Source organism: Blastopirellula marina (assembly GCF_002967715.1).
GTDB classification, from domain to species: domain Bacteria; phylum Planctomycetota; class Planctomycetia; order Pirellulales; family Pirellulaceae; genus Bremerella; species Bremerella marina_B.
On sequence record NZ_PUIA01000037.1, the window covers coordinates 1 to 56,941 of the forward strand.

53 protein-coding genes and 1 pseudogene (1 of these 54 cut by a window edge) are annotated in these 56,941 nt (G+C 56.6%); 23 read left to right on the plus strand and 31 right to left on the minus strand.

Annotated elements, in window-relative coordinates; all coding sequences use genetic code 11:
- Positions 1-175: 175 nt before the first annotated feature.
- Positions 176-607 (minus strand): hypothetical protein, encoded by a 432-nt coding sequence (locus C5Y96_RS11765; RefSeq protein ID WP_105353394.1) that lies wholly within the window; start codon positions 605-607, stop codon positions 176-178.
- Between the two features lie 254 nt (positions 608-861).
- Between C5Y96_RS11765 and C5Y96_RS11770 the strand changes: the two genes are divergently transcribed.
- Positions 862-1,473 carry a hypothetical protein gene (locus C5Y96_RS11770; protein WP_105353396.1) on the plus strand — a complete coding sequence of 204 codons (612 nt, stop codon included), beginning with the start codon at positions 862-864 and terminating at the stop codon, positions 1,471-1,473.
- Between the two features lie 337 nt (positions 1,474-1,810).
- Complete coding sequence (locus tag C5Y96_RS11775) at positions 1,811-2,524, plus strand: carbonic anhydrase (RefSeq protein ID WP_105353398.1); 714 nt, start codon at positions 1,811-1,813, stop codon at positions 2,522-2,524.
- Positions 2,525-2,609: 85 nt separating this feature from the next.
- Here the strand turns inward: C5Y96_RS11775 and C5Y96_RS11780 are convergent, their stop codons facing one another.
- Complete coding sequence (locus C5Y96_RS11780; RefSeq protein WP_146115632.1) at positions 2,610-3,554, minus strand: hypothetical protein; 945 nt, start codon at positions 3,552-3,554, stop codon at positions 2,610-2,612.
- Between the two features lie 181 nt (positions 3,555-3,735).
- Here C5Y96_RS11780 and C5Y96_RS11785 point away from each other — a divergent pair, with 181 nt between their 5' ends.
- Together C5Y96_RS11785 and C5Y96_RS11795 are read left to right on the plus strand one after the other, a co-directional pair.
- Entirely contained in the window at positions 3,736-4,542 is an 807-nt protein-coding gene (locus C5Y96_RS11785; RefSeq protein WP_158261195.1) for a TIGR04255 family protein, read from the plus strand.
- 457 nt (positions 4,543-4,999) lie between these two features.
- Positions 5,000-5,404: a hypothetical protein gene (locus C5Y96_RS11795; protein WP_105353407.1), complete on the plus strand. Its 405-nt coding sequence runs from the start codon at positions 5,000-5,002 to the stop codon at positions 5,402-5,404.
- Positions 5,405-5,618: 214 nt separating this feature from the next.
- Here the strand turns inward: C5Y96_RS11795 and C5Y96_RS11800 are convergent, their stop codons facing one another.
- The 4 genes from C5Y96_RS11800 to C5Y96_RS11815 form a co-directional block, all read right to left on the minus strand.
- The gene (locus tag C5Y96_RS11800; RefSeq protein WP_158261196.1) at positions 5,619-6,602 is read right to left on the minus strand and encodes an SHD1 domain-containing protein; all 984 of its coding nucleotides are present in this window, start codon (positions 6,600-6,602) and stop codon (positions 5,619-5,621) included.
- Positions 6,603-6,869: 267 nt separating this feature from the next.
- Positions 6,870-7,874, minus strand: a complete 1,005-nt coding sequence (ilvC, locus tag C5Y96_RS11805) for a ketol-acid reductoisomerase (protein WP_105353419.1) — start codon at positions 7,872-7,874, stop codon at positions 6,870-6,872.
- Between the two features lie 93 nt (positions 7,875-7,967).
- A complete protein-coding gene (gene ilvN / locus C5Y96_RS11810) occupies positions 7,968-8,492 on the minus strand; it encodes an acetolactate synthase small subunit (protein WP_105353421.1) in 525 nt (174 codons plus the stop codon).
- A 413-nt stretch (positions 8,493-8,905) separates the two neighbouring features.
- A complete protein-coding gene (locus C5Y96_RS11815; protein WP_105353423.1) occupies positions 8,906-9,226 on the minus strand; it encodes a hypothetical protein in 321 nt (106 codons plus the stop codon).
- Positions 9,227-9,527: 301 nt separating this feature from the next.
- Here C5Y96_RS11815 and C5Y96_RS11820 point away from each other — a divergent pair, with 301 nt between their 5' ends.
- The gene (locus C5Y96_RS11820) at positions 9,528-11,192 is read left to right on the plus strand and encodes a right-handed parallel beta-helix repeat-containing protein (protein ID WP_105353425.1); all 1,665 of its coding nucleotides are present in this window, start codon (positions 9,528-9,530) and stop codon (positions 11,190-11,192) included.
- Positions 11,193-11,214: 22 nt separating this feature from the next.
- Here the strand turns inward: C5Y96_RS11820 and C5Y96_RS11825 are convergent, their stop codons facing one another.
- From C5Y96_RS11825 to C5Y96_RS11840, 4 genes are all read right to left on the minus strand, one after another.
- Positions 11,215-12,819, minus strand: coding sequence for a carboxypeptidase-like regulatory domain-containing protein (locus C5Y96_RS11825; protein WP_105353427.1), 1,605 nt, complete (start codon positions 12,817-12,819; stop codon positions 11,215-11,217).
- Between the two features lie 55 nt (positions 12,820-12,874).
- Positions 12,875-14,272, minus strand: coding sequence for an arylsulfatase (locus tag C5Y96_RS11830; protein ID WP_105353429.1), 1,398 nt, complete (start codon positions 14,270-14,272; stop codon positions 12,875-12,877).
- 80 nt (positions 14,273-14,352) lie between these two features.
- On the minus strand, positions 14,353-16,200 hold the full coding sequence (locus C5Y96_RS11835) for a glycerophosphodiester phosphodiesterase (RefSeq protein ID WP_105353431.1): 1,848 nt from the start codon (positions 16,198-16,200) through the stop codon (positions 14,353-14,355).
- 40 nt (positions 16,201-16,240) lie between these two features.
- Positions 16,241-17,206 carry a hypothetical protein gene (locus C5Y96_RS11840; RefSeq protein ID WP_105353433.1) on the minus strand — a complete coding sequence of 322 codons (966 nt, stop codon included), beginning with the start codon at positions 17,204-17,206 and terminating at the stop codon, positions 16,241-16,243.
- Positions 17,207-17,625: 419 nt separating this feature from the next.
- Here C5Y96_RS11840 and C5Y96_RS11845 point away from each other — a divergent pair, with 419 nt between their 5' ends.
- Together C5Y96_RS11845 and C5Y96_RS11850 are read left to right on the plus strand one after the other, a co-directional pair.
- The gene (locus C5Y96_RS11845; RefSeq protein ID WP_105353435.1) at positions 17,626-18,651 is read left to right on the plus strand and encodes a DUF1559 domain-containing protein; all 1,026 of its coding nucleotides are present in this window, start codon (positions 17,626-17,628) and stop codon (positions 18,649-18,651) included.
- Between the two features lie 46 nt (positions 18,652-18,697).
- A complete protein-coding gene (locus tag C5Y96_RS11850) occupies positions 18,698-19,147 on the plus strand; it encodes a carboxypeptidase-like regulatory domain-containing protein (RefSeq protein WP_105353437.1) in 450 nt (149 codons plus the stop codon).
- Positions 19,148-19,230: 83 nt separating this feature from the next.
- Here the strand turns inward: C5Y96_RS11850 and C5Y96_RS11855 are convergent, their stop codons facing one another.
- The 4 genes from C5Y96_RS11855 to C5Y96_RS11870 all read right to left on the minus strand — a co-directional run bounded on the left by C5Y96_RS11855 (position 19,231) and on the right by C5Y96_RS11870 (position 23,916).
- Positions 19,231-20,616 (minus strand): hypothetical protein, encoded by a 1,386-nt coding sequence (locus C5Y96_RS11855; protein WP_105353439.1) that lies wholly within the window; start codon positions 20,614-20,616, stop codon positions 19,231-19,233.
- A 33-nt stretch (positions 20,617-20,649) separates the two neighbouring features.
- Positions 20,650-21,048, minus strand: coding sequence for a carboxypeptidase-like regulatory domain-containing protein (locus C5Y96_RS11860; RefSeq protein WP_105353441.1), 399 nt, complete (start codon positions 21,046-21,048; stop codon positions 20,650-20,652).
- Positions 21,049-21,061: 13 nt separating this feature from the next.
- On the minus strand, positions 21,062-22,027 hold the full coding sequence (locus C5Y96_RS11865; protein ID WP_105353443.1) for a DUF1559 domain-containing protein: 966 nt from the start codon (positions 22,025-22,027) through the stop codon (positions 21,062-21,064).
- Between the two features lie 260 nt (positions 22,028-22,287).
- Complete coding sequence (locus C5Y96_RS11870; RefSeq protein WP_233198931.1) at positions 22,288-23,916, minus strand: alkaline phosphatase; 1,629 nt, start codon at positions 23,914-23,916, stop codon at positions 22,288-22,290.
- A gap of 602 nt (positions 23,917-24,518) precedes the next feature.
- On the opposite strand from C5Y96_RS11870, the pseudogene C5Y96_RS11875 reads away from it, so the two are divergent.
- Positions 24,519-25,451, plus strand: a pseudogene (locus C5Y96_RS11875) (DUF1559 domain-containing protein); the annotation flags it as partial.
- Between the two features lie 42 nt (positions 25,452-25,493).
- The gene (locus C5Y96_RS11880; RefSeq protein ID WP_146115633.1) at positions 25,494-25,904 is read left to right on the plus strand and encodes a carboxypeptidase regulatory-like domain-containing protein; all 411 of its coding nucleotides are present in this window, start codon (positions 25,494-25,496) and stop codon (positions 25,902-25,904) included.
- A gap of 126 nt (positions 25,905-26,030) precedes the next feature.
- Here the strand turns inward: C5Y96_RS11880 and C5Y96_RS11885 are convergent, their stop codons facing one another.
- The 4 genes from C5Y96_RS11885 to C5Y96_RS11900 all read right to left on the minus strand — a co-directional run bounded on the left by C5Y96_RS11885 (position 26,031) and on the right by C5Y96_RS11900 (position 31,291).
- Complete coding sequence (locus C5Y96_RS11885; RefSeq protein WP_105353451.1) at positions 26,031-27,530, minus strand: sulfatase; 1,500 nt, start codon at positions 27,528-27,530, stop codon at positions 26,031-26,033.
- A gap of 106 nt (positions 27,531-27,636) precedes the next feature.
- Positions 27,637-28,557, minus strand: a complete 921-nt coding sequence (locus tag C5Y96_RS11890; protein ID WP_158261197.1) for an SUMF1/EgtB/PvdO family nonheme iron enzyme — start codon at positions 28,555-28,557, stop codon at positions 27,637-27,639.
- A 7-nt stretch (positions 28,558-28,564) separates the two neighbouring features.
- On the minus strand, positions 28,565-29,902 hold the full coding sequence (locus C5Y96_RS11895) for a sulfatase-like hydrolase/transferase (protein ID WP_105353455.1): 1,338 nt from the start codon (positions 29,900-29,902) through the stop codon (positions 28,565-28,567).
- 45 nt (positions 29,903-29,947) lie between these two features.
- Complete coding sequence (locus C5Y96_RS11900) at positions 29,948-31,291, minus strand: sulfatase-like hydrolase/transferase (protein ID WP_105353457.1); 1,344 nt, start codon at positions 31,289-31,291, stop codon at positions 29,948-29,950.
- 99 nt (positions 31,292-31,390) lie between these two features.
- Between C5Y96_RS11900 and C5Y96_RS11905 the strand changes: the two genes are divergently transcribed.
- Positions 31,391-31,693 carry a hypothetical protein gene (locus C5Y96_RS11905; RefSeq protein ID WP_105353459.1) on the plus strand — a complete coding sequence of 101 codons (303 nt, stop codon included), beginning with the start codon at positions 31,391-31,393 and terminating at the stop codon, positions 31,691-31,693.
- Positions 31,694-31,735: 42 nt separating this feature from the next.
- Entirely contained in the window at positions 31,736-32,071 is a 336-nt protein-coding gene (locus C5Y96_RS11910; protein ID WP_105353461.1) for a ribonuclease E inhibitor RraB, read from the plus strand.
- Between the two features lie 31 nt (positions 32,072-32,102).
- Here C5Y96_RS11910 and C5Y96_RS11915 read toward each other — a convergent pair whose 3' ends face one another.
- The 4 genes from C5Y96_RS11915 to C5Y96_RS11930 all read right to left on the minus strand — a co-directional run bounded on the left by C5Y96_RS11915 (position 32,103) and on the right by C5Y96_RS11930 (position 35,923).
- Positions 32,103-33,098: a hypothetical protein gene (locus C5Y96_RS11915; RefSeq protein ID WP_105353463.1), complete on the minus strand. Its 996-nt coding sequence runs from the start codon at positions 33,096-33,098 to the stop codon at positions 32,103-32,105.
- A gap of 102 nt (positions 33,099-33,200) precedes the next feature.
- The gene (locus tag C5Y96_RS11920; protein WP_105353465.1) at positions 33,201-33,707 is read right to left on the minus strand and encodes a hypothetical protein; all 507 of its coding nucleotides are present in this window, start codon (positions 33,705-33,707) and stop codon (positions 33,201-33,203) included.
- Positions 33,708-33,835: 128 nt separating this feature from the next.
- Entirely contained in the window at positions 33,836-34,864 is a 1,029-nt protein-coding gene (locus tag C5Y96_RS11925) for an aldo/keto reductase (RefSeq protein ID WP_105353467.1), read from the minus strand.
- A gap of 63 nt (positions 34,865-34,927) precedes the next feature.
- Positions 34,928-35,923 carry a zinc-binding dehydrogenase gene (locus C5Y96_RS11930; protein ID WP_105353468.1) on the minus strand — a complete coding sequence of 332 codons (996 nt, stop codon included), beginning with the start codon at positions 35,921-35,923 and terminating at the stop codon, positions 34,928-34,930.
- Between the two features lie 271 nt (positions 35,924-36,194).
- Between C5Y96_RS11930 and C5Y96_RS11935 the strand changes: the two genes are divergently transcribed.
- Both C5Y96_RS11935 and C5Y96_RS11940 read left to right on the plus strand, forming a co-directional pair.
- Positions 36,195-38,483, plus strand: a complete 2,289-nt coding sequence (locus C5Y96_RS11935) for a DUF1592 domain-containing protein (protein WP_158261198.1) — start codon at positions 36,195-36,197, stop codon at positions 38,481-38,483.
- A gap of 29 nt (positions 38,484-38,512) precedes the next feature.
- A complete protein-coding gene (locus C5Y96_RS11940) occupies positions 38,513-39,958 on the plus strand; it encodes a DUF1552 domain-containing protein (RefSeq protein WP_105353472.1) in 1,446 nt (481 codons plus the stop codon).
- A 140-nt stretch (positions 39,959-40,098) separates the two neighbouring features.
- Here the strand turns inward: C5Y96_RS11940 and C5Y96_RS11945 are convergent, their stop codons facing one another.
- Positions 40,099-41,784: an alpha-keto acid decarboxylase family protein gene (locus C5Y96_RS11945; protein ID WP_105353474.1), complete on the minus strand. Its 1,686-nt coding sequence runs from the start codon at positions 41,782-41,784 to the stop codon at positions 40,099-40,101.
- A 514-nt stretch (positions 41,785-42,298) separates the two neighbouring features.
- Here C5Y96_RS11945 and C5Y96_RS27355 point away from each other — a divergent pair.
- Complete coding sequence (locus C5Y96_RS27355) at positions 42,299-42,463, plus strand: hypothetical protein (protein WP_158261199.1); 165 nt, start codon at positions 42,299-42,301, stop codon at positions 42,461-42,463.
- 53 nt (positions 42,464-42,516) lie between these two features.
- Positions 42,517-43,503: a DUF1559 domain-containing protein gene (locus tag C5Y96_RS11950; RefSeq protein ID WP_105353476.1), complete on the plus strand. Its 987-nt coding sequence runs from the start codon at positions 42,517-42,519 to the stop codon at positions 43,501-43,503.
- Here the strand turns inward: C5Y96_RS11950 and C5Y96_RS11955 are convergent.
- Positions 43,500-44,480 (minus strand): alpha/beta hydrolase family protein, encoded by a 981-nt coding sequence (locus C5Y96_RS11955; RefSeq protein ID WP_105353478.1) that lies wholly within the window; start codon positions 44,478-44,480, stop codon positions 43,500-43,502. The genes C5Y96_RS11950 and C5Y96_RS11955 overlap by 4 nt on opposite strands.
- A 202-nt stretch (positions 44,481-44,682) precedes the next feature.
- Between C5Y96_RS11955 and mutY the strand changes: the two genes are divergently transcribed.
- On the plus strand, positions 44,683-45,756 hold the full coding sequence (gene mutY / locus C5Y96_RS11960; RefSeq protein WP_233198932.1) for an A/G-specific adenine glycosylase: 1,074 nt from the start codon (positions 44,683-44,685) through the stop codon (positions 45,754-45,756).
- Position 45,757: 1 nt separating this feature from the next.
- Here the strand turns inward: mutY and C5Y96_RS11965 are convergent, their stop codons facing one another.
- From C5Y96_RS11965 to C5Y96_RS11980, 4 genes are all read right to left on the minus strand, one after another.
- Positions 45,758-46,435, minus strand: coding sequence for a basic secretory protein-like protein (locus C5Y96_RS11965; protein ID WP_158261200.1), 678 nt, complete (start codon positions 46,433-46,435; stop codon positions 45,758-45,760).
- Positions 46,436-46,511: 76 nt separating this feature from the next.
- Positions 46,512-47,231 (minus strand): biotin/lipoate A/B protein ligase family protein, encoded by a 720-nt coding sequence (locus C5Y96_RS11970; RefSeq protein WP_105353485.1) that lies wholly within the window; start codon positions 47,229-47,231, stop codon positions 46,512-46,514.
- A gap of 18 nt (positions 47,232-47,249) precedes the next feature.
- Complete coding sequence (locus C5Y96_RS11975) at positions 47,250-47,789, minus strand: hypothetical protein (RefSeq protein ID WP_105353488.1); 540 nt, start codon at positions 47,787-47,789, stop codon at positions 47,250-47,252.
- 151 nt (positions 47,790-47,940) lie between these two features.
- Positions 47,941-48,735 (minus strand): SDR family NAD(P)-dependent oxidoreductase, encoded by a 795-nt coding sequence (locus tag C5Y96_RS11980; RefSeq protein ID WP_105353490.1) that lies wholly within the window; start codon positions 48,733-48,735, stop codon positions 47,941-47,943.
- Between the two features lie 1,334 nt (positions 48,736-50,069).
- Here C5Y96_RS11980 and C5Y96_RS11985 point away from each other — a divergent pair.
- The 7 genes from C5Y96_RS11985 to C5Y96_RS12015 all read left to right on the plus strand — a co-directional run bounded on the left by C5Y96_RS11985 (position 50,070) and on the right by C5Y96_RS12015 (position 54,852).
- Positions 50,070-51,620, plus strand: coding sequence for a sigma-70 family RNA polymerase sigma factor (locus C5Y96_RS11985; RefSeq protein ID WP_409994417.1), 1,551 nt, complete (start codon positions 50,070-50,072; stop codon positions 51,618-51,620).
- A 173-nt stretch (positions 51,621-51,793) separates the two neighbouring features.
- On the plus strand, positions 51,794-52,315 hold the full coding sequence (locus C5Y96_RS11990) for a hypothetical protein (RefSeq protein ID WP_105353495.1): 522 nt from the start codon (positions 51,794-51,796) through the stop codon (positions 52,313-52,315).
- Complete coding sequence (locus C5Y96_RS11995) at positions 52,273-52,743, plus strand: hypothetical protein (RefSeq protein ID WP_146115634.1); 471 nt, start codon at positions 52,273-52,275, stop codon at positions 52,741-52,743. The genes C5Y96_RS11990 and C5Y96_RS11995 overlap by 43 nt, the downstream gene beginning before the upstream one ends.
- The gene (locus C5Y96_RS12000) at positions 52,740-53,165 is read left to right on the plus strand and encodes a hypothetical protein (protein WP_105353499.1); all 426 of its coding nucleotides are present in this window, start codon (positions 52,740-52,742) and stop codon (positions 53,163-53,165) included. Before C5Y96_RS11995 ends, C5Y96_RS12000 begins: the two co-directional genes overlap by 4 nt.
- Positions 53,158-53,589 (plus strand): hypothetical protein, encoded by a 432-nt coding sequence (locus tag C5Y96_RS12005; RefSeq protein WP_105353501.1) that lies wholly within the window; start codon positions 53,158-53,160, stop codon positions 53,587-53,589. The genes C5Y96_RS12000 and C5Y96_RS12005 overlap by 8 nt, the downstream gene beginning before the upstream one ends.
- Before the next feature lie 91 nt (positions 53,590-53,680).
- A complete protein-coding gene (locus tag C5Y96_RS12010) occupies positions 53,681-54,019 on the plus strand; it encodes a hypothetical protein (protein ID WP_105353503.1) in 339 nt (112 codons plus the stop codon).
- 5 nt (positions 54,020-54,024) lie between these two features.
- A complete protein-coding gene (locus tag C5Y96_RS12015) occupies positions 54,025-54,852 on the plus strand; it encodes a class I SAM-dependent methyltransferase (protein ID WP_315850646.1) in 828 nt (275 codons plus the stop codon).
- Here C5Y96_RS12015 and C5Y96_RS12020 read toward each other — a convergent pair.
- The 3 genes in view from C5Y96_RS12020 to C5Y96_RS12030 are tightly spaced (at most 26 nt apart) and all read right to left on the minus strand, a layout consistent with a single transcriptional unit that may run on beyond the window.
- Positions 54,785-55,564, minus strand: a complete 780-nt coding sequence (locus tag C5Y96_RS12020; RefSeq protein WP_105353506.1) for a hypothetical protein — start codon at positions 55,562-55,564, stop codon at positions 54,785-54,787. The genes C5Y96_RS12015 and C5Y96_RS12020 overlap by 68 nt on opposite strands.
- 3 nt (positions 55,565-55,567) lie before the next feature.
- Complete coding sequence (locus C5Y96_RS12025; protein ID WP_146115635.1) at positions 55,568-56,308, minus strand: hypothetical protein; 741 nt, start codon at positions 56,306-56,308, stop codon at positions 55,568-55,570.
- A gap of 26 nt (positions 56,309-56,334) precedes the next feature.
- Positions 56,335-56,941, minus strand: the 3' portion of a protein-coding gene (locus C5Y96_RS12030) for a hypothetical protein (protein ID WP_105353511.1). The gene runs 137 nt beyond the window's last position; only the last 607 of its 744 coding nucleotides appear in the window; the start codon falls outside the window, past its right edge; the stop codon is at positions 56,335-56,337.

A 56,941-nucleotide genomic window follows, 5' to 3' on the forward strand; every position in this document is an offset into this window, starting at 1 on the left:
ATCAAAAGCCCCAGCCCCATTGCCCCGAGCCCTAAGATCAGCGGGTTGTTTTCCAGGTACTGATTGATGTCGTCTTTAACATCGGCCAACAGCAGGACGAGGTACATCGTGTTCACGTAGAGGAGATGAAGAGTGTGAAAGAGAGGCTGGATCGCGCCTCAGCTTCGTTTCTGTCTTAGTAATATAAATCGGCCGCATGTGTCTCCCAGTCAACGCCGCGGATCTGCCCGACCACCGCTGGGTCGATCGGCATCGCGTAATCTTGTTGATACCAGAGAATTACCAGCCCGGAATAGTCGTAACTTTTGTCCTTGGCCGGATCGAGCGAGGTGAACCGCCCGATACACGTGACTGACGGTAGTGCCGACGGCGTGCCAAACGGATAAGGACGGCCATGATCGATGGGCGTCTCCACCGGAGGAATCAGGTACGGTGTGCCATCATACGGCTTGTCTTGATGCTCGGCGACCAACGACTGCAGTCTCTGCTGGTTGCGTTCCGCCGTCGGCAGTCCTTCCAGCAACCCTTCGTACGTCAGGTACTGCTCCAACTGCTTCAGGTAGATTCTTCGGCCTGAAGAGAGATCCAGTTCGCCCGACTTCGTCATTTCGCTTCCTTTGAAAGTGCATCATGTGGGCACCATCTTAGGCCAATTCTCCTTCCCTCGCGAACGCAGGCATAAATCTGGAAAAAACCATCACCGGATACTGTACATGAGTACACTTTCCATGCTATAAATAGATTCTGCCTGGGGACGCTTCCCCAACACGTATCCGCACTCTCGCGATGTTTCTTCGTTTTCACCTTTTGGCCTGTTTCCGCCAACGCGCGCCTGGCAACTGTTTTCTTCGAGTACGAACCATGTCCACCAACCCCGCACAGCACGAATCCCCAGGAATACAAGTTCCGACGGTGATCGTGCGCGCTGAGAAGACCTTTCTCTGCACGGCCTGCGGAACGTTGGTGGAAATCCCAGCCGACGTGGTCGGGCAGCTCTCCTATGCGACCAAACACTCCCCGCCGCCCACTGACCCCCCGCAAGACGCGCCTGCTGGTCCTACCTTCAACGTCTTTCCTGTTTTTGTTGTCGATCATGCACCACGACCCCAGCCAAAGGCCTCGCGACCGCCGAGTCCCAAGCGGCCACAAACGCCCCCGCGTAAAACGTTCCAAGGTCGGCTCATCGATGGTCTGACCGTCCCCTCCGGCCGGCAGCTCGATCAAGCGTTCAAGTGGATTTCGTTTCATCTGAAAGTGCTCGACCGACAAGGGACCGAGATCAAGCGGCTTAAGAAGCGGATCCAAACGAACACCCCAGCCAAGGTGCCATGTCCACATCCGCGTGGACATAGCAAGCAAGAGACCGCGCAACAACCACCGCGCCCGCCGCAGTGTGAAGAGGAAACACATGCCCACGAAGAGATGAGCAGGGCCCCCAGTGCGCCTCGCCTGAAAGAACGCGGGCCTCCCTGACCATTGGCAAAAATCTTAAGCCAACCGCAGGTGCCACGCCCAACTCATTTTGGGCGTGAGGGCACCGCCATTGCATGCGCGCATCGCAATGGCAAGTAGCCACGAACCCCGCACAACGTATCTTCCTTACCAGGCCAGAATCCTAACTCCGGGTGCCATGCCCAAATCTGCTTGGGCACGCGAACTACGCAAATGCAAACGCCCTCTCACCCCTACCAGCTCAGCCATGCAGACCAAATCGATTGGGTTCTGAAAAAACACAATCCTGGGGGGAAACACGAGCTATATTGAACCATATCGGATTCCCCCTCCCTTTCCCCCAAAGGCCACACAGACCATGGACCGCTCGTACCCCACTTCGCGACGCACGTTTGTCCAGAACATTGCCATGGCAGCTGGTGCCGTCAGCTTCACTCCTGCTTCGTCTCTGTGGGCCGCCGACGACGAGCCCTCGCGCAATCCCGACGACATCCTGGCCAACCTGGTCGCTGGCAATCGTCGTTTTGCCAGCGGTAAGACCCAAGTTACCCCGCGCACGCCGGCTGATTTTGCCCGCGATGCCAAAGGGCAAGCCCCACCAGCGGTGATCCTTGGTTGCGCCGACTCGCGCGTTCCGCCAGAGATGGTGTTCGATCAACCGATCGGCGGGCTGTTTGTCGTTCGCGTCGCCGGCAACATGGTCGGCTCCGGTCCCATGCTCTTGGGTAGCATCGAATTCGCCGTGGCCGAACTGGGCGCTCGCCTGGTGGTGGTCATGGGTCACAGCTCGTGCGGTGCCTGTCGCGCGGCAATCACGCACATCGACAACAACGACGCGCTACCAGGTGCCATCGAAGGGATGGTCGATAAGATTCGCCCGGTCGTTCGCCAGGTGCAAGGCCAGCCAGGCGACAAGCTGGTGAACGTCACCAAAGCAAACGCCACGCACAACGCCAAGCTGCTCAGCAAAACCGGCTCGATCCTGCCCGGCTTCGTCGAAAGCGGCAAGGTGAAGATGGTCGGTGCCTACTACAACCTCTCGACCGGCGTCGTCGATTTCCTCGACAGCTAAACCACAATACGCAAGCCACCCGCTACCACGCCCAAGTCCGCTTGGGCGTGTTGGCACACGCGAACGCTCTAATTTCCTGCCAAGCTCACTGTGGTGTTTCGCGAATACCAATCAACTGCCGCAGCTGCGGGCCGTACTGTTTTTTGGTTCGCTCCATCCCCTTCCACTGCTCTTCCGAGTACGACAGAGGGGGCACACGCCGCTGCTTGTCATCAATCGCCAGATGCGTTAGTGTCAGCCGATCGATCATCTCGTTCCAGCCGATCGCCAGTTGAAGTCCGATGTTCAAGCGATCGCGGCGGACGGGAACGATCGACAATCCTGCGGGAAATTCATCGACCGCCGGAAATCGCAGCCACGGCTTATCGTTGCACTGCTCGTTCAGGCGAATGTCGTGGATTCGCAGGCCAATGTCCCCTGTTTCGATTTCGCTGATAACGATCTCGCGAACCGTATGAGGTACCGCGCGATCGAAGGTGACAATCTGAATCGAATTGCCCGAAGGGGAGGTCGACTGGTAACGCCAGTTGCCGTTGGCATCTTGCCCCAACACTTGGTTGTCGGTTTTCGCTTGGACAAACGACGTCAGGTCGATCAGCACGTCCGATCGACTCAAACGCTCGGCGGCAGGCTCGATGCTGAATTCATACGAGACCGAATGACCTTTGTTTCGCATCTGAAGATGTGGGGCAGATTGATCAAGCGTCACGATGCGCTGCCCAGCCAAATCGAAATACATCGACTGCCTATCGGCGATCAACAAGACTGGAATCTTTTGCGAATCGGTTGCCACGTATAACTGCGGAGGTGCCCCTCGCTTCCAACGAACCTCTCCCCACAACCGCCCCTGCTCCGGATTGATAACTTCATAGGAAACCGAAAACTGCTCGATCCCCTGCTCCTCCGGAGAAAGCACCGGCACCCCAGCCAACAGCTGAGCCAGCGAAGGCCTGGCCTCGGGCGGTTGTGCTGCGGCATGCGATGCGAAAGCGAAGAGAAGCAGCGCGGTAAGGAGAAGCATCCTTGGCATGACGTTCGATCCTTCCTTCAAAAAACCGGGTGCCACGCCCAAGTCCGCTTACGGACTTACCAGCAACCCAAACTTTAGAAACATGTGCATGGATTGACTCCATTACCCTAATCTACTAGAAGCTCCAATCTCAACTTCCTAGCAGAGCCAGGCTAGCAATCCCATCAAATCGATTTGCTGTTTGAACAATTATCTGGGAAGATACGTAAAAATAGGCATTCCAATGAAACAAGCCGATTTCAAAATAAATCTCACTGAATCATTTGAGCACCTTCCCGATGCTCCAATTGCGGAAGCCATAATTCATTGGAGAGCAAGAGCTGAGAGGAAACTAGTGCCTAATGAGTTTCAAAAGGAACTAAAATCGCGATTGCCGGACTACCCACATCATCAACAGCAGTTTGAAATGGCTGCTGAGATCAATGCTGAGAGTCAGTCGTTCAGCCACCAACAGAATTGGCATGGCTTCCGATTCGAGACGGAAGATAAACGTTACGTAGCTCAGTTTACGCGAAATGGATTTGTATTCAGCCGGCTACAACCATATGAGAATTGGAACACGTTTCGGACGGAAGCAATTCGGCTTTGGGAAATCTATCGTGAATTGACTGAGCCATCAGAAATTCAGCGGCTTGGGGTTCGATTTATCAATGTAATAAAAGATGTCACGCCTACCGAACTGAACGATTTGCTAGCAGCTCCCCCAAGATGTGCGCCAAATTTAAATATTCCTCTTGCAGGATTCATGCACCAAAGTGTTTTCGAAATTCCTGGACATCCGTATAATTTAAACGTAATTCAGACGATTCAACCGGCTCCGCCAACGCAAAAGGGGCCAACAAATTTGATTCTCGATTTAGACGTATCCACTTCACGTTTCATTGCTACAGAGGAAATCAATAAGCGTCTTCAGGACATGCAGTGGATTAAGAATAAAGCCTTCTTCTCTTTTTTAACCAAATCTGCAATCTCAAAATTTAGAGAGTGAGAACTATGCCGCCAGTTCGATATAGCGGTGAAAGCACAGCCGCCCAATATGTTGGGCAAGAGCTTATTGTCCATCATCGATATCTTCAGAAGTCTTCTGCACTGGGGATTGAACGACTTCTTCGTGTGGACTTGCCTGAACTATGGGATGATTGTGGGGAATCAGACTGGGATGGCTTTGGAGCCCATGCTGTCAACGTTGAGACTTACCGCAACGCTGAGCAATTCCTTCGAGCACTTCCTTACGGTGCTCCAGTACCATCAGTTGGCGCGGAACCTGACGGACAGATCACATTTGAATGGTACCAATCTCGTCGCAGAGTTCTTTCGGTAAGCATTAGTGCGGACGGAGAATTGCATTATGCAGCATTACTAGGCCCCAATAGTTCTCGAGGAAAAGAGGCATTTTTTGAGGAAGTTCCAATACCAATCCTCAGATTAATCCACGACGTTTTCGCATGTTAGATCCCTCGAACATTCCTGAGATAGACGATCAGGAGTTGCTCAGGCGCTACGTAGTGTCCCGTAGTCATATTCGACAACAGGATCTGACTGTAAAGCCTGATGCTTTCATGCCTCCTTCCAATCTTGAGATGTCTGTAACTCGCGATGTTAGCCTTAGCGAAGCAGAGGTTTGGGAGATTGGGCGGAGTGTTGCCAATGCGAGAGGCAAGCAACTTAGAGGATCAGCCAATGTCATTGCCAAGACCTACAGAGCCAATGAATTGAACGTCGAAGTTGACGTCATACCAGATAACCCCAATCACGCGATCATTACCGGTTGGCCGTCAGACAAAGCAGATCAAAAAGCGATCGCACTTCAGATCGCGGCCGTCGCAAAGTTCGCTCCTGTTCCTGATTAGTTTTTGCGTTGAATATAGTGCTTCAGCGGGTACGCTAAGCAAGGTAGGCTGGGTCATGACCCCGCTTTATCGAGCGACGGAGAACGATCAAACCACGGACGAGAAGTTAGCCTCCACGTGAGTTCGCTGGGTCTCGACCCAGCATTGACCATCAGCGCGGTTAGGCCCCTTGGGCCGAATGTTTTTGAATGGAAGCAAACGGTAGGGCGGTGAGTTATTTCAGTTCGTTAATCCACTGCTTATCTTCGTCACTCAGCTTCGAAAGCGGAACCTTGATTTCCTCGCCGTTTTCTTTCAGCAGCTTTACTTGGTCACCGATGAGGCCCGAGAAGGTTGCGGTAATCGAAAACTGTCCCGTTTTGTCTTTCCAGACTCGGTTGTACTCGGAGTTTTGACGAGACTTCATTACCACATCGCGATGTTGATTCCGACAGTTGGCTTCCATCGCTCGCAGATGTTTTCCAAACATGAAGAGATCGATCTCTTCTAAAACTATCTTCATGTTCAGAGGGAACGGCTTTACTTTTCGAACCGTCTTTGTGGCACCTATCAGCGTGACGTAACGATATGTTCCATCCAATTCCCAGAGACGTTCGACAAAATACGACAGTGGCAACGCGTCGCCATCAGCGATTTGGGACGTATCCACCTGAGAAATTAGAATAAGCTGAGTATTGTCATCGCCTAAGTTGGCAACCTCAGCAAGATAGCTCTGATTGTCGATCACTTGGAAAACCTTCCCAACCGTGATCATCTGACCAAACTTCGCCTCGGAGAAAGATGCAAAGTAGCGTTCATTAATCAAAGTCTGCAGACGCTCTGCGGCTGCGCCTTTTACAATATCATCAGCAGAACGGCTTTCGTAAGGATTGTAGCCACGTTCTCCCCGTCCACGTCGTGATCGCGTGCCACCCGAATCCTCGTCTAAGCCCAATCCATTTTTCCACAGTTCCGTATTCGACTTACATTCCTTTTCCCAGCAGTAGAAAGACATTTCGAGATAGGTACGCACCTCGGGTTCTATCTTGCGTTTGTCGGCTTCGCGCAGGATTTCGCGAATGAGAACCTTACAAATGACATCGACATCCTTATCAGCAACTTGCTTGATCTCTTCGTTGGTGAGATTGCCGAAATCAAGTTCCGATTTGAAGTCGTCCCCAGGGGCCGCAAGCAGAATAACGCCCAAAAGAAGAATCATTCGTGTCTCTCCGTATCTGGCGTACCGTCGCCCATTTCGGCTGCCGTGCAGACTGACGTCTCGAGTTGTACCAAGCCACATCGATCTAAGAAAATTGATGTATGTTGGTATATCCCAATCCATGCCGAAATTCAACACTTTTCGGGGAACTCATTACCTCCGCCCGAAGGGTATTTAAGAACTTGGCGCTTGCCCCAAAAACAAAAAAACGGCACCCAGTTTCCCAGGTGACGTTTGAATATCAACTTCAGCTAGTCGCGAAGCAAATCAAACTTCCTTCGCGTCGATCCAGCTCATCAGGCGGCGGAGGCGTTTGCCGACTTCTTCTACCTGGTGGGTGCGTTCGCGGCGGCGGATGGCCTTGAAGCGGGCGGCACCGGCTTTGTTTTCCAGGATCCAGTTACGGGCAAACGTGCCGTCTTGGATTTCGTTCAGGACCTTCTTCATCTCGGCCTTGGTTTCAGGCGTGATGATACGTGGGCCGGTCGAGTAGTCACCGAATTCGGCCGTGTTGCTCACGCTGTAACGCATGTAGTTCAGGCCACCTTCGTAGAACAGGTCGACGATCAGCTTCACTTCGTGCATGCACTCGAAGTAAGCCATTTCTTCCTGGTAGCCTGCTTCGACCAGCGTTTCGAAGCCAGCTTTGATCAGTTCGCTGAGGCCACCGCACAGCACGACTTGTTCGCCGAACAGGTCGGTTTCGGTTTCTTCGGCAAAGGTCGTTTCGATCACACCACCACGCGTGGCACCGATACCCTTGGCATAGGCCAGACCGATTTGACGGGTTTCGTCCGAAGCGGTGTCGCCCAAAGCGATCAGACCAGGAACGCCGCCACCCTTTTCGTATTCGCTACGAACGAGGTGACCAGGGCCCTTCGGGGCAACCAGCAGCGTGTCGACACCTTCCGGTGGCACGATCTGCGAGAAGTGAATGTTGAAACCGTGCGAGCACATCAGGACGTTGCCTGGCGACAGGTTCGGCTGAACGCAGCTCTTGTAGACATCGCCTTGAACTTCGTCCGGCAGCAGCATGTTGATGATGTCGGCCTTCTTGGTCGCTTCGGCGGCGCTCATCGGCTCGAAGCCGTGCTTCTTGGCCAGGTCGTAGTTCGGGCTGCCAGGACGCTGGCCGATGATGACGGTGCAGCCGCTGTCGCGCAGGTTCTGAGCTTGGGCGTGACCCTGGGAACCATAACCCAGGATAGCAATGGTCTTGCCCTTCAAAACGGACAGGTCGGCATCGTTGTCGTAATAGATTTTGGCGGTCATAGAATTTTGTTACTGGTTTCTAAAACTGATGGGTTAATGGACGGTGGATGTGTTGTCCCCTCGCCCCTGAGGGGACCTAATTATTCGGCGAAGCTACGCTTCGACCGCGTGCGGATCGTTGACTTGTTCTTCCAACGACATTCCGCTGCGAACCATGGCGATTCGTCCCGTCCTCACCAGCTCGCGGATTCCGTAGGGTCGCATCAGGTCGATGAATGCGACGATTTTGTTTTCGGTGCCAGAGATCTCGATGATGATTTCCGTGCGACCAACGTCGACGATACGGCCGCGGAAAATGTCGACCAGTTCGTTGATTTCGGTTCGAGATCCGCCTGGTTCGGCGGCAACTTTAATCAGCATCAGATCGCGTTCGACGAAGTCCGACGAGCTGACGTCCAGCACGCGTACAACGGTGACGATCTTTTCCAGCTGCTTGCGTACTTGCTCTAGGACATGATCATCTCCGACTACGACAAAGGTCATTCGCGAAAGATGTGGATCCTCGGTTTCCCCCACTGCGAGCGAATCGATGTTGTATCCGCGTGAGGCGAGCATCCCGGAAATGTGGGCGAGTACCCCGGGCACATTCTGTACCACCGCCGAGAGCACGTGACGCATTGTTTTCTCCCAGAACCGTAAATTGAAACCCGCATGATAGTTTGCCCCCCTTGCACCGACAAGAGGCGGTGCTATGCCGCCAATTAGCGAAGCCAGGAGAGCCATTAGCCCCACCCTAACGCGGGCAGAAGTGTTAATAACAGATGGAGCCGACCGATCTTGTTAAGACACGGGGAGTTATGACAAGTTCAGGCCCCTCGCTTGAGGTTTTCAAAACAGGGCCAAGCGGGTGCCACGGGCCCGTCCTCGTGGGCATGCAAATGGGTGGATATTGTGGAAAGAGGAGTCGCCCATGTGCCACTGGGCCACAATAAGAACGAACCACCGATCGGAATGACGCCTCGGATTGATCTCGCTGGGTCGCGACCCAGCTTACGATGCTGTGCTAACCAACCGGCAAAGATAATGCCGCTCTAGATGGATGAATATGTGAATGACAACATTCCTTGGTTATCTTCGTTGATGCTGACGACAGCATAAGGTACAAGGCGAAAATACTTCCAAACTTTCATATCCGGAACCTCAAGCGTATCATGCCAGTTGATGAACTCGTCAGGCGGACCAAGTTCACGTTCGATATCTGAAGAGCTGTTTATGGGGGCCAGCAGATGACTCAGTTCTGCCCTTTGCTCGTCGGATAGTTCCAGCGGCGTCCAAAAGTATCTTACCTCGGAACCGCACATGGGGCAGAAGCGGATCATGAACGTCCGATCTCCCCCGTCGATCTTGTACATTCGATGTGCGTAATCGTAGACAAGAGGTGATCGTCGAGCTCGGACAAGTCGCTCAATCCCTCCGCAATAGCACCGGCAAGTTGGCCGTTCCTTGGAACGCTTCAAACCAAACATGATACTCTCCAGCCAGGCAATCTACGGGCGAAGAAGAATGGAATAGGGTTCCCAAAGGGGGCGACACATTCATTGGCTCGATTGTACCGCCGGGGAACGCATTCCGCGATTTTTTCGTTCCGATGCGAGCAACGCGGCGGTAATATAGACGTATCCCTCCTCCTCCTCCCCACCCAAGGATTCTCGCATGTTCCAACCCAACCGTATCGCGCTTGCTACGGCGCTGCTTGTGATTTGTGTTTCCTTTCCGGCTGTGCCTGCTTGGGCGAAGACGATTGGTGTGCCTGATGATCATGCGACGATCCAGGCAGCCATCGATGCCGCCGAGCCTGGCGATGTTGTTTTGGTAAAAGCCGGAACGTACTCCGAACGACTCAAGCTGAAAGCCGACGTGACGCTGCGAAGCGCTGGAGATCAAGCCGCCGGCGAGCATGGCCTGCTGCGAGCCACGGAAACGATCCTGGATGGAAAGGATGTGCCTGGGCACGGCAGCGCGGTGACGATGGCCGAAGGATCGGTGCTCGACGGTTTCACCGTTCACAACTTCGGTCACTACGACGAGGCCGAGTGGACGAAGCACCACAAGACGCAAGGCAACCTACAGTCGCACGAGCACATCGGCGAGAGCCCTGCCCCCGGCATTCAAATCCCGGATGTGACCTGCGTGGTGCAAAACAACATCGTGCATCACATCGGCGACACAGGCATCGGCCTGCTGGGCAGCTCCGGCAGTACGGCTACGCCGCACGTTTATAAGAACGTCGTCTACCGCAACATGGGTGGCGGTATCGGGGCGATGCGGCAGTCGCGCGGGATCATCGAAGCGAATACCTGCTTCGAGAATTTTTACGCAGGCATCGGGCACAATCATGCCAGCCCGATCGTGATCAACAACATCTGTTACGAAAACATTCGCGCCGGCATCGGCATTAGCGAAGGCTCGTGTCCCACGGTGCGCGGGAACAAGTGCTACAAGAACCGCCGGGCAGGGATCGGCGTGCGAACCGGTTCCGCGACTCGTCCGATCGTCGAAGCGAACGAGTGTTACGAAAACGACATGGCGGGCATCGGCACCGAAGAGGAAGCCGCGTCGATCATCCGCCAGAACGACTGTTACCGCAATAAGATGGCAGGCATCGGTATTCGTCACGCGGAAGCGACCATCGTCGGCAATAACTGCTACGAGAACGGGGCCGCAGGCATCGGGCTCGATAACGCCAAGGGGGTCGTGATGGAAAACCACTGCCACCACAACCAGACCGCCGGTATCGGCCTGGCCGAGAGCGAAGAAGGTCAGGCAATCCTGGCGAAGAACAAGGTTGTCGACAACAAGCAGGTTGCCATCGGCATTCACGGCGGCTGGCAGGTCGAGGTGATCGAGAACGAAATCGCACGCACGGGCGGCATGCCACCCCTGATGATGATCTTCGCCGGTTCGACCGCCGACCTAAGTGGCAACACATTCACCGGTGGCGGAGTCGCTGCGATCCGCATCGCTGGCGAGGCCCGCGTCGAAAATAATAAGCTCGTCGCGACCGAACTTCGCAAAGGTGGCCCGCCCAGCTTCGGCATCTGGGCGCTGCCAGACGCCAGCGTTCAGGCCTACGGCAACACCTTCGAGAACTGGCGTCACGCGATTTCTGCCAGCGGAGCGAATGTTGCGGCGGTGAACAACCAAGTGAAAACGTTCCACCAAACGGCCTTCGTGATCGAAGACCCCAAAAGCACGCCCACAGTGATGGGCAACCAGGTAACGACAGGCGATGCCAACGCCAAGGTCGTGCTGGTGAAAGGGAAAGAAGCGAGTCGGATTGTTGAACGCGGCAATGAGGTGGTGAAGCAGGCGGAGTAGCCGGTTTCATTCGTATCGGCAGTTACTTCGGCGGCATAGGCCGCGGGGCCGTTTCCGCTATTTTGGCAATCAGATCATCGGCCACAACTGGCTGACCGTCGCGAACCTCTACGGTAATGGGCTGCACGGCGTGAAGCGTTGCCGTGACGACGTACTTGCCTGGGGGTACCTCGGCGATGTACTTCCCATGGACGATAAACGCATCCCACCGAGCGTCGGGAAATTGCAGCAGCGGCAGCTGTTTCTGCTCGCCCTTTAGTGGCCCAGTCAGCACACTGGTTGGCGGTACGCCTTGCGGGAAGTCGTCCGGAATTCGCACGAACCTGGCCATCCCACCATTCACTTCCTTTCCATCAGTATCGATCACTTTGCCCTTAACGTCGGTCGCAGGCCGGAGAGTCAGCACCAGATCTTCAATCGGGCTGTGGCGAACAATTTGATAGACGACATTCGACGAACCGTCGCGGAATGCCTGGATACTCAAACATCGCTCGGGACGCACCAAGGCTTCGAAGCGGCCTTCGGCATCGGTTTGAACGGCCAGACCTATGCCGTTGTGTTCCCAGCTCTCTTCTGGGGCGGCATACCCGCGGCCCTGAATACGAAGCGCAACCCCTTTCGCAGGCGTGCCATCGGCGAAGATGACCTTGCCCGAAACGGGAACGCGCTTTTCAAAGACGTAGGTAATGGGCTGCGTGCGAGTCGCCAGATCTGACATATCTTGAGCGTGGCTGAAATAACCCAGCTTGCTGCAGTACAAAGTCGTGCCTTCTTCGATTTTCAGAGGAACGAAAATGGTTGCTTCGCCATCGTCGTTGGTCAACAGACGTCCATAGAACGACAAGCAGGAGCTTCCTTTCCCCGGAAGTCGTGGGGCGAAACGAACCATCGCATCCGGAACCACATTGCTGCGCCGATCGACTGCGCGGATTGTCAACGGATGAACCTTGGCCAACCTCATCACGATCCGGCCTTGCTCGTCTTGCTCGATGGGGAAAGTTGGTCGGCGAAACTTACCGCCGTAGTGGATATAGTCGACGCCTCGCTCTCTACCATCGGCGAACAGATGATTGATGCGTATTTCCGGTGGTGCCAATAGTTGGGCCAGGCCCTCTGGATTGGTTCTCGTGAGTTCCAGCACGTTACCCCCAACGCTGAGAAACACGACCGCATCCCCAACCGCCTGGCCAGCATGGTCGATCACGCGAACATCGAATTTGCGCGCCTCTTTGAGTTCAACACGAAGGTCTTTCAGAAGGGTGAAGTCGGTCACGCTTTTCCCTAGCTGTAGAAATCCGCGGCGTCCGTCGGCGGTTCTTGCGATGACTTGGGGATACAAGATTCGCGGCTGATCATTGAAAATAGTGCTGATTGCCACGTTTAGTTTGAATCGTCCATTGGCATCGGTCTTCGCTTCATCCTGCCAGACGTCCATCATGTGCCAGACCTGGACCCCTGCAACCGGCTTACCGCTTTCGTCGACGACCGTTCCGGTTACCGTTTCCCGGATCCAGTCTTCCGGGATCGGAATATCGGGACGAAAGATTTCGTCGGCCCAGGCAGGCAATAGCCCCTGGACGAAGAGATAAACCAACAAGACGTTTCGCACGAGGGTGAGTCGTGTCATCGGTATCCCTTTACTCCATCACGCGTTGATCGCGATCTTTCAGAGAATGGTACCGCTACTGAAGCGGCTGTTTCGCTTCCTTCATGAAGTTGCCCATCATCTGTACGATCGTCGGATGGTCCTTGGCGATGTCGGTCGTTTCGCCGATGTCGTTCTTCAGGTTGTATAGTTCGATCGGCTTGCCAGGTGCCTGGCGAACGGCCTTGAACTCTCCCTGGCGGGCCGCTTCCATCTTGGCGAACGACGAGTACGAGATGCGCTGCTTTGGGTCTGGCTTGCGGTTGTCGACCACTACCTTCTGCTGCTTGCCCAATAGGGTCGGCAGGAAGCTGAGGCCGTCGTTCAGGGGTATCTGCTTGGCATGGGTTAAGTCGGCGTAGGTGGCCATCACGTCGTAGGCGTTGAAGGTCACGCCAGACTCGGTGCCGGCAGGTATCTGGCCAGGCCAGACGGCGATGAACGGCACGCGGATGCCTCCTTCGTAGACCGTTCGCTTGTATCCACGCAGCGGGCCATTGCTATCGAAGAAATCAACCTTGTGTCCCCCTTCCTGATGCGGGCCATTATCCGAGGTGAAGATCAGCAGCGTGTTGTCTTCAATCTTCAGCTCCTTCAACAAATCGCGCAGCTTGCCGACGTCGCTATCCATGTGCGTAACCATCGCGGCGAAACCCTTTTCGGGTGCCGGCCAATCTTTGTCGGCATACTGGCCGTAGCTGGGAACTTCGCTACCGTTGCCAGTGACACGGCCCCCTTCGTTGTTGGCGTGGGGAATGGTCCAGTGGATGTGCAGCAGGAACGGCTTGTCGGCGTTGCGGCGGACGAAGTCGAATGCCTGGTTGGTCATTACATCGTGCGAGTAGGTTTTTCGGGCATCGAGTTTCGCGACGCGTCCGCGGGCATCCTTCTCTTCCATCAGCACGTTGCCTGGCAAGGGAAGCTCTTCGACCTTGTCCCCTTCGCAGCGCCAGATGTGGGGCGGGTAATAGTTGTGGGCTTCGCTCTGGTCGAGGTAGCCGCACCAGAAATCGAAGCCGTGATAAACGGGTTCGCCGCCGCTACCAGGGGTACCCATCGCCCATTTGCCGACGCCGCCGGTGGTGTAGCCTTGCTCTTTCATCAGCTCGGCGATGGTGTGATCGGACGGCTTCATGGTGTACGGTTTGTTGTCGTTGATCGGCTGATGCCCTAGGTGCCGACCGGTCCACAGCACCAGCCGCGAAGGACGACAGACGGTACAGCCAGCGTAGAAGCTAGTCAGCTTGATCCCATCGCTGGCCATCTGATCGAGCTTAGGCGTGGCAATCTTCTGCTGCCCGAAACAGCCGAGATCGCCGTAACCAAGGTCGTCGACGTAAATGAAGATCACATTCGGCTTGGCATCATCCGCCGCACGAGCGAAAGACGGAACGAGCAGCAACAAACCAGCCAAAAGCAAAACCAGACGACGCATGAAAGTAACCTTGCCTGCACGAGAGGAACGATTCGAGGTGGCAGTTTAGTATCGTCTGGTGGGGTGGCGGGGTCAAATTTCTACTGATCGGCCACCTTCGGTTCGAGACCCAACAGGCCGGTGAATTCCAACAGCAGACGCTGTGGCGTACTCATTTCGGCGCGCTGCTTAAGGACCGATCGTGCGAGCTCTGGCTTGTCGGTCAGGATGCCGTCGACACCGCGGCTGATCATCGTACTCATGGTCGCTGCGTCGTTGACGGTCCACACGTAGACCTGCTTGCCGTTGGCGTGAGCCTGATCGATTAGCAAGGCGTCGGCAAAACTGGCATTGACGGCCAGGAAGTCGCCGTCGAGTTTTTTCAAGTTGCCGGCCGCGACCGACATCAATAGGCCCACTTTCCACTCGGGGCGAATGGCTTTCATCTTTTGAACGCCTTCTCGCTTGAGCGACATGGCCATGACCTGGTCGTTCATCCCTTGCTGGTCGACGATATCGGCCACGCGCTGCTCGAGCATTTGATCGTGGCCGTAGTACTTCAGCTCGATGTTGACCCCGACCTTGTCTTTGCACAGGGCCAGCACTTCGGCTAATGTCGGCACGCGCTGATCGGCGAAGTCGGCTGATTTCCAACTGCCGATGTCGATCTCTTTCAGATCGTCGGAGGTGGCATCCCAGATTTTGATGGGGTTCTTGCTGAGTTTCATGAAGTCGCTGTCGTGCATGACGACGACTTGCCCGTCGGCCGTTTCCTGCACGTCGAGTTCGATCCAGTCGGCCCCGTCTTCGATGGCCTGCTGAAACGATGCCAGAGTGTTCTCAGGAGCTTTGCTCGAAGCACCGCGATGGGCCATGATCTGGACGTTGTCTTCGATCTGAATCGATGCCAGCACCGCCACTCCGATGAGGATGGCCACCAGAATGCCAATCACGCTGGCTGCGGCTACGCGTGGGCGCGTGATCTTGGGGCCGGTGTAGTTTTCCGCTTCGCGCTGGAACTGCGCTGCCAGGTCAACCTTGGCTCCTTCGCCAATCGATTGGTAAAGCGTGAACAGCATCGCCGCGAAGCTTGTCGTTCCGATCAGGTTGCTAGCCAGGTTCACCAGTGTTAGTAGCACCATCGATATCCCAATCGCCACGACCAGCCAAGACAGCGAGGTCGTCGACTCTGGCATTAGTTGCTGGCAGCACCACGTTACGATGCCGGAGACGACTGCCGAGACGACCATGATGGCTACGCCCCAGCCAATCAGCCACTGCAGTACGACGCGGCGACGGCCGTGAACGCGGCGGCGGCTTTCTTGAAGTGCTTCATGCGGGCCGAGTTGTTCGAATAGCAACAGCGGCAGAGCGAAGAAATAGCTGGCAACCATCCACAGCAGAACCCCGGCCAGGCCCAGTCCTAACATCATGCCAATGCCCACCGCAATGCGAAAAACCGGTGGGCTCTCTTTCAGGTAGTAGTTGATGTCGTAGTCGGTCAGCAGCAAAGAATAGACGATGCCCGCCACGACGAGAAACGGCACGACGACACCAATGATCAGCACCAGGATCCGCAGAGTCAGACGGACAACGCTTGTGGCATGGGCGGCGGCGAAACGCAGCGCACCGATCGGCGTGACGGTTCGGCCCACTTGCTTCGCGGCAAGGATTCCCAGCAGCGACGTTTGTTCGAGAAAGACAATCCCCAGCCATAACGATCCCACGACGATCAAGCACAACCAGCCTGCTGGGCCCAGAAAGAACAGCGCGATATCGATATCCGAGAGAACGTCGTCACCAAGCGTGGCCAGCAGAAATCGGAACAGGCTACCCAGCAGCGGCGTCAGCACGATGAACGCGAGAATCTTATAGAGCAGATCGGTTGCGACGAGCGTTTTCCAGCATGATGAAAACGCCTGCCATGCGGCGGAAAGCCGTGGGTTCATGAAAGATTCCTTCTGGACTTCAGATCACGCGAACTGTGGATTAGAACACGTGATACGCCTTGGCATCGATAGCTTTCGCCAGGTCGGGGTCGTTGGCTTTGTCGAGCAGGTAATAGTAGCCGTAGGGGTATTTGAAGACGTGCCCGATGCCGACGGTCTTGTCGCCGCGACGCTGCCAGTACTCGGCCTGATTCGGGCGGAGCTTGCTGGGGGCGTGGTCGTTGAATTTGCGGGCATCTTCCCCGGGGCCTTGGCGTGTGACGGTCACGTATTTGCGAAACGCCGTGCGGCATGCTTCGGCCAGTTCTTCATCGCCGTCGGCGGCCAGTTCGACCATGGCCTGGCCGAAAGTAAGCATGTGCCCGGTGAAACCCTGTCCGTGCCCAATGAACCGGTCGATCGCGTCGCTGGCTTCCTGCAGCACGAAACGCGAGGCCGCGGCGGTATCGGAAAAGGAAGGTGGCTGTACGCTTTCGTCAGGGGCTTCGTCGCGCCATGGCTTGAACTTGCGAATCATCTGGCACACACCATCGACTCGCTGCGGGGTGGCTATCTCAGGCATGATCGTGAACGACTTGATCGCCAGCGTGGCGAAGATCACGTTATGCCCCACTTCGCGCAGCGCTTCGCTGCCATCGAGCAGTGCCAGGCGAACCTTTTGAATCGCATCCGGGTCGGGGTCTTCCTCTGGGAAAGCTTCGCACAGCTTCGTCTCGGCCCAGTTCAAGTCGACCAATTGCGAGATCCGCGTCATCGTCGGCTTGTCGAAGCCATTCTCGACGCACATCAGGTGGGCCGAGATCATTGCCGCGCCGCGATGCCCGTCGTTGAAGTAGTTCATCGTATGAGCGCGAGCCAGGGCATTCATTCCCAAGCGTACCAGGTGCCGGTCGTCCAGCGGCGAGTCTTCGGCCGCTTTGAGCCAGTCAGCCCATGCGCTGCCTGCGAGAGTTCCGCCAGCGAGAACCATTTTGGCAAAGTGACGACGATCAAAAGACGGTTTCATAGTCCACAGCCCCAGAGGAGTGAAAGGGGACAAACAGGAAGGCAAGCTCTTCTCATAGGATACCTGAAAAAGGACGAACGTTGAAATCTCTAATGTTGGTTACCTGGTGCTCACCTAAAGACTCTGCGCCGGTCACAACCCACCTTCCGGACGATTAACGGGAGGGGTTCTACCATAACGGAAAAGGGGCAATCTTCTGACCGCTGGCAAGGCAGAATGTCCGGCCAGGGCCCTGATTGATATATCGTTCTTTTACGAAGATTCCACGTGACATCACAAGAGCCATCCTCTATATTGCGGTCTGCCACCCCCCTGCCATTGGATGGGTCAAATGCCTGTCTGCGGTAGCAAGCCCGATCATAGCAAGTGTCGATTTCCTTCCATTGGTACCTCCTACTTTAAGCTCGGAGACCGATTTCATGAGAATCGCGAATTCTACGAACGTGCGGGGTGGTTTCACCCTGGTTGAGCTGCTGGTGGTCATCGCGATCATCGGTGTTTTAATTGCCCTGCTTCTACCGGCCGTCCAACAAGCACGCGAAGCGGCACGCAGGATGAGTTGCTCGAACAACCTTCGCCAGCAAGGTCTCGCGCTGCACAACTACCACGATACCCACAATTCGTTCCCCTTCGGTGGGCGGCACAACATTACCTATGCCGGTACAAGCTGGCGGTTTGCGATCCTTCCGTACCTCGAACAGAAAGCGATCTACGATCTTGATCGTGCTTCGGGGCATCAGCTCAACACGTATGCCGGGGGTGGTAGCAACACCGACATCAACGCCTACCGCGCAGAGACGCGTGTCTTGTTTAACCTGGTGGTGGATGGGTACGTGTGCCCATCGAGTACGATCAATACGCTGTTCGCCGCCAACAACAGTGCATCCCTCATTTCGATCGGTGCCGTTACTCAGGCCCATCACTACGTTGGCATCATGGGTGCCTATCCCGACCCCGCTGGCCGAACCGATACCTTCTATGCGGTTCAATACGGTAGCTACGCAGCGGACAACGGTATCCTGACCATTGGCGAAACCCAAGCGATCCGCGACGTCACCGATGGAACCTCGCAAACGATGATCGTCTCCGAGCAGTCAGGCAACACCGATCCGAACCTGCGGAATCGCCAGCTGGCCAACTATCACACCGGATGGGGCGGTATCTCGACCACCGGAACCGTCTCAGAGTGGCGTGCCGGTTCGGCCAATCAGCATAAGTATGGCAACGGCTTAACGGCCGTGTTTCATTCGCCGAACCCACGTTCGACCGGGGTCGAGGCAGACAAGGAATGGGACTTCAACACGCCGTTGACCTCGTTCCATCCCGGCGGAGTTCAGGTGCTGTTATCGGATGGCTCGGCGCGTTTCCTGCAGGAAACGATTCCACTGACGACCCTGCAGCAGTTGTGTACCCGCAACGATGGTACCGTCATTCAAGGTTTTTAGTGAGGGGCAGAAAGTGACACAAAACAGAGAAGGTGAGGCCCGTCCGATGAATGTGCTCTTGGGAAAACGAATCAACAGCCGACCAGCGCATGCGGCTTTGATGTTTGCGATGTTCGGTCTGCTGTTGACTGGCTGCCAAGGTCGAAGCGCTCGTCCGCCGGCGGATATACAAGGGGTCGTTCGCCTGAATGGCCAGCCACTGGAACAAGCCAGCGTGCACTTCACGTCGCCCCGCACCGGCGAATCGGCCTATGCCAATGTCGAACCTGGCGGAACGTATCGCATTCCCTTCCCAGAAGTCGATATCGGCGAAGTATACGAAGTGGCCGTGAGAAAGCCGGTAGCCGAAGTGGAATACGCCACCGACGCACCCAAGTCTCAGCCGAAGACCACCAGGATACCTGACAAGTATGCCAACCGCCGAACGAGCGGGCTGTCGTTCAAGATCGAATCCGGCGGACCGCAAACGTACGACATCGAGCTGAACGGTTCGTAACGCAGATGGGACGATCAGAAACGAGTGGCCCGAAACTCCCTCTTGGTAGCCACTCGTTTCTGCGCTCTCGCCACACTAGTGTTTTAGTGATGGGATTGTTTGCCACCGACACACAGCACCTTGGTTGGCATGCCGCCTGCTTCGTACTCGCCGTGGAATTCGAGCTTCTCCAGAGAGAGAAGTTGCAGCTTACCGTTGCCGGGATTGGTGATCACGGCCCAGCGTCCGTCGGCGTCGAAGTCGACTTCGTGATGGCCGTAGTGCCCCGATACCTGGCTCGGCCCGACCGGCAGGCGTTTGACCACCGTAGCATCGCTCAGGTCGCGGTCGGCATTGGGATCGAGATCGACCACCACCAGCTGTTCGGCAACATCCCCTTCCTTGCGATCTTGAAAGAGAAACGCGTAGTTCTTGCCGGCCGCGGTGACGACGGTCGTGGGAGTCGTCAGCGAAAGCCCATCCGGCGTATCGATCGGTAGTTTGACCACCGAAGGCTCAGCGGCGGAAGCATCGATCAGGCACAGCGCTGCCGCGGCATGTTTGCCGGTTGTGCACAAGACCCAGCGGCGATGCGTAGCGAACGCACCGGTGCGATTCGGACGATCCGAGTTTTCGTCTTTTCCCAGCGAAAGATGATGCATCTCGACGCCCTGTGGCGACTGCTTCAAGTTCAGATCGGCATCGACGTAATAGACGCCGTCCGAAGGGGCAAAGAAGACGCGTCCCGCGCTCGCTGTCGCCCCATGCAAACCACCAACTGGTAGCTGGAACGAGTAAGCAATCGCGTCATCGCCGGGCTTGCTCAAGTCGCTGACGTCGATACGACCGTTGTTCTCTTCGTCGCGGGCGGCCCAAGTCGCGTAGGCAATCTTTCCGTCGATGGCTGCCAGCGTGATGTGCCCGCCACCGCCACGAAAGAAGTGGCCGTGCTGCTGGTTATCTTGCCGCAGCAGATGCATGGGATCGAGCTGCGTGAAGCCGTTAAGCTTGTCGTTGGCCAGGTAGAACAGCCCTTCGTATTGATACAGATGGGCCGGGTTTCCCTGCGACTTATCGACAACGCTGGCCAGCAAGTGGGGTGGTTCTTTGTAAACGTGGTCGTCGTGATCTCCGTGCGAGTGGCTTCGCACGCCCATGTCGATCGCCGCCCAGCCACTTTGATAGTTGCCGTCGTCATCGTCACGAATCCCGACGACCACCACGCGGCCGATGCGCTCCATCTGGACCAGCTCGTTACGCTGCGCGTCGAGTTGGGGGAACCCTTTAACGGTGTCGTGTCGGGTGAACTGAATTTGCGAGTCAACCTGCGAGAACTCGCCCCATCGCAGCGTCTTTGCCTCGCGGTCTTGCCAGACGATACGCATGACAGGCGTGCCATGGGCGTGGTCTTCGTCCGCTTGAAGCGGCACGATGCCGGCCAGACAGAAGATGGCGATCAGTGAATAAATAAGCCGTGTTTTCTGAATCATCGATTGTTCTCTTACGTGGGTGTAACGTTTGGTTTACAGCGACATCTTCGGGGCAGGCACGTTGAGGTCGATCTCGGTTTGCTCTGCGCTGAATTGAATTTCAAGGGGAGACTTCGTGGGCGAGCGGTACGCTTTGGGCCAATGCATGGAAAACTCGCCGGTCGATTCAATCGTCAGTCGATAGCTGCCTGGCGAAAGGTGGACTCCTTCCAACGTCGCTTCCTGGCGAAGCTGAAAGCTCCCCTGGCGATCGCTTACGGCAAATGCCTGGGGCTGGCCGTCTTGGCCATAGACGGTTACGCGAACTTCGCCCAGCGGCTGGCCTTCCGTATGGATCCGGCCTGGTGTGCCACCGGGTATCGCCGGAGGTGGACCACAACCATTAAGCAGGCAGGCAAGTAGTATTAACGGAATGGGTAGTAGGCGATGCATGGTTGTTGGCTGCTTAGTAAGGCTGCGGAACTTCACCGCCACCGCGAGTGAACAAGGCCCGCCAGGTCGAAAGAGTGATCGTCTCGATCACAAACCGGACACTACCATCGGCCAGCACGATTTGTGTTCCGCCGGGGTGATTGCTGCGGCTGCTGGAAACGATGTACCCATGGTGCGAAGCATCAGGCGTGCGGCTGTTGGGGGTATAGAAACCGTTGATGGTGATGTGATAGCCAGTGGTCCGAATCCACGAGCCGGCCCGCACGCCGGTGTAGCCTGAGGCGGATGCAGCGTCGATGTCTTCGGCGGTCTTCGAGCCAGGTGCCCCGCCGCTGACGCGTTTGACTTGGCGTTGTGGGTCGGTCAGGACGGTAGTCGAAACCTGATCGCGACCGCCGAACAGCGTTTCCGCCATCAAGATAGTGTGGCTGGTGCCGTCGGTAATATCGCGGAACGACGTGTCGCTGTCGCGCCAGAAAAGCCCGTTCGGGTCGCAGGCCTCGCAGTAGTTCAGCCCGTTGCCGCTCCCCACGTTCAGCATGTAGTTGGTCCCCGCCCACGTGTCGCTGCCGTCGTAGTAAAGCGGGTCGCCACTGTCCGACGGGCACATGAACATATCTAGCGGACGATCCTGAATGCCAGCATGCACGGGGTTGAGTGTGACCGACGGACCGCTGCCGAGCATTAGTGGCTGACTGAAATCGATCAGGTCGTGCAGGTTACCTTGTTCGATGAATGGCAAGATCTGAGCCTGGGCCGAGAAGCCGGCACTACTGGAAGCAATGAGCGGGAACTTGCGGTGGGTATCGTGATAGTTATGCATGGCCAGACCCAACTGCTTAAGGTTGTTCTGGCATTGAATTCGACGAGCGGCCTCGCGCGCTTGTTGCACCGCTGGCAATAGTAAAGCAATCAGAATGCCGATGATCGCAATGACCACCAGCAGTTCGACGAGCGTAAACGCGTGTCGCAATCGCATGGAAATTCTTCCCCTTCTCAGACAGGCGAATGCCGTGCGAAACAAAGCACGACCAAATCACACATGCGACTTTATTTGTTTTGCAAATCTGTTGCAAGTGCCTTCTTGAAAGATTTACAGAAGGGGAGATTTCGGGGATCAGGTCTCCAAGCAGAAAGGGGCTCAAGAACGAAACAAGCCCTGGCAGTTGCTCGCCAGGGCCTGGGTATCAAGTCGTATTCCTTCTCCACCGTCGGCGAAGGAGAGAGAACAAGATTGGGCTACTTGCCGGTGAGAGCTTCCGGATCTTCGATAACCAGGTAATGACCGTGGTCGGCCGTCAGGATCAAGCAGGTATCGTCCCAGCCTCCGTGTGCTTCGATCCACTGGGTTACTTTGTGGAATGCCTGGTCGCCACTGAGGACGGCACCGATCGAGTCGTCGATGTTGTTTGAGTGGTTGGCCCAGTCGACGTCGCCTGATTCGATCATCAGCCACCATGGCTTCCCTTGGGCCTGCAGGACGTCGAGTGCCGCGATGCTCATGTCGGCCAGCGTAACGTTCTCGCGAAGGTCTGCTTCGGTGTACTTCTCAGCCGCAGTGGGGCCAGAGCTCTTGGAGCTGACCACCGGATCGTACTTTCCATCGGCTGTTTGAAACGGCAGATGCCCTCGAGCGACACCAAAGAAACCGAACAGGCGATGCCCTTCTTGGATGGCCTTGGTGACGCCTTGTTCTAGAACCTGCTTGCCATCCTGACCAGGCGTTCGCTGGGCCACGACATACTTGCCGCCGTTGGCCACATCGATGGCCTGCTGGTCCTCGGCAGTCAGGTAAGGATTGCCGGGGACGAAGTTCTTCCCCTGGTTTCCGTCCTTCTTCTTTTCATCTCCCCAGCCGCCGCCGATCAGAACATCGACACCAGGAAGACCGCCGGGGTGATAGACCGATGGCCGGCCGACCAGGTCGCGCGAGATGTCTTGATAGTCGTAGCGGTGCACGTTGTTGGCATAGGCGGCACCTGGCGTGGCATGGCAAATCGGAACGCTGGTCACCACGCCGATCTTCCAACCGTCGTCCTGCAACTGCCGGGCAATCGGCAAGACCTCGCGTCCCATGTAGTTGACGTTGATCGAGTTGTTATAGGTCTTGATGCCGGAGGTCATCGACGTGGCGGAGGATGCCGAATCGGTGAACGCGTGAACGATGTTCTTGCCTTTGGCGATCAGATAATCGGCGTCGGCCGGAACGCTCCACGGGAACTCGCCTGCTTCGCCGACGTTGTAGCCCCCCTTAGTGCTGCCGCCGGGGGAAGTGACGATCTGACGATCGATGTTGACGTCGGTTCCGCTGTTGTGCGGTGTCGTCACGAAGTAACCGAAGTCGGTCTTTGCGCCGCGGTAGTCTTGAAAGTGCAGCCCCGTTCCCCGCCCTTCGCGATAGCCTACCTTGCCGGACTTGTGGATGGCGGCTGCCCAGGTCGTTTGCCAGTCCATGCCGTCGTAAATGAACAGAATGACCCGCTTCTTGCCACTCTCGACGGCTTGTTTCTGCAAGCGATAGACGTCGGTCTGATCGAGGTACTCGGCCTTCGGATTGACCGTATCGGTCGGCAGGTAACCAAATAGCTGTTCGAGCTTCTCTTCGTTGCGATAGATGCTGTTGGTGCCGTCGAACGCATCCAAGTTAATTCCGAACGTGTAAATCGGGATCAGGCGGTTTGAGTGATTACCCCAGCTGGAATACTTTTCGCCGTTGGGGCCCCAGTGCAGCGACGTGGGACGACTGGTTTCGGCGTTGTTCTTCTGCAGTGACGAGACCGAATCGCGATCGAAGGTCTCAGCATAAGTGACCCAAGGGAGGAGTAGACTGAAAGAAACAAAACAAATCGCAGGAAGCTTCTTCAACACAGGCAGATCTCTGCAGGAAAACGGGAGGGAGGGAAGATGATTGGTCGCGAAACCTTTATTGAACATGCGAACCGCCTGGCTAGAAACCCCTTATGCGCACGATACGCTGCTTTTCGCGCAGGTCCCGCGAGATTCGAACGCGACAAGGACGTCTGCAGCGAGGTGATAGCAACCATTCTCAATGCACCTTCGCTATGCCGCTGCCAAAGCAGGCGGGGAGGAATGCCTTGTTTCGATGCAGCTGTTCGCCTGCTCTAACGACAATTGTTCCCTTCAAGCAGGCACCTCGAGTTGAAATTTGGTTCAGTATCGGAAAGGCGCAATTTTAATTGAGAAACCATTATCCTCTGTGCTCCGCTAATAACGACTATTAATCTTCCACAGAGAGCAAAAACAGCCCAATACGCGATATTTCCCACCTGATTCGCCCAGGTGATTACGACGGTTAGGCCTAAACTTTGCTGATATCCCGGTATACTCCGGCCCTGGATGCGATCAGCAAGCCAAGACCGGGATGTATTCCTCGCTATCTTCCTGCCAATTTCGAAAGTGCCTCTTGATGAAATCCCAAAGATCTTTGTCCGGCCGTTCAACAGGCCCGCGAAGCTGCCCGACGGATGCAGTGCAGCAACAACCTGAAACAGCTTGGTCTGGCGTTGCACAATTATCACGACACCAACGGCGCGTTCCCGATGGTTTCGTACGTCGATAACACCAACCGACCAGCAAGCTGGCTGGTGCGGATCTGGCCGTACATCGAACAATCGGCTGCGTACGATCAGTGCACCTTCCAAAGCGACTGGACCGGGATTGGCTTCGATCGCAACTGGCGCGTGACGACGACCGTCTTTGTTGACGGACTGAATTGCCCCTCGAACCCGATGGATCGTTACCTGACGCAAACCTCTAGCAGTGCCACGCAAAATGACGGGGCACCTGCGGAGGTTCAGTACCAGCGTGCCGACTACGTGGGCGTGGGTGGCGGTTACAACATGGCCGGTGCGACCCCCTCGCATTGGTACGGTTATCACGGGATGAACGATTACAACGGGATCTTCGTGGCACTCGACAGCCGCAACACGCAGACCACTGCATTCCGTGACATCACCGACGGCACGAGCAACACGCTGGCCGTGGGGGAACAGTCGAACTTCATTCGTTCGCTCAACACGTCCACTGGCGAAGTGACCTTCCACGACTCGCGCGAGTACGGTCACCGCGGCGGTGCCTGGAGTGGTGGCGGCGGCCACAACGGCAACGGTTCGTGGTACGGCAACTGGGAAGGGCATTCGTCCATCCGCGTTGGCATTAACTACGCCCACACCAGCGGATACAACAACCCACTGGGAACCGGCAACGATCCCGGCAAAGGGGGCCGCTCGGGGCATCACACGATCTTCACCTCGGCCCACCCCGGCGGTGCCTTGTTTGTGCTGGGTGACGGATCGACTCGATTTGTCAGCGAGAACATCACGCTGGATACGCTACGTAACCTGGCCAACCGTGCCGACGGCAAGGTGCTGGGCGAATACTAATCCGGGTTGAACGCCTGCTCGTAGATTTCATTCAAGGTGAACATGATGAATCGATTCCTATTATCCTCGTGCGTGCTGCTGGCCTTGTCGGCGACCGGGTGCTTTTCCGGCTCGGGGCAGTCACTGCATGCTGTTGAAGGGACGATCACCAAAGACGGTGTCCCCTTCGTCGATGCCAACCTCGAGTTCGAACCGCAAACGGCCGGTGCCCCTTCGTATGGCAAGTCAGACGAGAACGGCAACTTCAAGCTGTACTACTCGACCGGCAAGCCTGGGGCTGCTCCCGGTATGCATACGGTGAAAGTCCTCGGCGGCCGCAAGGCATCCGATGCCAGGCCAAACGAGCCGACCTCGAAAGAAGCCCCAGCTGCTCAGTTGAAGGAGTACCGGGGGAAAGAGATCGTCGTGACCGTTGAACCGGGCGGCGAGAACCGAGTCCAGATCGAACTGTAAATTCCACCACTTTTTGGAACAGAGAAGGTGGAACCTAAAGGGGCTCTTGCGGTTGCCTTGCCGCGAGGGCCCTTTTTCTGTTGGTTATCTCGCACGGAATGATCCGTTCGCGTGCGGCACCGTTTGTTACTTCGGCCCGCTGGCGTTGATCTTGTCGGCGTTGTGCTCTTTGCCGGCCCAGTCGCCGTAGGGGCGGTCCCCTTTGATGCGCTGGCCGGTCTTGCTGTCGACGTAGCCGGTGACGCGGTCGTAGAAGTCGACGGTGTAGTTCGCCGGCACGCTGTCGCCCGTTTCCTTTTGCCACTGGTCCATCACTTGGCGCATTTCGGCCAGATGCTTGGCGTACTTCCCATCGCCGACCAGGTTGTGCGTTTGCAGCGGGTCTTTGCTTGTGTCGTACAACTCTTCGGCCGGACGAGGTGCCAGCAGGACATCGGCCTGGGCAGGGGTCAGGTCGTCTTTGGCGTCGACAATGTCTTTGTGCGAAGGAGAACTGACCGAGTCGGCCGGGCCGAGCCAGGCTTTGTCAGGACGAGCATTGCGGACGTACAGAATCCCTTGCTGCGTGCGGACCGCGCGGCCGTGGGCTTCGTAGTCGTGCCAGTTATGCTCGCTGAACGCGTAGCCTCGCTTCGAGAGATTCTGCGTATTCTCCAGCAGTTGGGCAAAGCTAACGCCTTGGGCTTGCTCAGGCACCTTCACACCAGCCAGGCTGAGGAAAGTCGGGCAGATATCGATCACGCTGACCAGCTTGTTGTTGGTCGCACCGGCGTCCGTGATCCCGTTGGGCCAACTGACGACGAAGGGAGTCTTCATACCGCTGTCGTGAACGCGGGTTTTACCGCGGGGGAAGGGACGGCCATTGTCGGCCATGACGATGATCAGCGTGTTGTCGAACGCATTCTGGGCTTTGAGTTCTTCGCAGACCTGGCCAATGTAGTAGTCGAAGCGGGTGATCTCGTTGTGGTACGAAGCGAGGTCGTCGCGGGTGGCAGGCTCGTCACGCATGTACGGCGAGACCTTCACGTCGTCGGGATTGTGCTTCGGTCCGTAGTTGTCGGCCTGCCACTGCTTGTCGGCATCCCAACCACGGTGAGCGTCGGTAGCAGCGAACCAGAAGAAGAACGGCTTGTCTTTGGGACGCTTCTGCACCACATCGACCCAGTCCCCTTCCCCGCCGGAGTTGCCAGGGACATTCGTTCCGCGCTTATCGTCCCAGACGGCCTTCTCGTCGGCGCTATCTTGTGGCATATGATCTTTGCCAGCCAGGGCCGTGTAGTAGCCAGCTTCTTTAAGCAGCTTCGGAAACTTGACCAGGTGCGCCGGCAGCGGACGATGCAGTTCGCTGGCCGCCCCGTTGTTGTGCGGGTAGCGACCGGTGATGATGCTGCACCGGCTGGGGCTACAACTGCTGGCGGTGAGATACGCGTTGGTAAATTTCATCCCGCCTTTTGCCAGGGCATCGATGTTGGGGGTGCGGGCCGTTTCGCTGCCGTAACAGCCAAAGTCATTCCAACTGACGTCGTCGGCAATGAAGACGATGAAATTGGGGCGATCGTCGGCAACGGCAGGTATGGCGAAGGCGAACAGCAGCAAGGCCAGGGACAGAAATTGAATTCGAGACATGAGATTTCCGCGCGGCGTAGAGCAATGAGGTGAGGGGTGGGAGTTAAGACCAGTATCCTTCATGATGTTTGCCGGGTCAAACAGGCTGCGGTCGATCGGCCCTGATTCACGGCTGCTCGAGCTGGCACACGCGGAAGCCAGTCATGATGTCGTAGACATTCATCGGGCAAACGTGCCGATGCCCATTTTCACGGTCGTTCCAATTTTCCGTACGCACGTGATAGGGCCCATTGCGGACGATGCAATTTCCGGCTGGGGCTTTTCCGACAACAAATTCAGCACTCAGCCCATCAAGTGCGGTCGGGTACTTGGTAATATCGAACCGCCCTGTCGCTCCGAATAGAAAGTCATGGCGTTCGCGGCGGGTCATGATCCGCTGATCGATCAGCGAAGCAGCGAGGAGTTCCCCTTCGGTAGGCAGCCGCACCGATGCCCACTGACAATAGGCGGTGGCATCTTTAAAACTCACGTTGTGGACCGGAATGTTGGCTCGCTGGTTAGGACGGATCCCTTCCATTAGTTCACTCATCCGGAAGGAACCATCATCGTTTCGTTCGCAGTCGGTCAGGTAACCAGTCGCCTGAGTGAATGCTTCGAACTCGCCGGTAGTCACAGGTCGGCGAGAGATGCTAAAGGGAGCGAGTTCAATCCGCGATCCATCTTCAAACTCGGCAATCGCTCCGGTCACCGAGACGAAGCCATCGGAGAATCCGCGGAACTCACTAAGCTCCGCTCCCACGGAAACCTCCGCGATCTCCGGCATATCGGCTTCGATCAACTGCTCGAGCTGCGTCAAACACTTGTCACAGAACCAACCAAACAGCACTTCGTAGTTATTGGGCGTAGGACCTTGTTGAACTTCCAAATGCTTGATGAAACAAGGGCACGTCTGTTTGGCTTCGCGCTGCTGGATGAAGCGCTGGAACAAACGCGCCAACTTTGCCTGGGCATCTTCCACCTTTGAGGATAGTTGAATGCGAAAGCGATCGACTTCGTAGTCCAGGCTTGGCTTCTGTTGGATCTTCATGCTCATCCTACTGCCAAGGCACACCACCAGCCGCTTGAATTTGCTTCTGCATCGCTTGCTGCAGTTCGCGGAACTTCTTCTGGTTGGTCTTGGCCAGGTTGTTTTGTTCCTGGGGGTCTTCGTTCAGGTTGTAGAGTTCCAGCGGCGAGTAGGGATCGTTCTGCATCAGTTTCCAGCCGTCGCGGATGATGGCCTGGTACGCCTTGCCGCCGTAGCGTTGGCCTCCTTCGCGGCGGACGAAGTACAGATCGCGCGGCTGCTTGGGCATTGGCTTCCCTTCCAGCAGCGGGACCAGGCTCACCGCGTTCAGGTCCTGGGCCGGGGTGCCGCCTGCAAGTTCGACAAAGGTAGGAAACACATCAAAATTCAGCCCTTGGTAATCGGTACTGCTGCCAGGCTGAACGTGGCCGGGCCAGCGTACGAAGAATGGGACCTTCAGCCCGCCGTCGTAGTGGCTTTGCTTGCCGTCGCGCCATGGATCGTTGTTCTGGGCATGTGGCAGGCTGCCGCCGTTATCGCTGCCGAAGTAGACGATCGTGTTCTCGGCCAGGCCGAACGTATCGAGCGCCTTGAGCACCTTGGCCACCGCATCGTCCAAATGCTGCACGAAGGCGACGTTCATGGCGCGCTTGTCATCGAGCTGTGGCTTGGCCTTCTTTACCGCGTCGAGATACTCTTTTGGCGGTTCGATCGGGAAGTGCGGGGCATTGAAGGCCAGGTACAGAAAGAAAGGCTGCTCCTTGTTGGCCCCACGCGTACAGATGTATTGATGCGCCCACTGGGCGAAGAGCTCGGTGGCATGCCCTTCCGGGTCAATCTCGCGATCGTTATAACGCATGTAGTTGTTCCCCTCGCGGCGATGCGTGATGTAGCTGTCCATCATGTCGCCGAGGAACCCGTGAAAGTGATCGAAGCCGCGCTCGTTGGGTGTGTTAGGAGATTCCAAACCGAGGTGCCACTTGCCGATGCACGCGGTCGTGTACCCTTGCTTCTTCAGTTCATCGGCCAGCGTTGGAACGCCTTGCTTGAGATAGCCCCACGAGTTGTCCGGTTTGGTGCGAATCACGCCTGGCACACCCACCAGGTCAGCATACCGACCGGTTAGAAGTGCTGCCCGCGAAGGGGAGCAGACCGTGCAGTTGGCCCGCATCTGCGTGAAGGTCATCCCTTCGGCGGCCAGCTTGTCGATGTTGGGGGTGGCGACGTCGGAGTCGTGATAGGTCGAAACGTCGCCGTAGCCGAGGTCATCGGTATAGATGATCACAAAGTTCGGCCGCTTGGGTTCGGCGGCCAGGGCAAACGTGGCGATCGTTAACAGGATGAGAAGTGAGAGGAGGGATTTCATGGGTGGGGCCGTGTTGAAAGAGGAATAGAGGGTAGATGCTCGTCCTTACTTCGCGAACTCTTCCTCGTGCAGTTTCGTCAGTCGTTTGACGACGTCAGGGTTCTTATCGGCAAGGTTTGTCTTCTCGCCGGGGTCTTCGGCGATGTTGGCCAGGAAGAGTTTGAACGAGGCGTTCTGGGCGTCTTCGTGCGTGTCGCGGGTATTGGCGATCAGCTTCCAGTCCCCTGCCCTCACGGCCCAGGCCGCATTCGGTCCGTTGCCGACTTGCCAGTGCAGTGGATGATTGAAGTGGGGAGACTGGGCGGTGGCATCTTTCAGCATGCCCACCATCGAGCGGCCATCGAGGTGGGTCTCAGGCAGTTTCACGCCGGTCAGCTCGGCGAGGGTCGGCATCCAGTCGCAGGCATGGGCCATTTGATCGCGGACTTCCCCTTCGGGGAGTTGGCCAGGCCAGCTGATGATGCCTGGCAGGCGAATGCCTCCTTCGAACATGCTGAACTTGGCACCGCGGTAAGGTCCGCTGTTGCCGCCGCCGAAGTGAGCCCGCTCTTCGGTGGAATAGCCGTTATCGGACTGATAGATGATGATCGTCTTCTTCCGCAGGTCGAGCTTATCGAGCTTGGCCAATACCTGGCCGACACGTTCGTCTTGCGAAGCAATGAACGCGGCGTACAGATTTCGCGGATAGGCAACATCCTTGAAATGCTCGAGCCACTTCGCTTCCCCTTGGTAAGGATAGTGGGGCGTGTTCATCGCGTAGTAGATGAAGAAGGGCTTTTCCTGGTTCTGCTCGATGAACGCACACGCTTCGTCGGCCATCAGCTGCGGAAAGTACTTTCCGTCTTCATGCACTTCTTCGCCGTTGCGCCACAGGTCGTGACGGTTGGGTCCGTTCCAGTAAAAGAAGTGAGAGTAGTTGTCGATACAGCCCCCCATGTGCCCGATCGAGTAGTCGAACCCCTGGGCCAGCGGCATGGTGTCTTCGGTGTAGCCGATATGCCACTTGCCGATGTGGGCCGTCGCGTAGCCGGCGTCTTTGAACATCTCGGCAAGGGTGATCTCTTCATTAGGCAGCGCACCGGCGGCCCCCTGCTTCGACGAACAGTTGTTCGGCACGCCAGCACGAACCGGCCAACGCCCCGTCATCGCTCCAGCGCGGGATGGAGAACAGACCGGAGCGGCGGAGTAAAACTGTGTCAGGCGAACCCCATGCACGGCCAGCGAATCCATATGCGGCGTGTGCAGGTCCTTCGATCCGTAGCACCCGGCATCGACCGAGCCTTGGTCGTCGGCGAGAATGAAGATCACATTAGGCTTTTCATCTGCCAGTAGCGAGGAAGATGTCGCCAGCAGGAGACAGGCCGTTAACAGCGAGGAAACTCGATTCATGGAAAGTGGAACCCAGGGGGAAACGGAAGGATATCGGTGGCCTTTTAGTATCCTCGACTGGAAAAGGCGGGTCAAATTTCCCCCCGCTGGGAGCTATTGATGGGATTAGAATACTTCGCCAAGCTCGATCAACCCCTCGACCCGCGACAAAACGCGGTCCTGTTCGATTTGCTTGCCCAGCGATTTGGGCTAATACGGCTTTCTCAAAGCGATTGCGAATTACGTCTACAAACACCTGATCGTGCAAACGACTCCTGGGAAGCGGTGCGAATCGCTGTGAAGCCGCAAGAGGTCTACGTCTGCTTTTCTGGCTGGAATGGGCACGAATACCCGCGACTACTTGAATTTATTTCGCAATGGATGGCTGAGGCTGGATTCACTTGCCATTTCCAGGAAGAGTAGAATAAGCCGCAACACCACTGCCCCGTACAAGGAACCGCTGCCATGTTCGACCCCGAAGCGAAAGCAGTTACCGCTCAGGCCTTAAAGCAGATCGAAGCGGATGGATCGGATCTGTCGAAACCGCTGGAGATGGATTTCTTTATCGCGGTGCCCAGCCAGGAAGCTGGCGAACAGATCGCCAACGAGGCCCGCAAGATCGGGTTTGAAACGAGCGTCGAAGAAGACGAAGAATCTGGCGAGTGGACCTGCTACTGCACCAAGACCATTCTGGCGACCGTTGATACGGTGTTTGAAATCGAAGAGAACCTGGACGATCTGGCTGATCCGTTTGGTGGCTTCAGCGATGGCTTCGGCACGTTTGGTAATAAAGACGATTAGCTAAGCAGCGCGACAACCGAGGTCGCGCGTACTACTGGCTTTGGATCATCTTCTGTACCGACTCGGGAAAGAGATTCAGCAGATCGTCCACGTCGAAGGGTAAGCGCCGCTGGAAATCGAGGTCCGCCGTTTTGTAGGCGTACATAGCCCCTTCTTTCACCGGGACTTGAAGCTGCTCTGGCTTGATCGGCGTCTCGAAGTCGGCCTGATCGAAGTGGTACATCGTCACGTGGCAGACATCTTCCGACAGCATGCTGAAGTCGAGAATCAACCGAGGCATCGGAAAGCGGCACCGATCACTGGGCTGTTGCAGATGCAGAAATAACGTGCAACCAAAGACGCGGTTGGTCTTTTTGTCGACCGTGGCCACGGCCAGAATCGCATCTTGCCTGGGGTCGACCCACAGCCAGTTCTCGAACTGAGGGAAATCGATCACATGAAACGTCTTCCCCCCTGCTTCCCGTAGCACGTAAGGACGATCTAGCGATCGCGTGCTGCGCCCCAAGACTTCTGCCGGGTTGAAGCTGCCGGCCAACTGCGGGCGCGGGGCACGATGCTCGATCGACTGCTCGTCTCCATTTCGCTGCAGCGAAACCTCGGAGACTGGCGAACGGGCATGGATGTGCTCGGTCGTGTTGTACGAAGTACGATCGACGAACGTTTCGTTGTTGTAGTCGTAGATCGTGGTTGTCCACGCAGGCCCTTGGATCAGTTCGATCTTCACACCTGGCGGCGACGGTGGGATCTCGTGTTTGACGACGGTAAAGCCCAGTTGATCGAGGAACTTCCACTTCAGAACTGCCTCGCGATCGTATGGAATCGCTTCCAACTGATCGCGCAGCTTCACGACATCGGCCACCGCCTTTAGCTGAACGCCGTCGAGATCGGCGATGAGAGCCCGCTGCAGTTCCAGGTGCCCTTGCTTGGGGATCGTCAAGCGATCGCGCAGCTTCGGTTCATCAGCCCGCGCGGCCTGGGGCGTAGCAAGTACGATTAGGGCAAGCAGCAGTAGACGTCGACCGAGCATGGGCCGTTCTCCGGGAGTTGTGTGGGTATGCCGTTAGCTTAATTCAAATCCTCGGCATTCGCACATCCTTCCCCCCAGGGAAGCCTGGCAGTGGTCGCTCGATCAGAAGTCTGGCAGCTCCATGCCATGCTCGCGACACAGATTTTCGGTCCGCTCTTTGACGTCCTGGCGAACCCACAAATGCTTACCGCGGTGATATTGAGTGAAATCGATCGTCACGGTTTCGGGTGGTTGATCGAAGAACACATGACGCAACTTCTTGATATCGCGGCCCAAGGTCTCTGGCCAATCACCCTTCTGACCCAGCCGACCTTCGCGGTACTCGCCGCGAGAGTTCAGTCCTTCGATCACCCCCACTTCGCCGTAGATCAACGAGAAAACGGTCGGTTCGGCATCTTCCCAGGTATCAGGATGGTAATGCCAAGGACCGAACCCGACGTAACCTCCAAACCCACGATTCTGATCCATCAACACGAAGATCGACTCTCCCTGTTCTTGCGATGGAAGAATGGAGATGTGCGATATTTCCTGCTCGTCCCCCAAGTGCTCCTCGATGTGCGGCCAACACAGCGATTGCCGCAGGTCCTCGATCGTTGGAATTCGATCCATGACAATCCTCCTCTCCCCAGCGCGAAGCAGCCACATCTGCGACCCAACTTAGTCGCAGAGCTGAAATGAGGACTACTTTTCATCGAGAAGGTTCGGTGCCGCGAACGACATTCGAACGGTGAGGCAGATTATACGCCGTCGTAGCTTTCAACCGCTTTGGTAATCTCGGCGATCTCGTTGTCATTCAGCTCGATGCTGCCGGCCTTGGCGTTGTCGACCGCTTGCTGAGGTGTTCTGGCACCGCATAGAACGTGCGAGCATCCTCGCTGGGCCAGCGTCCAGGCCATGGTCAGCTGGGCGAGGGTGGCATCGTGCTTTTGGGCAATGGCCCGCATTGGTTCGAGCATCGCTTGCACCTTGCTCACATTTTCAGGTGCGAAGCGCGGCTTGAAGTTGCGCTGGTCCCCTTCGTCGTACTTACGCTCTGGCGTGATCTTGCCGGTCAACAGACCTTGGCTCAATGGGCTATAAGCCAGGAACGCGAGGTCGTGCTTGTCGCAGTAACCGAGGTTGGACTTTTCCATATCGCGGTCGAGCATCGAATACTTTTCCTGATCGGTATCCAACTCGCCGAACTGGCGGTAGGCGTTCATCTCTTCCTGGGTCGCATTGCAGACACCGATCGCACGGATCTTCCCTTCCTTTTTCAGCTCCATCAGCGTTTCCATGCGCTCGCCAATCGGCGTGTTGTCCATCTGCCAGTGCGTCTGGTAGAGATCGATCACGTCAGTCTGCAGCAGTTTCAAGCTGCGCTCGACTTCTTCGCGGATGCCATCTTTGCCGCTGTAGATGAAGACGTCGAAGCTTTCGTCGGTCTTTTCACCGCTCCAGTCGACGTTCTGTTTGGTAGTGCTGAACCGCTTGGTGGCCCGCTTCTTTTGGGCGTCGGTCAGATCCCACCGCATGCTGCACTTGGTGGCGACAATGACCTTGTCGCGCCGATCGGCGATGGCCTTGCCGACGACTTCTTCGCTGCGGCCAAAACCATACATGGGGGCCGTATCGATCAAGTTACCGCCGGCATCGAGGTAGGCGTGAATGGCCGCGATCGATTCCTTTTCATCGGCTCCGCCCCAGGTCCATCCACCGATAGCCCAGGCCCCGAAAGCGACGACCGATGCTTCGATGCCTGATTTTCCGAGAGGACGTGTTTTCATGATGCTCTTTCTGTTCTGAGTTTTTTCGCGGAGGGTTCAGCATTGGGGGAATCGGGCGAGTGGTTACATTCGCAGTACGATCTTACCGAATTGCTCGCCTTGTTCCATCCGGGACAACGCTTCGCTGCCTTGGGCCAGGCTGAAGACTTGATCGATCACCGGGCGAATCTGGTGCTTGTCGACCAACTGCAGCATGCCGCGAAAGTCGGCCGGCGAGCCCATCGTCGAACCGATCAGCTTCAATTGATTCCAAAAGACTTTGAACATATCGATCGTTTCCGGTGGCCCCGTCGTAGCACCGTAGTTCACGATGCGTCCGCCAGGGGCCGCCAACGAAATCAAGTTCGCGTAGCCCTTGCCAGCGGCGCTGTCGATAATCAGGTTCGGTCGACCGAACTCTTCGGCCGCTTTCTTGTGCCAACCTTCCTCGCGGTAGTTGAAACCAGCGACCGCGCCCAGCTCTTTGGCTTTGGCCAACTTCTCGGGGCTGGAAGAGGTGACCGCGACGTCCGCCCCGATCGCGACGGCAAACTGCAACGCGAGGGTTGCTACTCCGCCGCCAATGCCGCTGACCAAGACTTTCTCACCGGGGCGCAGTTGCCCCTGCGACATGGTGGCGCGGAATGCCGTGACGCCAGCCAAGGGGAGCGCGGCCGCTTCTTCCCAGCTGAGATGCTTAGGCTTGGCCCGCAGGGTTTCGACCGGCACATGCATGTGGCTGGTGAACGTTCCGTTATGGGGCATTCCCAGGATGGTGAACTCGGCCGATTGAGCCGCTTCGCTGGCCCCCCAGTCCCAACCGGGGTTGATGATCACCTCCTGGTTGAGCCAGCTGTTGTCGGTGTCGCTACCGAAATGCGTGACGATGCCGGCCCCGTCCGAACCGAGCACTTTGGGGAGTTCAATTCCCGGGTACATGCCCTGGGTAATCCAGTAGTCGCGATGATTGAGCGCGGCGGCTTTCATCTCGATCTTGGCGTAACCTGGCTTCAGCTCCCCTAAATCGTAGTCACATAGCTCTAAGGGGGACTTAAGCTCTTTAATCATCAATCCTGGCATGCGGTTGTCCTTTCCCGAAAATCATCGTCGTGGGGGAAGCGGCGGTGTGAAACCTTTGGCCCATTCGGGTCATACGAGTAGAATGAATGATCGCTCATCCTTCCACCGTCCTTCCCTAGATTCCTCGCGCGTGATTGGTAACTTCTCACTGTTTCGGCCACTTGTTGTTTGCATCGTAGGGCTTGGCTGCGCTTGGGCAACGTCTGCTTGCCCGGCATCCGCTCAGGAGTTCGCCACACCGCAGCTGAAACAAAGCGCCGCGCAGTTCCATGTGGACATCCTACCTATTCTCAATCAATATTGCCTGGACTGCCACACGAGCGACGCCCCTTCCGGCAATGTCGCGTTAGATCGGTTTGATTCGCCTCAGGCGATGTTCTCGCAGGTGCGCACCTGGCTGAAGATGGCCCAGACGCAGAACGACCAGTTCATGCCCCCCAAAGACGAAGACCAACCAACCGAGGCCGAGCGGAAAGTACTGGTCACTTGGGCCGAGTCGCTGGGGAAGCATCTCGACGAGAAACCGTCGACCGATCCCGGCCAGGTTGTCTTTCGCCGCTTGAATCGCTTGCAATACAACAACACCATGCGCGACCTGCTGGGGGTCGATTACGATGTTGCCACCGCCGTGGGGTTGCCAGAAGATCCGGTAGCGTTCGGCTTCAACAACATCGGCACGGTGCTGGAGATCCCGCCGTTACAACTGGAGAAGTACCTGGCCGCGGCCGACGAGATGCTTTCGCGGGCGGTTGATACCAAGCCGGCTTCCTTCTCGTTTGATATGACGAAGGTCGATTTCGACCTGGAAGGGAAGATGCCGGAAGGAAAAGGCAAAGATGGCCCCATTCCTCCAGCGACCGAAGTGGTGAACGGCTATCGCTTGTTCCGCTTGAACAGCACGCATCACTTTCCGCTGACGCTGGAAAAGGCCGGTACCTATCGTTTGACGCTGGCTACGTGGGGGCACAAGGGGCCACAGTGGATCAAGTGGCAGCCAAACCTGGCGATCCGTATCAACGGTCAGGTCGTCAAATCGATTTCGGTGCTTAGTGTTCGCGAAAGTCCCGGCACTGAAGTTCTCACGCTCCGGCTCCCTGCCGGTAAAGTCGATCTTTCCATCGAGTTCGTCAACTCCGAGATTGGTCCAGGCTGGGCCGAGAACGATCATCGTTTTCGACACCTGGGCTGGAAGTCATTGGAAGTGACCGGCCCTGTCTCGCCACAAGGAATTGTGCCGAGCCAGGAAGCTCACGAGAAGATCTTCGTCGCACACCCTTCCGATACGCTCGGACCGAAAGAGGCGGCACGGCAGGTTCTCACCCAGTTCGTGACGCGTGCGTTTCGTCGCCCAGCGCAGCCTGAGGAGATCGACCGGCTGCTAACCATCTTCGACATGGCCCAGACCGAGGGTTCCACGTTTGAGGAAAGCGTTCGCTACAGCTTGAAGGCTGTGCTTGTCTCGCCACAGTTTCTCTTCCGCATCGAACAAACGCCCACCGGCAGTGCACCGCAGCGGGTAACCGACTACGAACTGGCCTCGCGGCTGAGTCACTTCCTGTGGAACACCATGCCTGACGAAGAGCTCTTTCGCCTGGCGGCCGAGAACCGGCTGCATGAGCCGGACGTTTTGAAGCAACAAGCGACACGGCTACTCGCCGACGAGCGCAGCAAGGTCTTCGTGCATGACTTTGCCGAGCAGTGGCTGCACCTGGATGAACTGGACCACGCGCTGCCCAGTGAAGAGTTCTTCCCCGAATTCACGGCTCGTACGCGGCATGCAATGCGGACCGAGGTGCTGATGTTCATGGACCACCTGGTGCAAGAGAACCGCAGCGTAATCGAGCTCTTGGATTCCGACTACTCGTTCACCAACCGCGAGCTGACCCCCCTCTACCGCTATGGCGGCTACCAAAACGAATTCCAAAAGGCCGAGATCAACAAGCAACGTAATCCCGAGCGGGGTGGTCTATTGGGGATGGGCGGCATCTTGGCAATGACTTCGCACGTCTCGCGAAACAGTCCCACGCGCCGCGGGAAGTGGGTGCTGGATGTTATCGTGGGTGATCCACCAGCCCCGCCCCCACCCGATGTCGAGCAGATCGACGAAGGGTCCGATAAAAACCAAGCCAAAAGTTTTCGCGAGCTGCTATCGCTGCATGCGGATGAGTCTTCCTCGTGTGCCGGCTGTCACCGCAAGATGGACCCGTTGGGCTTCGCCCTGGACGAATTCAACCCGATTGGCCGCTTCGAGCGCGAGCGGCAAGGGCAGAAGGTCAATGCGAGTGGCGTGCTGCCTGGCGGGCGAGAATTGAATGGGGTCGTTCAGCTCAAAGAAATTTTGCTGGAGCAGAAGTCCCATTTCGTGCGAAACTTAACAGAGCAGATGATGACCTATGCCCTGGGTCGCGAGCTGACCTACGAAGATCGTCCTGCCGTGGCAGCTATTGCGGATAGGCTTGAGAAGAACGACTACAAAATGCAAGAGTTGATTTACGGCATCGTCGAGAGTTATCCCTTCCAGTACCAGCGCGGCGCTAACCAGCGTGTCGCTTCCAACTAGTCACAAGCACTCACTCACTGAGTATCGCCATGAGCATGAAACCGATCTCCCGTCGAACGCTGCTGAAAGGAACCGGCGCGGCACTCGCCTTGCCGTGGCTGGAATCCATGGTGACCAGCAAAGCCCTGGCCGCTGCCGCGAGTGTGGCTCCGATGCGGATGGGTATTTACTCGACGGTCGGCGGGACCGTGATCGAATCGTGGAAGCCTGAGAAGGCAGGTGTCCTCGGCGAACTACCTTCGATCCTGCGCCCTATGGAAGCGCACAAGGATAAGATGCTCGTTCTTTCCGGTCTGGCCAATCATGGCCGCTCGAAGAACGTCAACGCGCACGAGCATTGTGCTTCGATGCATCTGACGGCGGCGGCGGAAGTGGGTAAGGAGAACGGCGTACCGGTCACCACCATCTCGGTCGATCAGATGGCGGCCAAGCATCTGGGGTCGCAGACTTATCTGCCCAGCTTGGAAATGACGACGACCCCGGATGAGTGGAAGTATTCGTATCGCGACAAGGGGGAGCCGGTTCCGTACGAAATGAACCCGCGGGTTGTCTTCGATCGAATGTTCCGTGGCCGCGAACCCATGGCTCCCGATTGGTCGGCCCGGGCTAAGCGTCGTGCGGAGAATCAGGCGAAACAAGCCAGTGCACCGGCCGAGAAGTCGCTCGATCGCCACATCCTGGACATGGTGATGGAAGATGCACGGCGGCTGCAGAAGAAAGTCGGCACGTTCGACAAACAAAAGCTCGACCAGTACCTGGCCAGCGTCGAATCGGTCGAACGGCGGATCGCATTGGTCGAAACGCAAGCGGCCGAGATGATGGCCGACGGGATGGGTGTGCCAGCCGTGATTCCCAAGGGCCTGCCAGCCAATGCCCACGAGTGGGATCCGATTCACCAGGTATCGTCACAAGACCCGGAAGTTCAATCACAGGTTATCGACCTGATGGGAGACCTGTTCGTCCTCGCGCTGCAAACCGACACGACACGCGTGGCCACGATGGCGGTTGGTAGCGATGGTTCGATGATGCCCGGCGTCGTGACCGTTGGTTTCGAACGCCACTTCCACACGCTCGAGCACCAAGGGGGCAACCCCGATCCTCGCCGTAGCGACCCGATCGCTCGTGAGGCGTGCCGCCAGGTGAGTCACTGGTTCGTGCAGCACTTTGCCCGCGTGGTCGATAAGATGGCGGCCATCGATGAAGGGGGCACGAGCCTGCTCGACAACACGCTGCTGCTGTTCACCAGCTACATGGCCGACGGCGGCCACCACCGCGAAGACTACCCGGCGATGCTGGTCGGCAACGCTCAAGGAACCCTCAACACCGGCCGCCACATCGCCTTTCCACAAGGAACACCGATGGCGAACCTCTTCGTCGAAATGCTCGACCGCGTGGGGGTGAAAGTGGGCGAGTTCGGCGACAGTATCACTTCCCCCGGGGCCGCGTTTGGCGGGCGGCTGCCTGACTTGGTTTGATCGCGGCTAAACGTTCGTCCCAAGGTTGTCGGATGACTACCGACGTCTTCGTCGGATAGCCACCCGGGAGCGGCAACCAGCTACGAAGATGGCTATCACCGAAGACAGTGTAGCCATCCTACGACTTCGTGCAGACGTTATTAAACATTCGCCCCAAGGCGGTGACTTAACCGATGCAGTGTTGGGCTGGCGTCGTCGTCGGGCAAGTGAACGTGGATGATGCTCATTGCGTCGCGGTCGTCCCAGGCCTTGTGCAAGGCGGCGTGGAATTCTTTTTCGGTACTCACTTCATACCCGGTACCTCCACGCAGGACTTCAGGCAACTTGCTATACGACCAGGCGTGGATCTCGTTGTACTTCCAGTCGCCGGGATGCAGCCAACGTTCGGTGCCGTAGCCGTGGTTATCGAGCACGATGATCACCGGGTCGTAGCCGAGACGTACGATGGTCGACAGTTCCATTCCGGTCATCTGGAAAGCCCCGTCCCCGATCACCGCCACGATGCGAGCCTTGTGGTTGGCGGTCTGCGCGCCGAGGGTTGCCGGCACGGCGAATCCCATGGACGTGTAATACGCGGGGCTCAAGAATTCGCTACGTCCCTGGGTCACCAGTTCGGTCGCGGCGAACAGCGAGTCACCGATATCGGCGATCACTACCGTTTCGTCATCCAACAGCGGATTGATCATCTGCATCATGCGGCGCGTAGTAATCGGCTGATCAGTGATGTCGCCAACCGGGGGCATCTGCATGCGGATCCCTTCTGGCAGCGCGCGTTTGACGCAGGGGATGTCTCGCTTGGCCAAATGCCGCACGAAGTCAGGCAGCGTGATGCCGTGGTAGTGATGATGCTTCAGACGCAACTGCTCGCTGGTCGCGTAGATGCATTTCGACGGATCGAGGTTCGCCGTGAATACTCCCATGTTGATATCGGTCATGAACGTCCCCAGCAGCAAAACCAGGTCGCTCTCTTCGACAAACCGGGTAACCTCTTCCCGGCCAATCGCTCCTTCGTAAAGACCGACATACAAAGGATGGGTTTCGCGAATGACGCTCTTGCCAAGCACCGTCGCGGCAACGGGAATTTGAGTGTGTTCGGCCAGGGCGACCAGCTCATCCTGCAGATGAAAGCGGTGCAGTTCGACGCCAGCCAGAATGACGGGCTTTTCAGCGTTTTGAATCAACTGAGCCGCTTCGCCAACGGCTTCCGACAAGGCCTGAGGATCGCTCGTGTTCTCCTGCGAAGGGAAGACGTGGCTGATGTGTGGGATGACGTTCACCATGTCGCGCGGCAGTTCGATGTAGCCTGGGCGCTTGAAACGGACGACCGCGTCGAGCACACGATCGATCTCGCGAAAGGCGCTCACCGGGTCGGAAAGTTCCGCGCCGGCGATGCATAGCTTTTCGAACACATCTTTCTGCGTGTTGAAGTCGCGCACCATATGGTGCAGCAGCGGATTGTTGGTGCGTTCACGCAGGCCGGGCGAACCGGTGAGGATGACGACCGGCGACTTCTCGGCATATGCCCCGGCAATGCTGTTACAGATGCTCAGTCCGCCCACGCAGTACGTAACGCAGACCGCACCGAGTCCTTTCACGCGAGCGTAGGCATCGGCAGCGAAGCCAGCACAGTCTTCTCGCGTACAGCCGACGACATTGATCGGGCTCTTTTCGAGCATGCCGTAGAAGGAAAGGATGTAGTCGCCGGGGATCCCGAAGATGTCTTCCAGGCCGTATTCCTGGAGTCGGCGAATGAGGTACTGTCCGATCGAAACCCCGCTCACTGTTTGCGAGACGGGCACACTGGGGGAAGGGGCGGAACGATTCATCCTGGTCGACTCCCAATCAAACAGTAGGTGTGAAATGCCAGCTACCTCTATTCTAGAAATTCACCCGGTTCAGGGCAGCTAATTCTTCTTCGTGCTAGCATTTACAGCGCCTACCCCCACCCCATTCCCCCAGAGTATGCCCAACTACGTATCCCACCAGAAGGGTTATTTTCGCGTGACAACGGGGGTTTTGCGAGATCCAGGACCTTTTACGTGTGAAATGAGAGATTCCTCACAGATCAGTTGTTATGGCGCTATCTAAACTTCGTTTGTCTTTCTTTGAATTCTAATTTCGCGAGTTATCCGACAGCCGGGCAGCGTCTGACGGGAACTTTGGGCGGGGGGTGAAGTGGTCCGGCTGTCTCACTGCCCCGAGACGAAGGTCGTTTCGCCTCCCCCCTTTTCTTTGCTATGCGATCACTGGCGCATGGTTTGCTTCCTGCTTTTCTTAAGAGCGGATGAGCCAAGCGGCTCAACAAGATTTTTCTCGCAAGACATTTTCGAGGAGAACACCATGTCCAAACAGCAAGAACTCGATCGGGGTTATCCTCAATCGGATCCAAATTCCAACTCGCCACCGATGGCCGTATCCTGGTTGGCGATCGTCTTGGTCGGCTTAGGTTTGATTGCCGGGCTCATCGTTCTGGGTCCGGCGTTGGCACTCTTCCAGTCAAACTGATTTAATGGGCGATGTCGCGAATGTTTTAGCCCATTGAATAGCTGCCACGCCCCATGCCTGATTCACACCCCGATTCCGATCCATCGCTGGCCGACGTCAACAATCAGCGTGATCGCTCGCGAACACCGATGATTATCGGTGGCGTGCTCTTTCTAATGATTGTTCTCGGCTGCGTGGTCTTCGGGCCGGTCGCCTCGGCTTTATTGCAGGCACGGGAAAATGCACGGCGGACGATGTGCATGGAACATCTGCATGAGATCGGCGTGCAGATCGAGGATTACTACGAGGTCCACAATGCGTTCCCGCCTGGGTGGGAAGTGCCGATGAACGAAGCCCCTTCGCTGCCAACATGGGGTTGGCCATCCAAGCTCGTCAGCCTGACCGGCGTCACTTATCCCACACCAGAAGACCTGAAGCAGCCACTGGCCGAAGTGCTAATCGCCGATGACCAGCGGATGGAGTTTGTACAGACTTACTTCCAGGGCTATCTGTGCCCATCGGACGATGCGCTGGCTTACGGCGGCGAGAACCACCCGGACCGCCGCTGGATTCACGATGGGAATCCGGTCCCCTTCGGACTGAGCATGTACGTTGGCAACGCGGGGCATCGTCACGATGCGGTCGGCAGCCAGATGAACACCGGCATATTCTTCGGCAACTCGGCCGTGACTCTGGCTGACGTAACCGACGGCATCAGTCATACGATCATGATCGGCGAACGCGACCTCACCCAATGCCGCGCCGGTAGCTGGCCAGGCGTGCCTGATCCGATGAAGCACGATGGTGGCCCGTCGATCTGGAATGTGGTTGCCGGGGCCAAGCCGAAGATCAACGCGCCCCCTTGGGACGGTGATACGTTATGCGGCGAAGGCTTTTCGAGCATGCACCCAGGCGGAGCGAACGTGCTGCTGGTGGATGGCTCGGTGCCGTTTCTAACGAGTGATACCGACACCCAATGGCAAGCCGAACCGACCCCTGGCTCGATTGGTGTCCTACAGCAGATGATGATCCGCAACGATGGCGAAAACAGCAGCCCCTAGTTGGACTGCGTAATCATCTTCAGCCACTCAATGGCCATGGGGATGCCTGGATCGAGCATCGGGTCGAAGTGCCCTCCGCTGGGGACGCGCACGATCGTGACATCGTTTCCCATTTCACGAAGCTTTTTGCCAAACGAATCGGCTGGCCCGGTGATATCGGACCGGTCGTCCCCGGCAATAAACAGAAACGTAGGCTGGCTTAAGCGGTGGATGTGCGTGAGGGGCGAAATCCCGTTGACGTAGACGCCGGCCTCGGGCACGATCTGGGCATTCTGAACGTAGGTGATGCCATCGATCCCCAGCGAAGCGCGGATATCGACTGCCGGCATAAACGCGATAGCCCCTTTCACTTGAGGTTCCATCTCGGCAACATACAGGGCCATCGTTCCGGCAGAACTGTGACCGGCGGTATAGAACTGCTGCGGATTCACAAACGAGACTTTCTCGCGTGCATAGGCCATCGCAATCTGTGCGTTGAGCAGCCCTGACTTTGCCTGACGGAATTTCTCGGCGGCCGATTTCAGCTGGGCATCGGTGGAGTTCTCGGCATCTGCGTTGCCACTAAGTTCGTAGGCGACGACCGCAAAACCGGCTTTCACCCATGGCAAGTGTTCAGGAGAATCCCCATCGGCCAGCTGCAGACCATGGATCATCATCGTCCCCGCAGGGGCAATGAAGACGCACGGCACCTTCGACTGAGGAAGCGGGTCAGGCTGATAGATCCACAGCGTCATCGTTTGGCCGTCGGGTAGCCTGGTCTGGACGACTGCTTTACGGACACCGGGACCCTGTGACCTGAAGACCGCATCGGGGGCCTGCTTGGCAATCGCACCCAGGTAGTTCATGGGGGCGAGCAACTGGTCGGCAAACTCGCTTTCCACAAGCGTCTCGGTGACAGGCTGGTTTTGGGAACAACCCAAGCCAAAACAGAGGGCAACCGAGAATCCAGCGAGTATGACAAACGAGCGGTACGACATTAGGCAACCTGATAAACCAATTGGGGGAACAGCACCATTGTAACTCGGGGGATACGAAGAGTGAAACAGTGGCTCCGTCGTGGTAGCCGTCTGGTTGTCAGGTTTGACGAAACGGCTAACCTTGGGGTTTTCGCTGACCCGAAGCTACCTCATGCCACGCACGAAGTCGAAATCTCGCTCGAAACCAGAGGATTCTTCGCCTGTGAGCGGGTCGCTGGCGGCTTTTCAATCGCATGTATTTGCCTGGTTTGCGACCCATAAACGGGATTTACCGTGGCGAGAATCGCAAGATCCTTATCGTGTCTGGATCAGCGAGATCATGCTTCAGCAGACACAAGTCGCGACCGTGAAAGAATATTTTCGGCGATTTACGGCCGAGTTTCCCCACGTGAGCGACCTGGCAGCGGCCGAAGAGCAGCAGGTGCTACGCCTGTGGGAGGGACTTGGTTACTATCGTCGGGCTCGTCAGCTACATGCCGCGGCCAAGGAAATTGTCGAACGCTACGACGGACAGTTTCCGCAAACGGTCGACCAGATCCAGAGCCTGCCGGGCATCGGTAGGTACACGGCAGGGGCGATTGCTTCGATTGCCTACGGGCAGAAGGCTCCGATTCTGGAAGCAAATACGCAGCGGCTGTTCGCTCGGCTGATTGGCTGGGACCACGTATTATCCACGTCGGCCAGTCAGAAACGACTGTGGCAATTCGCCGAAGATCTTCTTCCCGATCATGACGTGGGCATCTTTAACCAGGCCCTGATGGAGATCGGCAGCCTGGTCTGCACGCCCAAGAGCCCCAACTGCTCGCAGTGCCCCCTCGCGGTGCACTGCCAGGCGTATCAACAAGGTCGCCAAGACGAGATCCCGCAGCCCAAGAAGAAAATCGAGTTTATCCCCGTTACTGAGATTGCCCTGGTCGTGCGGCGGAAAAATGAAGTTCTGCTACGGCAATGTGGACAAGAGGAACGCTGGGCAGGTCTTTGGGATTTCCCACGTTTCACGGTCGCTAATGAAGAAGAGCTGAGTGGCGTGGCTGGCCAACTGCAGGAGGCCTCCGGCATTGAGGCCTCGTTAGGATCGCACGTGACGACCATCAAGCATGGCGTGACCAAGTACCGCATCACGCTTTTATGTCACGAAATGACGTATCAGAAGGGTCGCCTGCGCCCCGAGGCTGGCCCCGATGGACAACCTCGCGTGTGGCAATGGCGCGATGCCTCGCATCTGACCGATCTTCCGCTGTCGACGACCGGTCGTAAGCTGGCCAAGTTGGTCTAACTTATCGCCGGCCGCGGGCGTCTTCCGTTGTGACGAACTCGCCCCACAACTGCTCGACACTCTTGCCGGTTGTCTCGCGGATCATGACGTTCTGGTATTCGTTCTTCCGGATCGCTTCGTTGATCTTCTGCACGATGCCGGGATGGGTCTTCTCTAGCCAAGCGACGAACTGGGCACTGGTGCGGTAACCGTCGCGGTAGCTTTGCCGCTCGGGATCAATCCCGCGAAGCCGTGTCTTGGGTTCGTACTGGTAGAAGCGAATGTAGTCGGCAATTCCCTCCACCAACCAGAAAGGACCACCACGGGGATAGGCCTGAATGGCATGCACCAGTTCGTGAATCACCATGCCGTTATCTTCGGGGTGCTGCTTGACCCAATTGCCGGCAATCACGATCTGGTTACCAATGGTATGGGCTACGCCTTCCATATCCTTCTTGAAGACAACGCGGATCTCTTGAGGTGGCGTGAAGCCTTCCTGCTGAAGCATCTCGGCGATCTTCGGATGCCACTCCCGGATCAACTTGGACGCGTTATCGCCCCACTCCTTCAACTCCGGGACTTCGCTCGTATCGACGATAACCTTTAGCTCAGGGAGTGCCGGCTCTTGAGGGTTATCGTTGGCATAGGCGAAAGCAGGGGCTAAAAGCAGCCCTGCGAGAAGCAAGAGTGACAGTCGCATCCAGTGGCCTCTTCGGTTGCGAAAGGAGAACGAATGGAACCTAAACATTGTGCCCCATCGTAGCCCAAGAAAATCTCTATCGCATTGAGGTCCATTCCGGATTTGTATATTTTTCCGCAACTAATTGAGCGGTCAAATCGCGAGGCCAATCGACCATTTCGCCCGATGTTTCCCAGGCCTCAAGCAGTCTTTGACGGATGATATCGCGGGGGATAGGAACGTTGGTGACGAACGATTCGTGAGGACGCTGCTGGCGATAGTCGGGCATTCGCGGAGGCGTACGAAGAAGTTCTGGAATGAGTGTTAAGTCGAAGTCGTACAATAGCGTACCGTGATAGATCAGATGCGTGCGTTTGCATCGCAGGCTATTGCCTGAGAACTTTCGCCCGTCGAGCGTCAGGTCACACGTCCCTTGGAAATCGATCTCAGGCACTTCACGCGCGAGCGACTTTTGCAATCGCCCCATCACATACTGGTGGCAGACATCCAGTGCCGCAAGCTCGGGATGCAACTGGTAACTTAGGACGACGGCGTACATCAAACATCCGCAGCCGGTTACCACCGACGCACCACCACTGGCCCGGCGGAGAAACGGAATACGACGTTGCTGGCAAACCTCGACGTTCACTTCTTCGTGCAGCCGTGAAGCACGCCCAATAACGACCAGCGGATCAACTGGTTCCCAGACTCGCAAGACTTCTACCGGTTGATCGCCAGACTCGGCGGCGCTGAGCAGAGCCTCGTCCAGCGCCAGATTCTCTTCGGGTGACGGCAGCGTAAGATCGAGAAGTTGCATGGGCCCGTTTGCTTCAGCCTAGCTGCGACTCTTGCCGGAAAATGCAAAAGCACTACCCATGAGAACCAAACCCAGGACCACGCCGGCCACCGAGAGGATCAAGAAAGTCTGTCTCGATTCGTAGACATCCAGCACGTAACGGTCGCGAGAGGCATTGCCGCGCATGTCGCCGAGCGCCTGGCTACTGGTTGCGAAAGCCCAGAAGTCGAGCGTGTCTTTCATCGACCACTGCTCGACGTCCCCTTCGATCAGTTCGATGGGGACTTCGCGGGCCTTGTCCAGCGACTCGAGTGGAGTGATCTGATACAAAAACGCCGAACTAACCGAACAACCCAGCAGCAAGAGCAATCCGACGACGAACATGATCGATTGACCAACCGACCATTCGCGCCGCACGGGGGCTTGTTCTTTTTCGACCAGCGGCAGCTTTTTCAGTTCGCTAAGCGTAGGAACTTCGACCGTCTTGCCACTAGCCGTGGTAATCATTTCACCGGCTTGCGAGGACTCGACGTGAACCTCTTCGCCATCTGGGGTTGTCAGCAGATAAGTTTGAGCCATAGCTTCTGTGCGGTCGCGAGCGATCTATCTAATCGGAAAACGAGTTCAACCAAACAGTTTAGTCTACTCCCCCGGTCGCTCGGTGGGAAAACGACATCGACGAATGATGCCGTTTTTTGAAAATCTTTACCGTTCCATTGCGATTGGCGAGTTAGCTAGGCGCGGCGCGGCCGGTTTTGCCCCACCAAGGGAGTGAGATGCCGCCGTCGACCAGCAGCGTGGCACCGGTCGTGTAGCTGTTGCGTGGACTGCTCATGTAACAGATTGCTTCCCCCATTTCCTCTGGCGTACCGAGACGTCCGGCTGGGATCTTGGCTCCCCCTTCTTCCAGAACCTCGTCAGTGGCAAACTTTCGCTCCCCAGGCGTATCAGTCCAGCCAGGCTGGACGATGTTCACGCGGATCTTGAAATCCGACAGTTCGATAGCGGCTGTCTTGGCCATGTGCTCGATGGCCGCTTTCGACATGTTGTAGGCCATGGCCTTGGGGGCTGGAATGAAAGCATGGGGCGAGCTGACGATCGTCACGGCACCTGGCGTTTTCTGGGCCATTATTTGGCGTGAGGCGGCTCTGAGAAGATGAAACGCACCCCACATGGTGACTTCGATCGTCCGGCGAAACCCGTCCATATCGGCTTCGTAGAAGAATTCGCGATCGCTGTAGACCGCGTTCGATACAGCCACGTCCAGCTTGCCGAATCGCGCGACAGCCTGGGCAACCATCGCTTCGACGGCCTCGTAGCTCGAGACATCACATTGGACCGCGATCGCCTCGCTACCCAGCGCTTCGATTTCGGCAACTACCTGTTCAGCCTTCGCGGGGTTGCTGTGGTAATTGACGACGACCTTGGCACCTTGCCGGGCAAACTCGATCGCGGCGGCTTTGCCGATGCCTTGGCTGGAACCAGTCACCAGAACCACTTGTCCTTCGAAATCTCGCTGCGTCATGATTTTGTTTTTCCGGGCTGATCGGGGAGAGAACGTTCGCAGAAGTGGGATCTTCCTGTCGGGTAATGCTACCGGGGCAGCCCATGGGCCGCAATTCACCGCTTGGGCAAGGAGCAGTCGCCGCAGGGAATTGCCTCAAAATCGATCGAACATTCTCCCCATAGTTGAGAATTAGGCTGAAAATGAGGCGTTTGTGCGCCATTTTCAGAGTGTCTGACGGTGCATCAAAGAAACTCGCTGCTGAAAAAACTCAGCGCTGTTGCCGCTAGGCATCGCACTGGGGTAATCCTCCCCCAGGAAGGAGGCTAAGGGAAAAGAATTCCCGGCACCTGGAAAATGCTGAGATAGACTGTGGTTGTCCGTAGATCGAAAAGGAGCGGAAACTCCTATTTTCCCGTATGAAAGTCTGGACCCTGGTTAGCGTCTAGTTAGAATTGGGTGAATTCAATCGACCAGCGGATGCCTCGCGGTATTAGGTCCAAATTTCGTATCCTCCAAACCCTCCATCTCTAGCACGAACATCTTGCCCCCACGGTCTTAAATTTTCCGTGGTCCGAAGACGGAATTCTATTTGTTCTGAAACGAGTTGAGGTTTGGTTGACATATGTTACTGCCTAGTAGTTTGCCCAAATCGCAAAATGGACATACTTCGATCCACAAGGGAACCCCAGTGACATAAACGACCTCCTATCCGGGAGATTTGATCGTTCGAGAGCCGAACGGAGCACGACGATCTTTATTTTGGATAGGATGCGGAATTTAGGCAATTTATAGCATGCTTCCGGGTGTTTTTCCAGACCAGTAACCTCGCCGATAAGCGGCAAAGTTCATGGAATTGCGGCATTCCGGTTGATTACACTAGGTGATGAGACCGATTTTTAGGGAGTTGAAAGTCTGGTCGTAAACAAGGGTTAGAGAGATTCTTCGGCACAGCAAGAAGCTGGGTCGCTCAGTAGCAGGAGAGGACTTGCTGCTGATGGAAAGGGGCACGGATTACCAACTGACACGTTGCACGCTGCCGGCCATGTCCGTTTGCTGCTTTGATGCCGCGAGAGATTCGCAAGATTCGCGTTACTCCGCTTGGCTCAGCATACTACTTTCGGGATTGGGCAAGCTATGCAGGCCGCAAGCACGCGTCAAAAGTAATCTCTTTCCAAATATCCACGGATGGCAGTCATCCGCACGTTTGGTGGTAGACTTGCGAAGTTTTTCATCGCAATGAATGCCGCTGAAAAGCACGCGGATTGGGCGGGATGACCGCAGAACTTTTCCCGTCACCCATGGGTTAAACAGAAGAATACGAGCCTCACTTTGGCGAGTGAAGGAGTGATATGTTGTACGATTCGTTGATTGACGATTTCGAAGATGATGATGCACGTGTACGTCCGCGTAGCTTCGACGATGCTGCCGTCGATGTGATCGATGACTCCGATGACGATCGCATGCTGAACACGGATGATATGTCGAATGACTCGGCAGACGATGCATCCGATGAATTCAGCGAAGACAGCGAAACCTGGTCGGATGACCCGGTTCGTATGTACCTGACACAGATGGGCGAGATTCCTTTGTTGACCCGCCAACAGGAAATCTACCTCGCTCGTAAAATCGAACAAACGCGAGCCAAGTTCCGACGCTTGCTCTTGGAGTGCGACTACGTCGCCCAAGATTCCTTTAAGGTATTGCAGCGCGTTCAGGATGGCGAACTACCGTTCGATCGTACCGTTCAAGTTTCGGTGACCGATCGCCTGGAAAAAGAACAGATCATGGGCCGCATGCCGATGAATCTGGTCACCATCGATCGTCTGCTGAAGCGAAACCGTCGTGACTACATCACCGCGCTCAGCAAGTCGGTCTCGGCCGAAAAGCGTACCGCCGCCTGGCGTCGCTTGAGCTACCGCCGTCAGCGCGTGGTGAAACTGATCGAAGAGTTGGGTTTGCGTACCCAGCGAATCGAATCCAAGATCGGTGTGCTGGAAGAATTCTGCCGCCGCGTGAACGAACTGAAAGCTCGCTTGGACGATCACAAAGCGGCCAACACGCCGATGGAAGATCGCCAACCGCTGCTGGCCGAGTACCGCAACCTGTTGATGGCCACGCAAGAGACTCCTAAGAGTCTCAACCGTCGCTGTCAGGCCGTCAAAGCGATCTATTCGGAATACCAGCAGGCCAAGCGCGAGCTGTCCGAAGGGAACTTGCGTCTGGTGGTCTCGATCGCCAAGAAGTACCGCAACCGCGGTCTGAGCTTCCTGGACCTCATCCAGGAAGGCAACGCCGGCCTGATGCGTGCGGTCGACAAGTTTGAATACCGCCGTGGTTTCAAGTTCTGCACATACGCTACCTGGTGGATTCGCCAGGCCATTACGCGTGCCGTTGCCGACCAGAGCCGAACCATTCGTATCCCGGTTCACATGGTCGAAACCATGTCCCGCGTGCGTAATGTGGCTCGTCAGCTACTGCAGGAAAAAGGGCGCGAACCTACCATCGAAGAAACGGCCCGTCGTGCTGGCACCACCGTCGAGGAAGCTCGCCGCGTGCTGGCCATGAGCCGCTACCCGATCTCGCTCGACCGCCCTGTCGGTAACAGCGAAGACAGCCAGTTCGGCGATCTGCTTCCCGATGGTGAAGCCGAAAGCCCAGCCAACGGTGCTGCTCAGGAAATGCTGCGTGGTCGGATCGGCCGCGTGCTGAAGACCCTCAGCTACCGCGAACGCGAGATCATCAAGTTGCGTTACGGTTTGGGCGATGGCTACAGCTACACCCTGGAGGAAGTTGGTCACATCTTCAAAGTGACCCGCGAACGTATCCGCCAGATCGAAGCTAAGGCCGTCCGCAAGTTGCAGCAACCTAGCCGCAGCCAAGACCTGGTCGGCTTCCTCGACTAAGTCGCAGCGACAACTTTCGAAATTCAAAAGCCGGACTCGATTGGGTCCGGCTTTTTTTGTTGGTTTTTGAATGTGGATAACTATTCAGTATGCTGTCACTAACCTGTCGGTAAGCCGTCGATAGGCGTTTGATACAATGTTGATACCTGTCGATAACTTCGCCGACCTGCCGCATGTCTGAACCTCAGGATTCCAACCCGTTCACTTCTCCGCATGGCGACGATCAACCGTCGTCGCCGGAGTTGTCGTCGATTCCCGGCCCTTTGGCGGTCGCGGTACTCTTGGGGCTGTTGCTTACGGCGTGGCAGATTGGCGAGTTCTTTGTCATTGGCTACACCGATACCTCGCAGCAGTTCAGTCTGCTGCTGGGGGCGGCCTTCTCGTGTTTGATTTCGCTAGGGCTTGTCGCACGGAGTAGTCCGACGTGGGCCGCTGCCCGGTTCTACTTCCTGTTTCATGGGATAATGGCCGTCGGTTTCTGCGTGATGGCGTTCGTCTTTTTGAAGCCCCCGCTGGCAATCGTCTCGGGCCTGGTGCAAGCTGGACTCTGCCTGGCGATCTTCTCGGCCCTGGGAAGAGAGTCGGTCCGCAAATACCATCGCCTTCAATGCCCCCACTGCGACTATGTGAATACCGGTGGGGATGACCTGTTATGCTTCCAGCGACGCTGCACCCGGTGCGGCTTTCGCTGGTAAAGAAAATGCCCAACTCCTCGCACGACAACCCGTTTCAATCTCCGCTTGCGCCGACGGAGCGACCTACGACCCCGTTTCGCCAGGTTCGCAGTCTCGTGTCACTGACGTGGGGCTTGTTTCTCATGGCCGGTGGGCTGCACATCGTGGCTGGGCTACTGGCTGGCAATCGGGTTCAACTGCTGGTAGCTTTTTTGAGCCTGGCCGTGGGCTTCAGTGTTCTGTTGCCGTCGATCTTTACCTGGCTGATCGGCCTGGCCTATGCCACCCTGATGTCCGTTCTGTCGGTAGGCGTGCTGACAACCGGCATCGTGGAAGACCGCCCGCTGATGATCATTGGGCTGGCCCCGCTGCTGCTGTACATCACGATCATGGTGCTGCTGATTCAAACCTCCAGTAAGTACTACTGGCGAGGAAGGCCGAAGGAGTGAACTTGCCATCCGACAATCCGTTTGAGTCACCCAGCATCGTAGAAGAGGCTCCCGATCCGGCAGTGATCGATGAGGAACCGACCCATCCGATGTCGGTGCTGGTGTTCGTCAGTTGGTGTTTGTTCATACTGATGGCCGCGGTTCACTTTGGCGTCTGTTATGTGCAGCGGGACGTGCTCAACGGCATCCTGTTTTGCATGACCGGGGTGGTCGGTTTCATTCTGATTATCCCCACCCGCGGTACCATGGCCCTGGGTACCCTCTACGCTTTGTCCATGAGTGTCAGTTGTGCGACCTTCGCAGCAACCCTGGCGAAAGGCCCCCAAACCATTGCCCTGCTCTGCTATGTGCTGGCGTATGCAATCATCGCCATCATCCTGGGTTATATTGAATACCAGGAAAGGTTGAAGACGCATGGATGAGAATCCATTTGAATCCCCTGATACGATCGACCAGCCGCCGGTTGAACCTGATGTGGTCGAAGAACCAGGCGACCCCAGCGCCTTTCGTGTGCCGGGCCCAGTCGCTTTGGCATGGCTGCTGAGTCTGATGCTGGCTGTCGGACTCTTCCTCATGGTGGAGGGCCTTTTCGGACCGATCACGGGAGTATTGGCCATCGCCGCCGGGTTCCTTCTGTTCTGCAAACAGTTGTGGGCCTACCGTGTGTCGGCTAACTACTTCGCGGTCCTCTTTCTGATCATGATCGCTGGCACAGCCCTATCGATGCTCGAGCAAGAATGGTGGCGTGCGGGGCGAGGAACTCTTATTCTGCTGGTCACCGGTTTCATTCTGTTACTGCTGATGCATCCCAAGGTGAGGAGGTTCTACTATCACGGATCCGAGTGACAATCCGTTTAAGCCTCCGCAGGCAGACAGTTCGCCTTCAGAGCGGCCGCGTGCCAAAAACATCGATCCGGACTACCTCCACTTTCTTCGCATGCCGATGCCCATCCGTTTGGCGGGGTGGTCGTGTTTTTTGGTGATGATGGTGTCGTGGATGTTTGGTGACTCTATGGTCGATTTGGGTTTTGCGAGTTTGATTCTCGCGACCGGCATCCTGTTGCAAATTCAGGGACGAATTATCTGGTGGATCGTGACACCGCTGGCATTGATCGGGTTGCTTTTTTTCTTCGTCAGAACGATTCAACTTTTCGCGTGGTATGCCTCCTGGTTCGATCTGTCGATCACCTTACTCTCGTTGCTGTTATGCGGGATAATCGTCGGTCTGCTGCAAATGCCGACATCCCGCAACTACTACCGTGAAACACCGGAATAGGACCTATGAGCCAACCTTCCCCACACGAAAATGCCCCCGCCAAGAAGCATAACCAGGGTGCCTGGGATCGGATGGCTCGGGGTGGGCATCGGTTTGCTCAGCCGGCGAAGGATGAGGAATTCAAGAACCCGCTCAAAACGCTCGACCGCTGGGGGTGGCTCGGCCCCAGCATCTATGGGCAGCGCGTCTTGTGTCTGGCCGCCGGGGGTGGACGTCAGGGGCCGCTTTATGCCGCCGCAGGTGCCGCGGTGACGGTGGTCGATATCAGCGGTGCTCAGTTGGAGATCGATCGACGCGTCGCGTCAGAGCGTGGACTGCAACTGCGAACCGTGGAAGCGTCGATGGACGATCTGTCGATGTTCGCGCCGGCCGACTTCGATATCGTTATTCACCCGGTTGCGACATGCTATGTGCCGGATGTCGCCCCGGTCTTTCGCGAAGTCGCCAAGGTGCTCTGCGGCGGTGGGATTTACATCAGCCAGCACAAGACCCCCACCAGTCTGCAGGCCGAAGTCCGTCGGAGCGAACGCGGCTACGAACTGACCGAGCCTTACTATCGTACCGGCCCCCTGCCCGAGGTCCGCGGTAGCCGACATCGCGAAGAAGGCACGCTTGAATATCTGCACCGCTGGGATCAACTGCTGGGTGGTATCTGCCGGGCAGGGATGGTAATCGAAGACCTGGTTGAACCACTGCACGCCAAAGAAGACGCCGAGCCCAACACCTTCGAAGACCGCAGCAAGTACATCGCCCCATACGTGCGGATCAAGGCCCGTCGAGTGGGTCAGGAGCAAGCTCGGACCGAAGCGGGGACCCTGTGGCTGCCGAGCTAACAACAGAATCGCTGACTGATCTGAGTTCTATCAGCGTTATGAAGTAGCCTCCCAGCATAACGGTTAGCGTCTGCGCCAGAAGATAGTGCCAAATCGGTTCACCCTGCGGAGAAATCGCCCACCCGGCACCGATCAAAATGGCTATCAACGTCATGGTGACAAGTAAGGTCCTCTTCTTCGAGAACAAACCGATCAGTAGGCAGCCAATCGCCGAAGGAATCAATAGAAAGAGTGCAAAGCCAATAGCCGACAATACGAAGAGATAAGTCGCTGAAGTGATGAGAATACTCACACCCACCAGTGTCATAAGCAGCATGATATGCAGGATAGAGAACTGAAATCTGCCACCGGAAGTCATCAGCCGTAAAGTAATGCAAGGCAATAGATTCGTTGCCAGGCTCACGCCTGCGATAATCAGGGCGAATAAGACGATATACCCAGAATTGTGGGCCTGATTAAAAAACACCGGCAATATCGCCGAACCACTAACGAGTAAGAACAGCCAACAAACGGCCCCGTCCCACAAAGTTTCGTGCCGCAGAATTGCCGCGCACCCTAATCCAAATTGGCCGATTAGCGTTCCCATCAGAATTGCCACGATGGTCGCTTCACCAGGCTGCTTGAACATAATCATGAAAGCAAGCAAGAGGTCGCCTATCACAAACGCAATGGCTATTCGTGCGATCGCCCGTGTTGCCGGATTACTTTCCATCGATTAACTCAAGGCTTCGTCTTCCGGCAAACCCACGACTTCTCGTCGGGCACTCCCCTGCCCTGTCGAAATCAACAAGATCCCGCCCACCCACAGCACCATGATTTGTGCCATGTACATGCCGAAAAGTGGGACGGCCATTGGTTCGATCGCGGTAAACAAGAAGCAGATCAACATGCCGGCGAACATCATCCAGCTGTAGCCAATCATTCCATCGGCACGTACCAGTATGTTGCTGGCGATCACCGACGGTAGTGCGAGCATCAAGATACTGAACCCAGCCATAATAGCGAACTGCAGATGCATCGCGATCACGCAAGCAAACGCGATGAAGACCGTACCTACCAGCATTTGTTGCAGCGTAAAACGATTCTCCAGGCCTTTCCACTGAGTCAGTGAGCGAGGTCCCATACAAAACAGTGCCGTGAAGCCGACCGTAAGCATGACTATGGCGATGAACTCGTGACCGCGACGCACCCCCAAGGTCGGCCAGAAGATGCCAATCGCCATGCTGGGAATCAGAAACATACCGATGTAGGTATAGGTCCGCAACGCTTCAAATCGAAGCCGTGCCCCACAGCATAAACCGAACTGCCCCCACAGTAGCCCTGCGAAGAGAAAATGCCCCACCGTCTCCGTTGGATTGCTTTCACATGTAAGAACAGCGATCCCCACGACGGCATCCAGGGCAACATTAATGCCTATAAAGATGAACAGGGGCGTAAGAATAGATGACCGGTCCATGCGGTTAGCATAGCCGATCCGCGCCGTTAAAGCTGCGAAATAGTTGGCGACTCGGTTTGCTTGCCAAGTACTGCTTCTTCATTCGCAATTGCCTGAACAGCGACAATGCCAGCAATCAGCAGGTAAAAGCTTTCCCAGGCAATGACCAGTGGCATGCGATTCCACAGTGCCGGCAACATCCACGCCGCCGTCAGAGAGATAGCAAGTATCGCCCCCAGGCCAATCACCAGTTGGCGTTGTCGGTCTTCTTTCGTTTCGGAAAGGGTTAACGCGACGACCATCGTCGGGCAGCTCCACACCATCAGGCCAGGCAGCGCTACAGGCAGTTCGTGCCAGGGGAAATCGCTTTGTAATGCGGCGACACAAACGAGTGTTGCAGCGGTCGTTAGCGCGAAGATCGCTGCTAACGAAAACTGCGACTTCGCTTCGCGGCGACCTATGCGGTAAATCATCGGCAAGGCCACACATAGCACCGCGAACACGCTCAGCACAATCGCCCAGTGCATCAGGGGAATCTTTTCGAGGGTGGCCAGTAACGCACTTCCCAGGCCAATACTACCCAGAATGGCAATCGACCAGACAGGCCAGGCGTCGGGCCGACGAATCCAGCCGGCTGCAACCAGGCCAATTTGC

Bases quoted from the DNA above. Each gene is read 5' to 3' on its own strand.
- C5Y96_RS11765 (WP_105353394.1), bottom strand. From the start codon at position 607: ATGACGAAGTCGGGCGAACTGGATCTCTCTTCAGGCCGAAGAATCTAC.
- C5Y96_RS11770 (WP_105353396.1), top strand. From the start codon at position 862: ATGTCCACCAACCCCGCACAGCACGAATCCCCAGGAATACAAGTTCCG.
- C5Y96_RS11775 (WP_105353398.1), top strand. From the start codon at position 1,811: ATGGACCGCTCGTACCCCACTTCGCGACGCACGTTTGTCCAGAACATT.
- C5Y96_RS11780 (WP_146115632.1), bottom strand. From the start codon at position 3,554: ATGCCAAGGATGCTTCTCCTTACCGCGCTGCTTCTCTTCGCTTTCGCA.
- C5Y96_RS11795 (WP_105353407.1), top strand. From the start codon at position 5,000: ATGTTAGATCCCTCGAACATTCCTGAGATAGACGATCAGGAGTTGCTC.
- C5Y96_RS11800 (WP_158261196.1), bottom strand. From the start codon at position 6,602: ATGATTCTTCTTTTGGGCGTTATTCTGCTTGCGGCCCCTGGGGACGAC.
- ilvC (WP_105353419.1), bottom strand. From the start codon at position 7,874: ATGACCGCCAAAATCTATTACGACAACGATGCCGACCTGTCCGTTTTG.
- ilvN (WP_105353421.1), bottom strand. From the start codon at position 8,492: ATGCGTCACGTGCTCTCGGCGGTGGTACAGAATGTGCCCGGGGTACTC.
- C5Y96_RS11815 (WP_105353423.1), bottom strand. From the start codon at position 9,226: ATGTACAAGATCGACGGGGGAGATCGGACGTTCATGATCCGCTTCTGC.
- C5Y96_RS11820 (WP_105353425.1), top strand. From the start codon at position 9,528: ATGTTCCAACCCAACCGTATCGCGCTTGCTACGGCGCTGCTTGTGATT.
- C5Y96_RS11825 (WP_105353427.1), bottom strand. From the start codon at position 12,819: ATGACACGACTCACCCTCGTGCGAAACGTCTTGTTGGTTTATCTCTTC.
- C5Y96_RS11830 (WP_105353429.1), bottom strand. From the start codon at position 14,272: ATGCGTCGTCTGGTTTTGCTTTTGGCTGGTTTGTTGCTGCTCGTTCCG.
- C5Y96_RS11835 (WP_105353431.1), bottom strand. From the start codon at position 16,200: ATGAACCCACGGCTTTCCGCCGCATGGCAGGCGTTTTCATCATGCTGG.
- C5Y96_RS11840 (WP_105353433.1), bottom strand. From the start codon at position 17,206: ATGAAACCGTCTTTTGATCGTCGTCACTTTGCCAAAATGGTTCTCGCT.
- C5Y96_RS11845 (WP_105353435.1), top strand. From the start codon at position 17,626: ATGAGAATCGCGAATTCTACGAACGTGCGGGGTGGTTTCACCCTGGTT.
- C5Y96_RS11850 (WP_105353437.1), top strand. From the start codon at position 18,698: ATGAATGTGCTCTTGGGAAAACGAATCAACAGCCGACCAGCGCATGCG.
- C5Y96_RS11855 (WP_105353439.1), bottom strand. From the start codon at position 20,616: ATGATTCAGAAAACACGGCTTATTTATTCACTGATCGCCATCTTCTGT.
- C5Y96_RS11860 (WP_105353441.1), bottom strand. From the start codon at position 21,048: ATGCATCGCCTACTACCCATTCCGTTAATACTACTTGCCTGCCTGCTT.
- C5Y96_RS11865 (WP_105353443.1), bottom strand. From the start codon at position 22,027: ATGCGATTGCGACACGCGTTTACGCTCGTCGAACTGCTGGTGGTCATT.
- C5Y96_RS11880 (WP_146115633.1), top strand. From the start codon at position 25,494: ATGATGAATCGATTCCTATTATCCTCGTGCGTGCTGCTGGCCTTGTCG.
- C5Y96_RS11885 (WP_105353451.1), bottom strand. From the start codon at position 27,530: ATGTCTCGAATTCAATTTCTGTCCCTGGCCTTGCTGCTGTTCGCCTTC.
- C5Y96_RS11890 (WP_158261197.1), bottom strand. From the start codon at position 28,557: ATGAAGATCCAACAGAAGCCAAGCCTGGACTACGAAGTCGATCGCTTT.
- C5Y96_RS11895 (WP_105353455.1), bottom strand. From the start codon at position 29,902: ATGAAATCCCTCCTCTCACTTCTCATCCTGTTAACGATCGCCACGTTT.
- C5Y96_RS11900 (WP_105353457.1), bottom strand. From the start codon at position 31,291: ATGAATCGAGTTTCCTCGCTGTTAACGGCCTGTCTCCTGCTGGCGACA.
- C5Y96_RS11905 (WP_105353459.1), top strand. From the start codon at position 31,391: ATGGGATTAGAATACTTCGCCAAGCTCGATCAACCCCTCGACCCGCGA.
- C5Y96_RS11910 (WP_105353461.1), top strand. From the start codon at position 31,736: ATGTTCGACCCCGAAGCGAAAGCAGTTACCGCTCAGGCCTTAAAGCAG.
- C5Y96_RS11915 (WP_105353463.1), bottom strand. From the start codon at position 33,098: ATGCTCGGTCGACGTCTACTGCTGCTTGCCCTAATCGTACTTGCTACG.
- C5Y96_RS11920 (WP_105353465.1), bottom strand. From the start codon at position 33,707: ATGGATCGAATTCCAACGATCGAGGACCTGCGGCAATCGCTGTGTTGG.
- C5Y96_RS11925 (WP_105353467.1), bottom strand. From the start codon at position 34,864: ATGAAAACACGTCCTCTCGGAAAATCAGGCATCGAAGCATCGGTCGTC.
- C5Y96_RS11930 (WP_105353468.1), bottom strand. From the start codon at position 35,923: ATGCCAGGATTGATGATTAAAGAGCTTAAGTCCCCCTTAGAGCTATGT.
- C5Y96_RS11940 (WP_105353472.1), top strand. From the start codon at position 38,513: ATGAGCATGAAACCGATCTCCCGTCGAACGCTGCTGAAAGGAACCGGC.
- C5Y96_RS11945 (WP_105353474.1), bottom strand. From the start codon at position 41,784: ATGAATCGTTCCGCCCCTTCCCCCAGTGTGCCCGTCTCGCAAACAGTG.
- C5Y96_RS27355 (WP_158261199.1), top strand. From the start codon at position 42,299: ATGTCCAAACAGCAAGAACTCGATCGGGGTTATCCTCAATCGGATCCA.
- C5Y96_RS11950 (WP_105353476.1), top strand. From the start codon at position 42,517: ATGCCTGATTCACACCCCGATTCCGATCCATCGCTGGCCGACGTCAAC.
- C5Y96_RS11955 (WP_105353478.1), bottom strand. From the start codon at position 44,480: ATGTCGTACCGCTCGTTTGTCATACTCGCTGGATTCTCGGTTGCCCTC.
- C5Y96_RS11965 (WP_158261200.1), bottom strand. From the start codon at position 46,435: ATGCGACTGTCACTCTTGCTTCTCGCAGGGCTGCTTTTAGCCCCTGCT.
- C5Y96_RS11970 (WP_105353485.1), bottom strand. From the start codon at position 47,231: ATGCAACTTCTCGATCTTACGCTGCCGTCACCCGAAGAGAATCTGGCG.
- C5Y96_RS11975 (WP_105353488.1), bottom strand. From the start codon at position 47,789: ATGGCTCAAACTTATCTGCTGACAACCCCAGATGGCGAAGAGGTTCAC.
- C5Y96_RS11980 (WP_105353490.1), bottom strand. From the start codon at position 48,735: ATGACGCAGCGAGATTTCGAAGGACAAGTGGTTCTGGTGACTGGTTCC.
- C5Y96_RS11990 (WP_105353495.1), top strand. From the start codon at position 51,794: ATGTCTGAACCTCAGGATTCCAACCCGTTCACTTCTCCGCATGGCGAC.
- C5Y96_RS11995 (WP_146115634.1), top strand. From the start codon at position 52,273: ATGCTTCCAGCGACGCTGCACCCGGTGCGGCTTTCGCTGGTAAAGAAA.
- C5Y96_RS12005 (WP_105353501.1), top strand. From the start codon at position 53,158: ATGGATGAGAATCCATTTGAATCCCCTGATACGATCGACCAGCCGCCG.
- C5Y96_RS12010 (WP_105353503.1), top strand. From the start codon at position 53,681: ATGCCGATGCCCATCCGTTTGGCGGGGTGGTCGTGTTTTTTGGTGATG.
- C5Y96_RS12015 (WP_315850646.1), top strand. From the start codon at position 54,025: ATGAGCCAACCTTCCCCACACGAAAATGCCCCCGCCAAGAAGCATAAC.
- C5Y96_RS12020 (WP_105353506.1), bottom strand. From the start codon at position 55,564: ATGGAAAGTAATCCGGCAACACGGGCGATCGCACGAATAGCCATTGCG.
- C5Y96_RS12025 (WP_146115635.1), bottom strand. From the start codon at position 56,308: ATGGACCGGTCATCTATTCTTACGCCCCTGTTCATCTTTATAGGCATT.